This window comes from Amycolatopsis sp. NPDC088138 (assembly GCF_044741685.1).
Classification (GTDB): Bacteria; Actinomycetota; Actinomycetes; order Mycobacteriales; family Pseudonocardiaceae; genus Amycolatopsis.
Genome location: NZ_JBIUTB010000011.1, coordinates 114,156 through 171,128 on the forward strand (window position 1 = coordinate 114,156; position 56,973 = coordinate 171,128).

Annotated in this window: 47 protein-coding genes and 1 pseudogene (2 of these 48 running past the window's edge); 27 read left to right on the top strand and 21 right to left on the bottom strand. The window is 72.4% G+C overall.

What is annotated here, in order from left to right; genetic code table 11:
- Positions 1–4,512 carry the 3' portion of an RHS repeat-associated core domain-containing protein gene (locus tag ACIOD2_RS48060; RefSeq protein WP_400552624.1) on the top strand. Its footprint begins 483 nt before the window's first position, so the window shows 4,512 of its 4,995 coding nt (coding positions 484–4,995); its start codon lies beyond the left edge, outside the window; its stop codon occupies positions 4,510–4,512.
- A gap of 15 nt (positions 4,513–4,527) precedes the next feature.
- On the opposite strand, the gene ACIOD2_RS48065 is transcribed toward ACIOD2_RS48060, so the two are convergent.
- Both ACIOD2_RS48065 and ACIOD2_RS48070 read right to left on the bottom strand, forming a co-directional pair.
- Positions 4,528–6,261 carry a thiamine pyrophosphate-dependent enzyme gene (locus ACIOD2_RS48065; RefSeq protein ID WP_400552626.1) on the bottom strand — a complete coding sequence of 578 codons (1,734 nt, stop codon included), beginning with the start codon at positions 6,259–6,261 and terminating at the stop codon, positions 4,528–4,530.
- A 15-nt stretch (positions 6,262–6,276) separates the two neighbouring features.
- Complete coding sequence (locus tag ACIOD2_RS48070) at positions 6,277–7,860, bottom strand: FMN-binding glutamate synthase family protein (protein WP_400552627.1); 1,584 nt, start codon at positions 7,858–7,860, stop codon at positions 6,277–6,279.
- 171 nt (positions 7,861–8,031) lie between these two features.
- Here ACIOD2_RS48070 and ACIOD2_RS48075 point away from each other — a divergent pair, with 171 nt between their 5' ends.
- Together ACIOD2_RS48075 and ACIOD2_RS48080 are read left to right on the top strand one after the other, a co-directional pair.
- On the top strand, positions 8,032–8,430 hold the full coding sequence (locus ACIOD2_RS48075) for an ATP-binding protein (RefSeq protein WP_400552630.1): 399 nt from the start codon (positions 8,032–8,034) through the stop codon (positions 8,428–8,430).
- A gap of 213 nt (positions 8,431–8,643) precedes the next feature.
- Positions 8,644–9,858: a PP2C family protein-serine/threonine phosphatase gene (locus ACIOD2_RS48080; protein ID WP_400552782.1), complete on the top strand. Its 1,215-nt coding sequence runs from the start codon at positions 8,644–8,646 to the stop codon at positions 9,856–9,858.
- A gap of 9 nt (positions 9,859–9,867) precedes the next feature.
- On the opposite strand, the gene ACIOD2_RS48085 is transcribed toward ACIOD2_RS48080, so the two are convergent.
- Positions 9,868–10,995, bottom strand: a complete 1,128-nt coding sequence (locus ACIOD2_RS48085; protein WP_400552632.1) for a glutathione-independent formaldehyde dehydrogenase — start codon at positions 10,993–10,995, stop codon at positions 9,868–9,870.
- Between the two features lie 252 nt (positions 10,996–11,247).
- Between ACIOD2_RS48085 and ACIOD2_RS48090 the strand changes: the two genes are divergently transcribed.
- The 3 genes from ACIOD2_RS48090 to ACIOD2_RS48100 all read left to right on the top strand — a co-directional run bounded on the left by ACIOD2_RS48090 (position 11,248) and on the right by ACIOD2_RS48100 (position 14,493).
- Positions 11,248–12,144 (top strand): hypothetical protein, encoded by an 897-nt coding sequence (locus tag ACIOD2_RS48090; protein ID WP_400552634.1) that lies wholly within the window; start codon positions 11,248–11,250, stop codon positions 12,142–12,144.
- 53 nt (positions 12,145–12,197) lie between these two features.
- Positions 12,198–13,901, top strand: a complete 1,704-nt coding sequence (locus ACIOD2_RS48095) for a beta strand repeat-containing protein (RefSeq protein ID WP_400552636.1) — start codon at positions 12,198–12,200, stop codon at positions 13,899–13,901.
- Between the two features lie 154 nt (positions 13,902–14,055).
- A complete protein-coding gene (locus tag ACIOD2_RS48100; protein WP_400552638.1) occupies positions 14,056–14,493 on the top strand; it encodes an SRPBCC family protein in 438 nt (145 codons plus the stop codon).
- On the opposite strand, the pseudogene ACIOD2_RS48105 reads toward ACIOD2_RS48100, so the two are convergent.
- From ACIOD2_RS48105 to ACIOD2_RS48115, 3 genes and pseudogenes are all read right to left on the bottom strand, one after another.
- Positions 14,490–14,887: pseudogene (locus ACIOD2_RS48105) on the bottom strand (integrase core domain-containing protein); the annotation flags it as partial. The gene ACIOD2_RS48100 and the pseudogene ACIOD2_RS48105 overlap by 4 nt on opposite strands.
- Positions 14,888–15,022: 135 nt before the next feature.
- Positions 15,023–15,727 carry an LLM class flavin-dependent oxidoreductase gene (locus tag ACIOD2_RS48110; protein ID WP_400552640.1) on the bottom strand — a complete coding sequence of 235 codons (705 nt, stop codon included), beginning with the start codon at positions 15,725–15,727 and terminating at the stop codon, positions 15,023–15,025.
- A gap of 1 nt (position 15,728) precedes the next feature.
- Positions 15,729–17,678, bottom strand: coding sequence for an acetoacetate--CoA ligase (locus tag ACIOD2_RS48115; protein WP_400552642.1), 1,950 nt, complete (start codon positions 17,676–17,678; stop codon positions 15,729–15,731).
- Positions 17,679–17,809: 131 nt separating this feature from the next.
- Between ACIOD2_RS48115 and ACIOD2_RS48120 the strand changes: the two genes are divergently transcribed.
- Complete coding sequence (locus ACIOD2_RS48120) at positions 17,810–18,796, top strand: LLM class flavin-dependent oxidoreductase (protein WP_400552644.1); 987 nt, start codon at positions 17,810–17,812, stop codon at positions 18,794–18,796.
- 6 nt (positions 18,797–18,802) lie between these two features.
- Here ACIOD2_RS48120 and ACIOD2_RS48125 read toward each other — a convergent pair whose 3' ends face one another.
- The 4 genes from ACIOD2_RS48125 to ACIOD2_RS48140 all read right to left on the bottom strand — a co-directional run bounded on the left by ACIOD2_RS48125 (position 18,803) and on the right by ACIOD2_RS48140 (position 23,955).
- Complete coding sequence (locus ACIOD2_RS48125; protein ID WP_400552647.1) at positions 18,803–20,392, bottom strand: ATP-binding protein; 1,590 nt, start codon at positions 20,390–20,392, stop codon at positions 18,803–18,805.
- Complete coding sequence (locus ACIOD2_RS48130; protein WP_400552649.1) at positions 20,389–21,093, bottom strand: response regulator transcription factor; 705 nt, start codon at positions 21,091–21,093, stop codon at positions 20,389–20,391. The genes ACIOD2_RS48125 and ACIOD2_RS48130 overlap by 4 nt, the downstream gene beginning before the upstream one ends.
- 125 nt (positions 21,094–21,218) lie before the next feature.
- Complete coding sequence (locus ACIOD2_RS48135) at positions 21,219–23,042, bottom strand: GAF domain-containing SpoIIE family protein phosphatase (RefSeq protein WP_400552650.1); 1,824 nt, start codon at positions 23,040–23,042, stop codon at positions 21,219–21,221.
- A 103-nt stretch (positions 23,043–23,145) separates the two neighbouring features.
- Positions 23,146–23,955 carry a MarR family transcriptional regulator gene (locus tag ACIOD2_RS48140; RefSeq protein WP_400552652.1) on the bottom strand — a complete coding sequence of 270 codons (810 nt, stop codon included), beginning with the start codon at positions 23,953–23,955 and terminating at the stop codon, positions 23,146–23,148.
- 171 nt (positions 23,956–24,126) lie between these two features.
- Here ACIOD2_RS48140 and ACIOD2_RS48145 point away from each other — a divergent pair, with 171 nt between their 5' ends.
- The 5 genes from ACIOD2_RS48145 (at position 24,127) to ACIOD2_RS48165 (ending at position 29,438) form a co-directional block, all read left to right on the top strand.
- Entirely contained in the window at positions 24,127–25,113 is a 987-nt protein-coding gene (locus tag ACIOD2_RS48145) for a hypothetical protein (protein WP_400552654.1), read from the top strand.
- A gap of 41 nt (positions 25,114–25,154) precedes the next feature.
- Positions 25,155–25,550, top strand: a complete 396-nt coding sequence (locus ACIOD2_RS48150; RefSeq protein ID WP_400552656.1) for a DUF805 domain-containing protein — start codon at positions 25,155–25,157, stop codon at positions 25,548–25,550.
- 44 nt (positions 25,551–25,594) lie between these two features.
- Positions 25,595–27,385, top strand: a complete 1,791-nt coding sequence (locus ACIOD2_RS48155) for a protein kinase (protein ID WP_400552658.1) — start codon at positions 25,595–25,597, stop codon at positions 27,383–27,385.
- An 80-nt stretch (positions 27,386–27,465) separates the two neighbouring features.
- Positions 27,466–28,644 carry a right-handed parallel beta-helix repeat-containing protein gene (locus tag ACIOD2_RS48160; protein ID WP_400552660.1) on the top strand — a complete coding sequence of 393 codons (1,179 nt, stop codon included), beginning with the start codon at positions 27,466–27,468 and terminating at the stop codon, positions 28,642–28,644.
- Between the two features lie 2 nt (positions 28,645–28,646).
- Complete coding sequence (locus tag ACIOD2_RS48165; RefSeq protein ID WP_400552662.1) at positions 28,647–29,438, top strand: FHA domain-containing protein; 792 nt, start codon at positions 28,647–28,649, stop codon at positions 29,436–29,438.
- Positions 29,439–29,449: 11 nt separating this feature from the next.
- Here the strand turns inward: ACIOD2_RS48165 and ACIOD2_RS48170 are convergent, their stop codons facing one another.
- Both ACIOD2_RS48170 and ACIOD2_RS48175 read right to left on the bottom strand, forming a co-directional pair.
- Complete coding sequence (locus tag ACIOD2_RS48170; RefSeq protein WP_400552664.1) at positions 29,450–30,007, bottom strand: DUF3558 family protein; 558 nt, start codon at positions 30,005–30,007, stop codon at positions 29,450–29,452.
- A gap of 58 nt (positions 30,008–30,065) precedes the next feature.
- Entirely contained in the window at positions 30,066–33,131 is a 3,066-nt protein-coding gene (locus ACIOD2_RS48175) for a GH92 family glycosyl hydrolase (protein WP_400552666.1), read from the bottom strand.
- Positions 33,132–33,400: 269 nt separating this feature from the next.
- Here ACIOD2_RS48175 and ACIOD2_RS48180 point away from each other — a divergent pair, with 269 nt between their 5' ends.
- Positions 33,401–37,771: a glycoside hydrolase family 3 C-terminal domain-containing protein gene (locus ACIOD2_RS48180; protein WP_400552667.1), complete on the top strand. Its 4,371-nt coding sequence runs from the start codon at positions 33,401–33,403 to the stop codon at positions 37,769–37,771.
- A gap of 100 nt (positions 37,772–37,871) precedes the next feature.
- Here the strand turns inward: ACIOD2_RS48180 and ACIOD2_RS48185 are convergent, their stop codons facing one another.
- Both ACIOD2_RS48185 and ACIOD2_RS48190 read right to left on the bottom strand, forming a co-directional pair.
- Positions 37,872–38,693: an alpha/beta fold hydrolase gene (locus tag ACIOD2_RS48185; protein WP_400552669.1), complete on the bottom strand. Its 822-nt coding sequence runs from the start codon at positions 38,691–38,693 to the stop codon at positions 37,872–37,874.
- A gap of 11 nt (positions 38,694–38,704) precedes the next feature.
- Positions 38,705–39,085: a VOC family protein gene (locus ACIOD2_RS48190; protein WP_400552671.1), complete on the bottom strand. Its 381-nt coding sequence runs from the start codon at positions 39,083–39,085 to the stop codon at positions 38,705–38,707.
- 48 nt (positions 39,086–39,133) lie between these two features.
- Here ACIOD2_RS48190 and ACIOD2_RS48195 point away from each other — a divergent pair, with 48 nt between their 5' ends.
- On the top strand, positions 39,134–39,754 hold the full coding sequence (locus tag ACIOD2_RS48195) for a TetR/AcrR family transcriptional regulator (RefSeq protein ID WP_400552673.1): 621 nt from the start codon (positions 39,134–39,136) through the stop codon (positions 39,752–39,754).
- On the opposite strand, the gene ACIOD2_RS48200 is transcribed toward ACIOD2_RS48195, so the two are convergent.
- Genes ACIOD2_RS48200 through ACIOD2_RS48210 form a run of 3 tightly spaced genes read right to left on the bottom strand, consistent with a single transcriptional unit; the run spans position 39,751 to position 40,704 of the window.
- Entirely contained in the window at positions 39,751–40,023 is a 273-nt protein-coding gene (locus ACIOD2_RS48200; RefSeq protein ID WP_400552675.1) for a DUF1048 domain-containing protein, read from the bottom strand. The genes ACIOD2_RS48195 and ACIOD2_RS48200 overlap by 4 nt on opposite strands.
- A 1-nt stretch (position 40,024) precedes the next feature.
- On the bottom strand, positions 40,025–40,381 hold the full coding sequence (locus tag ACIOD2_RS48205) for a DUF1048 domain-containing protein (protein WP_400552677.1): 357 nt from the start codon (positions 40,379–40,381) through the stop codon (positions 40,025–40,027).
- On the bottom strand, positions 40,378–40,704 hold the full coding sequence (locus tag ACIOD2_RS48210; protein ID WP_400552679.1) for a PadR family transcriptional regulator: 327 nt from the start codon (positions 40,702–40,704) through the stop codon (positions 40,378–40,380). The genes ACIOD2_RS48205 and ACIOD2_RS48210 overlap by 4 nt, the downstream gene beginning before the upstream one ends.
- 160 nt (positions 40,705–40,864) lie before the next feature.
- Between ACIOD2_RS48210 and ACIOD2_RS48215 the strand changes: the two genes are divergently transcribed.
- The 7 genes from ACIOD2_RS48215 (at position 40,865) to ACIOD2_RS48245 (ending at position 46,842) form a co-directional block, all read left to right on the top strand.
- Positions 40,865–42,055, top strand: a complete 1,191-nt coding sequence (locus ACIOD2_RS48215; protein WP_400552681.1) for an MFS transporter — start codon at positions 40,865–40,867, stop codon at positions 42,053–42,055.
- 98 nt (positions 42,056–42,153) lie between these two features.
- A complete protein-coding gene (locus tag ACIOD2_RS48220; RefSeq protein ID WP_400552784.1) occupies positions 42,154–42,489 on the top strand; it encodes a PadR family transcriptional regulator in 336 nt (111 codons plus the stop codon).
- On the top strand, positions 42,486–42,866 hold the full coding sequence (locus tag ACIOD2_RS48225; RefSeq protein ID WP_400552683.1) for a DUF1048 domain-containing protein: 381 nt from the start codon (positions 42,486–42,488) through the stop codon (positions 42,864–42,866). Before ACIOD2_RS48220 ends, ACIOD2_RS48225 begins: the two co-directional genes overlap by 4 nt.
- Positions 42,863–43,633, top strand: coding sequence for an ABC transporter ATP-binding protein (locus tag ACIOD2_RS48230; protein ID WP_400552685.1), 771 nt, complete (start codon positions 42,863–42,865; stop codon positions 43,631–43,633). The genes ACIOD2_RS48225 and ACIOD2_RS48230 overlap by 4 nt, the downstream gene beginning before the upstream one ends.
- On the top strand, positions 43,630–44,391 hold the full coding sequence (locus tag ACIOD2_RS48235) for an ABC transporter permease (protein ID WP_400552688.1): 762 nt from the start codon (positions 43,630–43,632) through the stop codon (positions 44,389–44,391). Before ACIOD2_RS48230 ends, ACIOD2_RS48235 begins: the two co-directional genes overlap by 4 nt.
- Complete coding sequence (locus ACIOD2_RS48240; protein WP_400552690.1) at positions 44,388–45,539, top strand: serine hydrolase domain-containing protein; 1,152 nt, start codon at positions 44,388–44,390, stop codon at positions 45,537–45,539. Before ACIOD2_RS48235 ends, ACIOD2_RS48240 begins: the two co-directional genes overlap by 4 nt.
- A gap of 160 nt (positions 45,540–45,699) precedes the next feature.
- Positions 45,700–46,842, top strand: a complete 1,143-nt coding sequence (locus tag ACIOD2_RS48245; RefSeq protein ID WP_400552692.1) for an FAD-dependent monooxygenase — start codon at positions 45,700–45,702, stop codon at positions 46,840–46,842.
- Positions 46,843–46,848: 6 nt separating this feature from the next.
- Here the strand turns inward: ACIOD2_RS48245 and ACIOD2_RS48250 are convergent, their stop codons facing one another.
- Positions 46,849–47,592: an SDR family oxidoreductase gene (locus tag ACIOD2_RS48250; protein ID WP_400552693.1), complete on the bottom strand. Its 744-nt coding sequence runs from the start codon at positions 47,590–47,592 to the stop codon at positions 46,849–46,851.
- 115 nt (positions 47,593–47,707) lie between these two features.
- Between ACIOD2_RS48250 and ACIOD2_RS48255 the strand changes: the two genes are divergently transcribed.
- A complete protein-coding gene (locus ACIOD2_RS48255) occupies positions 47,708–49,156 on the top strand; it encodes an amino acid adenylation domain-containing protein (protein WP_400552695.1) in 1,449 nt (482 codons plus the stop codon).
- A gap of 16 nt (positions 49,157–49,172) precedes the next feature.
- Here ACIOD2_RS48255 and ACIOD2_RS48260 read toward each other — a convergent pair whose 3' ends face one another.
- Positions 49,173–52,004, bottom strand: a complete 2,832-nt coding sequence (locus tag ACIOD2_RS48260; RefSeq protein WP_400552697.1) for an MGH1-like glycoside hydrolase domain-containing protein — start codon at positions 52,002–52,004, stop codon at positions 49,173–49,175.
- 117 nt (positions 52,005–52,121) lie between these two features.
- The gene (locus ACIOD2_RS48265) at positions 52,122–52,376 is read right to left on the bottom strand and encodes a hypothetical protein (protein WP_400552699.1); all 255 of its coding nucleotides are present in this window, start codon (positions 52,374–52,376) and stop codon (positions 52,122–52,124) included.
- Between the two features lie 76 nt (positions 52,377–52,452).
- Here ACIOD2_RS48265 and ACIOD2_RS48270 point away from each other — a divergent pair, with 76 nt between their 5' ends.
- The 5 genes from ACIOD2_RS48270 (at position 52,453) to ACIOD2_RS48290 (ending at position 56,482) form a co-directional block, all read left to right on the top strand.
- On the top strand, positions 52,453–53,610 hold the full coding sequence (locus ACIOD2_RS48270; protein WP_400552701.1) for an acyl-CoA dehydrogenase family protein: 1,158 nt from the start codon (positions 52,453–52,455) through the stop codon (positions 53,608–53,610).
- A gap of 15 nt (positions 53,611–53,625) precedes the next feature.
- Positions 53,626–54,402, top strand: coding sequence for a MaoC family dehydratase N-terminal domain-containing protein (locus ACIOD2_RS48275; protein ID WP_400552704.1), 777 nt, complete (start codon positions 53,626–53,628; stop codon positions 54,400–54,402).
- The gene (locus tag ACIOD2_RS48280) at positions 54,399–55,181 is read left to right on the top strand and encodes an HpcH/HpaI aldolase/citrate lyase family protein (RefSeq protein ID WP_400552706.1); all 783 of its coding nucleotides are present in this window, start codon (positions 54,399–54,401) and stop codon (positions 55,179–55,181) included. Before ACIOD2_RS48275 ends, ACIOD2_RS48280 begins: the two co-directional genes overlap by 4 nt.
- Positions 55,182–55,235: 54 nt before the next feature.
- The gene (locus tag ACIOD2_RS48285; protein ID WP_400552708.1) at positions 55,236–55,490 is read left to right on the top strand and encodes an Atu4866 domain-containing protein; all 255 of its coding nucleotides are present in this window, start codon (positions 55,236–55,238) and stop codon (positions 55,488–55,490) included.
- Between the two features lie 107 nt (positions 55,491–55,597).
- Complete coding sequence (locus ACIOD2_RS48290; RefSeq protein ID WP_400552786.1) at positions 55,598–56,482, top strand: helix-turn-helix transcriptional regulator; 885 nt, start codon at positions 55,598–55,600, stop codon at positions 56,480–56,482.
- Here the strand turns inward: ACIOD2_RS48290 and mftC are convergent.
- A protein-coding gene (gene mftC / locus ACIOD2_RS48295; protein ID WP_400552710.1) for a mycofactocin radical SAM maturase crosses the window boundary here: on the bottom strand, positions 56,462–56,973 show its final stretch. 652 nt of this gene lie beyond the right edge of the window; the window shows 512 of its 1,164 coding nt (coding positions 653–1,164); the start codon falls outside the window, past its right edge; it ends in the stop codon at positions 56,462–56,464. The two genes, ACIOD2_RS48290 and mftC, sit on opposite strands and share 21 nt — an antisense overlap.

Sequence of the window (56,973 nt, forward strand, 5' to 3'; positions counted from 1 at the left end):
GTCGTCGCCGCGGTGCGCGCGTTGGTGCGCGACATCATCGCGGAGCTGATCGGGCACCTGATCAGCTGGGCGTTGCAGGTCGTGTTCACCCTCGGCATCGGGCTGACCTGGGTCGTCCCGCAGGTGATCAACGCCGTGGCGAAGACGGCGTCGAAGATCGCCGACCTGGTCAAACGCCTCGTCACCGCGCTCAAGGCGCTGATTCCGCTGCTCAAGCGCGCCGGAGACCTGTTCTCGGACGCGGCGAAGGCGTTGCGCAAGATCAAGCCCGGCAAGACCGCGCCGCCGCCGAAGCACGCCGACATCAACGGCAGCCCGAAGGGGCTGGACGGGCCCAAGGGCAAGGGCGGGGACTCCACCACGCCGTCGGGCGCGAAGGGCGACGGCGACGGCACCCACACCTCGGGTGCGGACGCGCCGCCCAAGACCGACCCGCCGCCCGCGTCGAAGGGCCCGGACGACACCCCGAAGAGCCCCGACGGTGACCCGCCGCCCTCCGGCACACCCAAGGGCGGCGGCGACTCGACGACGTCGTCCGGTGCGAAGGGTGACGGCTCGAAGGGGCCCGAGCGGAACACCTCCGAGACCAAGGAACCCGTCTGCAAGGAAGGCAGCGGCGACCCGATCGACGTCGAGACCGGCGACGTCCTGGTCACCGAAAGCGACCTCGTCGTGCCGGGTCCGCTCGGCCAGCTGATCGTCCGCAACCACGTTTCGTCCTACCGGGCCGGGCGCTGGTTCGGGCCGTCGTGGGCGTCCCTGGTGGACGAACGGCTGACGGTGGCGGACGGGACCGTCACCTACCACAGCGCCGACGCGATGATCCTGCGCTTCCCGGTGCCCGCGCCGGGCAGGTCGGCCACCTCCCCGCACGGCCCGCTGCGCCGGCTTCACGCGCAGGGCACCGAATACGTCCTGGAGAACCCGGCGCGCGGCACGCTGCACCGGTTCGTCCCGGCCGAGGGCGACCCGGACCTGTTGCTGCTCAGGGAGATCCGCACCGAAGCCGGGGGGTACGTCGAGCTGGAGCACGACGCCGACGGCGCGCCCGCGCTGCTCACGCACTCCGGCGGCGCCCGGATCGCCTTCGACGTCGACGGCGGCCGGATCCGCGCGGTGCGCGCGCTGTCCGACGGCGCTGACGTCCTCGTCGCCCGGTACGACTACGACACCAACGGCCACCTCAGCCTGCGCGCGAACTCGTCGTCCCGGCCCGCCCGCTACACCCACGACCCCGAAGGCCGGATCACCGGCTGGACCAACCACATCGGCGCCTGGTACCGCTACGTCTACGACCAGCGGGGCCGCTGCGTGCGGGGGGTCGGCGACCAGGGTTACCTCGACGCCTCGCTCGTCTACGGCGACCGGCGCACCACCGTGACCGACTCGGCCGGCCGGCAGACGGTGTACGAGTTCGACGAGAACGGGAACACGGTCGCGCTGACCGACCGGACCGGCGGCGTGACCCGCCGGGAGTGGGGACCGCGTGACGTCCTGCTCTCCCGCACCGACCCGCTCGGGCGGCGCACCGAGTTCGAGCACGACGCGCAGGGGCGGCTCGTTTCGGTGCTGCGCGCCGACGGCTCCCGGGTGCTGATCGCCGAGCGTGATGACGACGCGCTGGTGATCGAGGTGGCCGACGGCGACCGGGTGTTCCGCCGCCGCTACACCGCGCCGAACCTGCCGGACCCCTACACCGACCCGCTCGGCGTGACCGCGGACCAGCACCTCGAGCAGGTGGCGGACACCGATACCGCGCCCGACACCGCCACCCCCCGCGTCGAGGCCGACCTGTTCGGGCGGCCGCGGGTGATCGAGGGCGTCGCCGGCCGGACCACGTTCGCCTGGACGGTCGAAGGCTCGTTGCGGGAGGTCGTCGCCACGGACGGCACCCGCCGGCAGTGGACGTTCGACGGCGAGAGCGAGGAAACCTCCCGCACCGACGAGCTGGGCCGGGTGGTCCGCACCGAGTACGGCCCGCAGGGCACGGTCACCGCCACGGTCGACGCCGCCGGGGCGCGCACCACCCAGCGCTACGACACCGAGCTGCGGCTGGTCGCCGTGACGAACGCCGCCGGGCAGACCTGGCACTACGCCTACGACGCCGAAGACCGGCTGCTCGCCCAGACGGACTACGCCGGCCGCGTCACGCGGTGCGAGTACGACGCCGCGGGACAGCGGGTGCGGCTCACCGGGCCGGCGGGGGAGACCGTCGAGTCCCGGTACGACGTGCTGGGCAACCTGACCGAGCGGACCAGCCCGGCCGGCACCGAGACCTACCGCTACGACCCGGTCGGCCGGCTGGTGCGCGCCACCGGCCCGGACGGCGTGCTCGAGCTGGAGCACGACGACGAGGGCCGCCTCACGCGCCAGACCACCGCGGCCGGCACCACCACCTTCGACTACCCCCACGGCGCGAAGACCCGGCGCACCCCGTCCGGAGTGGACGTCCACTGGGGACAGACGGCGGACGGCCTCGAGCTGGTGCGGGTCGCCGGTACCGAGCTGACCCTGTACCAGGACGCCGCGGGCCGCACGCTCGGCCTCGCCGCCGGGCCGAACCCGGTGCTGCGGCAGGAGTTCGACCCGGCCGGGCGGCTCGCCGCGCAGCACACCCCGGCCGGGGCCACGCGCTACCACCGGCGTCCGGACGGCAGCGTCGCCGCCCGGGAGGCGCCGGCCGGCGGCGTGCGGTACGAGTTCGACAACGCCGGCCGCGTCACCGCCGCGCTGCACCCCGGCGTGGCCGAGCGCTACGCCTACGACGTGCTCGGCAACCTGATCTCCTCCTCGCCGGGGACCGGTCCGGAGGCAGGTCCGCGCCAGTACACCGGCGGGGTGCTCGCCGCGGCGGGCGCGGTGCGTTACGCCTACGACGCGCAGGGCCGGCTGATCCGGCGGACCCTGCCCGCGCCGGACGGGACGGCGCTGACCTGGACGTTCGGCTGGGACGCGCACGACCACCTGGTCGCGGTGCGCACCCCGGACGGCACCCGGTGGCGCTACCGCTACGACGCGCTGGACCGGCGCGTCGCCAAGGAACGGCTGGACACCGCGGGCGGCGTCGCCGAACGGGTCGACTTCGCCTGGGACGGCACGAACCTCGTCGAAGCCCGCCACACCGCCGGCGGCGCGCTCGTGGAGGCCCTGACCTGGATCCACCACCCCGACGAGGACCGGGTGGTGGCGCAGGCGCGCACCCTGCCCGGCGGGCGGGTCGAGGTCTCCGCGGTGATCACCGACGAGATCGGCACGCCGACCGAGCTGGTGAGCCCCGACCACGGCACGGTCAGCCCGGTGCGGACGAGCCTGTGGGGCCTGACCGCGGCCGGCACCCGGCCGCCGACCCCGCTGCGGTTCCCCGGCCAGTACTTCGACGCGGAAACCGGCCTGCACTTCAACGTCTTCCGCTACTACGACCCGGCCAACGCGCGCTACATCTCGCCGGACCCGCTCGGCCTGACCCCGGCGCTGAACCCGGAGACCTACGTCGAGGACCCCTTCCTCGCGGCCGACCCGCTCGGCCTGACCCGCAACAGCGGCAAGGTCGTCGACTACTCCGACGACGCGTTCGCGTTCCTCGACGACGACGCGACCTTCGAGTCGGCCGCCCCGTGCAAGAAGGCCTCGAAGAAGCGCCCGAACCCCAACCAGGGCACCGGAAACGCGGCGAGCGGGTCCGGCTCCGCCACCAAGAAGCCCCGGACCGGCCGGTACGACCCGCCGCTCACCGGCAACGACAACGTGTCGCACGGGAACTCCGGCCGCACGGTGATGGAAGGCGGCGGGAAGTCGGGCGGCGGCTCACTCGACGGGTCCGGGCGGGGGAGCCGCCCCGGCGGCACCACGCCGGCGGGCAACCACCTCACCGACGTCAACGACCTGAACGCGACCAAGCACGCGGACTTCGACCCGCGCCTGCAGGCCGAGCTCGACAAGCTCAAGGGCGACGGCAAGAACGGCTACAAGCCCGACACCGACGAGGGCTACTTCATCAAGGGACACCTGAAGAACAACGAACTCGGCGGCTCCGGGACCGCCGACAACATGACCACGCTGTCCCGCAAGGCGAACTCCCAGATGTCGGGCAACTTCGAGAGCAAGCTCAAGCAGGCCGACATCCAGATCGGGCAGGTCAAGGACACGGTCAACCGGATGGGCGACACGGAGCTGCAGCGGAAGATGAACAACTGGGGCATCAGCGGGACGCCCGCGGACTTCCGCAAGGAAGCTCAAGGCCTCAAGGTGGACTACTCGGTCACGGCCAGCGACAACGTCAAGTGGCCGAACGCGAAGAACCCCGCCGAACAGGGCATCCGGGACCACGTCAAGCTCGACGCCGAGTACAAGGGCCTGACTTCGAACGTGGAGAAGTTCATCCAGCACAACAAGCCGGACAACTTCCTGACGGAGTTCCCGCCGAAGGGGACGAAGCTGGACACGGTCAGCGGCGCGTTCGACCCGCCGATCAACTGGGGTTCGAACCGGCCGATGGCCAACCTCGCCGAGTGAGGGCGGGCCTCGCGGTCAGCTCTTCTCGCCGGTGCTGCGGAGGTGCTCCTTGACCTTGGCGATCGCGAAACCCCAGCCCTGGTCCACCGTGGGCTTCGGCGGGACGGACATCTCCTCGGGGTTGGTCAGGACGTCCAGCAGGACCGGGCCCTCGGTGCTCAGCGCGCGCTGAACGGCCTCGGCGAGGTCGTCCGGGTCGGTGACCCGGATGCCCGTCAGGCCCATGGCGGTGGCGACGGCCGCGAAGTCGGGGTTGTCCAGCTCGGTGCCGAACTCGGGCAGCCCGGCCTGTTCCTGCTCGAGTTTCACCATGCCCAGGCGCCGGTTGTCGAAGACCACCAGCTTCACCGGCAGCCGGTGGGTGCGGATGGTCATGAGGTCGCCCAGCAGCATGCTCAGGCCGCCGTCACCGCAGAACGCGATCACCTGGCGGTCGCGGTCCTGCAGCTGGGCGCCGATCGACTGGGGCATCGCGTTGGCCATCGACCCGAGGTTGTACGAGCCGAGCAGCCGCCGTGAGCCGGTCATCCGGACGAAGCGGGACAGCCACACCGTCGCCATGCCGGTGTCGGAGGTGAACACGGCGTCGTGGGCGGCGTGCTCGTCGATCAGCGCCGCCAGTGCTTCCGGCCGGATCTGGTGCTCGGCGTTGTCGAAGACGGACCGGACCTTGCCGACGAGGCCCTTGTCGTGCTCGGGGGAGGCGAGCCGCCGCTGCCCGGCGTGCCAGCGCTCGAAGTGCGCGCGGGCGTCGTCGAGGTGGGTCCGGGACGCCTGCGGGGACAGCCGCGGCAGCAACGCGGCCACGGTGGGGGCGACGTCGCCGACCAGGCCGATGTCGACGGGGACGCGGCGGCCGATGTGCTCGGCCACGGCGTCCACCTGGATGACCTTCTTGCCCGTCGGGTACCAGGCCCGGTAGGGGAAGTCGGTGCCCAGCAGGAGCAGCAGGTCGGCGTGGTCCATCGCCTGCGCGGCGGCGGGGTTGCCGATCAGGCCGGTCTGGCCCACCTCGAACGGGTTGTCGTCCTCGAAGCCCTCCTTGGCCTTGAGGGTGAGCACCATCGGCGCGCCCAGCCGGTCCGCCAGGGCCAGCACGTCCGCGCGGGCCTGCCGGGCGCCGCGGCCGACGAGCAGGGTGACCTTCCCGGCGGCGTTGAGCAGCTGCGCGGCGGCGTCGAGCGCGGGGTCGTCGGGGCGGGTGCTGCGCTCGGCGAGGGAGAACCGCGGCTCGCGGTCGGCTTCGACCTTCTTGTCGCCGACGTCACCCGGCACGGTGAGCACGGCGGGCCCGCCGCGGCTGATCGCCGTGCGGACCGCGATCTCCAGCAGGCCGGGGATCTGCTCGGGGGAGGTCACGGTGGCGCGGAAGACGGCGACGTCCTTGAACAGCAGGTCGTTGTCGACCTCCTGGAACATGTCGGTGCCGATGTCGGCCTGCGGGACCTGCCCGGCGATGGCGAGCACCGGAGCGTGGCTCTTCGCGGCGTCGTAGAGGCCGTTGAGCAGGTGCACCGACCCGGGGCCGACGGTGCCCATGCAGACGCCGATCGTGTCGGTGAGCTGGGCCTGCGCGCCGGCGGCGAACGCGGCGGCCTCCTCGTGCCGGCAGCCGATCCACTCGATGCCCTCGGCGCGGCGGATCGCGTCGGTCAGCGGGTTGAGGGCGTCGCCGACGACCCCGAACACGTGCGTGACGTCCAGCTGGGCGAGGCTGTCGACGATGACCTGGGCGACGGTGCGGGACACGGGTTTCTCCTGTGGTCAGACGGTGAAGTGGTCGGGATCGGCCGCGGCCCAGTCCTGGGCCCAGTCCCGCGGCGGCGCGGACAGCAGCTGCCCGGGGGCGAGCCAGTCGTAGAGCTCGGCGTAGGAGCGCACCTCGTGCGGGTCGACGCGGCGGCGGAGCATGTGCGGCCGCAGCTCGGCGGGGGACCGGACGCCCATCGACGCCATGATCTGCTGGGCGCCGGCCACCGTGGAGCGCTGGAACCGTTCCACACGCAGGGACTTGTCCGCGACGTCCAGGGCGCGGGCGCGGCGGGCGTCCTGGGTGGTGACGCCGACCGGGCAGTGGTTGGTGTGGCAGCGCTGGGCCTGGATGCACCCGACGGCGAACATCATCGCCCGCGCCGCGTTGGTGTAGTCCGCGCCCTGCAGCAGGCGTTTGACGATGTCGGCGCCGGTGGCGACCTTGCCGCTGGCGCCGAGCCTGATCTTCTCGCGCAGGCCGGTGCCGACCAGTGCGTTGTGGACGGTGATGAGGCCCTCGGTCAGGGGCGTCCCGATGTGGTCGGCGAACTCCAGCGGCGCGGCGCCGGTGCCGCCTTCGGCGCCGTCGACGATGATGAAGTCGGGCGTGACGCCTTCGTCCACCATCGCCTTGCAGACGGCGAGGAACTGGCTTCGCGAGCCGACGCAGAGCTTGAAGCCCGTCGGCTTGCCGCCCGCGAGCTCGCGCATCGAGGCGACGAACCGGATCAGTTCGCGGGGTGTGGAGAACACCCGGTGGTACGGCGGGGAAATGACGGTCTTGCCCTCCGGGACGTCGCGCACGCGCGCGATCTCGGCGTTCACCTTCCCGCCGGGCAGCACCCCGCCGATGCCGGGCTTCGCTCCTTGGGAGAGCTTCAGGGACACGCACTTGACCGCGTCGTGGGCGGCCTTGTCGGCGAACTCCGCCTTGTCGAAGTCGCCGTCGCCGGTGCGGCAGCCGAAGTAGCCGGTGCCGATCTCCCAGACGAGGTCGCCGCCGTGGCGCAGGTGGTACTCCGACAGGCCGCCTTCGCCCGTGTCGTGGGCGAAGCCGCCGAGGGCGGCCCCCTTGTTGAGGGCCAGGATCGCGTTCGCGGACAGCGAGCCGAAGCTCATCGCCGACACGTTCAGCAGGGCCATGTCGTAGGGCTGGGTGCAGTCGGGCCCGCCGATCCGGACCCGCGGCGGGTCGTCGGGCTGCGCCGCCGGGGCCATCGAGTGGACGAGGGACTCGTACCCGTCGGCGTAGACGTCACGCTCCGTGCCGAACGGCTCTTCGGCGTCGGTGCCCTTGGCGCGCTGGTAGACGATGCTGCGGACGCTCCGGTCGTACGGGCGGCCGTCGAAGTTGCGCTCGACGAAGTACTGCTGCAGCTCCGGCCGGAGCCCCTCGAGGAGGAACCGCAGGTGCCCGAGCACGGGGTAGTTCCGCAGCACCGAGTGCTTCCGCTGGAGGAGGTCCCCGCACCCGAGAGCGGCGACGGCGAGCAGCGGCACCGCGAGCAGCCACCACCACGGGCCGGCGAACACGGCGAGGGCGGTGGCGCCGAGCGCGAGGAGCGAGAGCGCAGCGATCGCGCCGAATCTGAGCACGGAACCGAAGCTAACCGCGTCCCCGGCCGGGCGCAGGTCGAGCGGCGGTTACCGGCGCCGATGGGGCATTCGTCCCGGTGAGCGCGGCGGTCGAGGCGTAGATCCGGCCGTTCGGGGTAACCCACGGGCCAAGGCTGCTTTCGGCACCGGTATCGCCCGTCAAAGGACCGCATGGACCTCCCGGAACCCGCCACGCACGAATACCGGTTCGACGCCGGCGTGACGCCCGACCTCGCCGCCGTGCGGCGGTGGATACGGAGCGTGCTGGACGGTGCCTCGTCCGAGGGGCTGGAGGACGCCCTGTTGCTCGCCACCGAGCTGGTCGCCAACGCGCAGGACCACGCCCAGGGGGTGCGGGCCCTGCGCATCCGGTGCCGGGGTCCGCGGTCGGCGGTCCGGCTGGAGATCGACGACGCCCGCCCGGACCTCGCCGTCCGGCTGGGCGGTTCGTCGTCGGACGAGGATCGCGGCCGGGGCCTCCTCCTGGTCGACGCGGTCAGCCGCCGCTGGGGTGTCGTCACCCACGACGACGTCTACAAGACGGTGTGGGCCGACCTCGCGGCCAGCTGAGGACTGTGCGGTCCTTTGTGGACAGTGGCGGTGATCCTCCGTGGGAACATCCCCACCAAGAACGCCACCGTGTTCGTCATCGACAAGGTCATGACCCCGACTCCCGGCCTCCTCGTGCACCGGTGTGGTGGCACCCGATCGCCGCGGTTTAGAGTTCCCCCAGCGAATCGCCGCCGTCGGCGACTGCTCGTGCGAGAGGGGCTCGGTGCGGTGATCGTTGCTTCGACCGATTCCCCGCGGCTGCTCGTGCCGTCGCCCCCGCCCGCGGTCAACCGGCTCTCGGTCCTGCTGGTCGAGGATGACGACGGTGACGCGCTGCTGGTCGAGGAGATGCTCGCCGACGTCCCGGTCGAAGCCGAGCGGATCACGCTGCTGCGGGTGGCGACGCTGGCGGCCGCGCTGCCGCTGGCCGGGGGAGTCGACTGCGTGCTGCTGGACCTGCAGCTGCCCGACGCGTCCGGCCTGACCGCCCTCAAGACCTTGCGCCACCACAGCCCGGCCAGCGCCATCGTGGTCCTGACCGGGCAGAACGACACCGCCACCGGGATGGCCGCCGTCGCCGCCGGTGCCCAGGACTACCTCGCCAAGGACCAGGTCGACGGCCCGCTGCTGATGCGCGCCATGCGCTACGCCTGGGAACGGCGGCGAGCCGAGGGCGCCGAACAGCGGCTCCTGGAGCAGCAGCTGCTCGCGGGGGAGAACGCGCGGCTCGAACGCGGCCTGCTGCCCACTCCGCTGCTCGCCGACGACCGCCTGGGCCTGGCGGTCCGGTACCGCCCGGGTCGCGACGGCGCGTTGCTGGGCGGCGACTTCTACGACACCGTCGAGCTCGCCGACGGCACCGTCGAGGTGATCATCGGGGACGTCTGCGGGCACGGCCCGGACGAGGCCGCGCTGGGCGTGGCGCTGCGGATCGCGTGGCGGGCCCTGGTGCTCGCCGGGCTGCCGGCCACCGAGGTACTGGCCACGGTCGACCGGGTCCTGGTCAACGAGCAGATCGAGCCGCTGTTCGCCACCGCGTGCATGGTCACCGTCGCCCCGGACCGGGCGTCCGCGCGGATGGTGCTGGCCGGGCACCCGCCGCCGTTGCTGCTCCCGCGGGCCGGGGCGGCCGGGTTCCTGCCGTCGGACGCGCTGGGGCCGCCGCTGGGCATCCCGCTGAAGCGCCCCCGGCGGCAGACCGAGGTCGAACTGGAGCCGGGCTGGTCCCTGCTGCTCTACACCGACGGCATCTTCGAAGGCCGGTCCGGCGGGAACGATCGCCTCGGCCGCACGCGGATGGCCGCGCTGGCCGGCGAGCTCCTCACCGGACCGGGTGACCCCGGCGCCGCGCTGGACGCCCTGATCGGCCGCGTCCAGCAGCTGAACGACGGCCCGCTGGACGACGACGTCGCGCTGGTCCTGCTCACCGGGGAGCCCGCCGCCTGACCGGACGGGTCAGGGGTGCAGGACGACCTTCGTCCAGCCGTCTTCACGCTTGTCGAAGTGGTCGTAGCCTTCGGCGGCCTGGTCGAGGTTCAGCTCGTGCGACACCAGGAACCCCGGTGTGGCGACGCCTTCGGTGATCAGGTCCCGCAGCTGGGCGTTGTACTGCTTGGTGTTGCACTGGCCGGTGCCCATGGACTGGCCCTTGAAGAAGAACGTGCCGTAGTCGAAGGCCAGCTTGCCCTGCTTGGCCAGTTCACCCTCGGCATGGGGGTCCTGCGGCACGTAGACGCCGACGACGCCGATGCCACCGGTCGGTTTCACCGCGGCGACCAGCTCGTTGAGCACGATCTCCGGCTGCTCGACCCCGTCCGCGCCGTGCGCCTGGTAGCCGACAGCGTCGACACCGCGGTCGGCACCGCCGCCGGTGAGGTCGGTGAGCTGCTCGACCGCGTCGCCGGCGGAGCGGTCGACCGGGATGGCGCCGATCTGCTCGGCGAGCTTGAGCCGGTCGGGCTGCTGGTCGACGACGAAGACGCGGGACGCGCCCTTGATCCTGGCGGCGTGGGCGGCCATCAGGCCGACCGGCCCGGCACCGTAGACGACGATGGTCTCGCCGGGCTGCATCTTGGCCAGTTCGACGCCGTGCCAGCCGGTGGGGAAGATGTCCGAGAGCATCGTGTAGTCGAGTTCGTGCTCGGTGCCCTCGGGCAGCACGAGCGCGTTGAAGTCCGCCCACGGCACGCGCAGGTACTCGGCCTGGCCGCCGTTGTAGGGGCCCATGCTGGCGTAACCGTAGGCGGCGCCGGCGCTGCCGGGGTTGGCGCGCAGGCAGAAGCCGGTCAGGCCTTTGAAGCAGTTGGCGCAGGTGCCGCACGCGATGTTGAACGGCAGCGAAACGCGGTCGCCGACCTTGATCCGCTCGACGGCGTCACCGACGGACTCGACGACACCCATGTTCTCGTGGCCGAGGACCTTGCCTTCTTCGACGTCGGTGCGGCCTTCGTACATGTGCAGGTCCGAGCCGCAGATGTTGGTCGTGGTGATCCGGACGATCGCGTCCTTCGGGTCCTCGATCCGCGCGTCCGCGACGTCCTTGACGGTGACGTCGTACGGTCCCTGGTACACAAGTGCCTTCACGGTGCCTCTTCCCTGATCTTGGTCGTGTTCCGGGATTCCCGGACCGGCCGCGCGGAAACCTGTTCCGCGTCTGGAAGAGGGGGGACGGCCCGCCGCGTCCATTTCGGACAGCTCGGCGGCTTACCCGCTACTCAGCGGTAGCAAACTCGTTCGGGGGAAAGAAAAAACTTCGATTGTTACCCAATCCGGTGATGGCCTCCGCCCCGAAAGCTGACTGACGGTGAAGTCCAACCCTGAAGGGGGGTGAGATGGATGGATACTTCCCTGACGGATTACGCGCTGGCCCGGCACCCACTGGTACTACGGGTGCTGGTCGTGGCCGGCGCGTTGTTCGGATTCACCCTGCTGGCCCTGGCCGTGTCGGGGGCGGCGGACGCTTCCGAAGGTTCACCGCCGCCCGACCGGTCCGGTTTGCTCGATCGTGTCGGCAACGTCGCTCACGACGTGCTCGAACCCGCCGGTCCGGTGCTCAAGCCGGTCGCGGGCACGCTGCACGACGTGACGTCGCAGGTGGCGCCGGTGGTGACGCCGGTGACGAGCGGGCTCGAGCCCGTGCTCGCGCCGCTGACCCGGCCCGTGCTGCACGCGGCGGAGCCGGTGCTGTCGGCCTTGCGGCCGGTCACCGAGCCCGTGTTGCACGCGGTCTCTCCGGTGACGTCGCCGGTGCTGCACGCGACTGCTCCGGTGACCGCGCCGGTGGTGCGGGCGATCGGGGCCGAGCACGGGGGCCCGGCGCTGACCGGGCAACCGGCCACGCCGACGCCACGCGGAGACTCCAGTGTCCCGCCGGTGGCGGCCGCGCCGGCCGAGCACCTCGTGCCGGTCGCTCCGGTGGTCGTCAAGCAGGGTGACAGCCGGCGCCGTCACGACGCTCAGGCCGGTTCCCGGCACGTCGCCGGGGACCCGGTTGCGGATGCGACCGGTGTTGCCGGCCCGATGTCCGGATCCGGCGGCGGCGGACTACCCGCCGACGTGTCCGGCATGAGTGGCGCGATGTCGGCGAGTTCCGGTGGGCAGCACGGTGGTGAGTACGCCGTGACCACTGCCGGAACCGGCGCGCTTGGGATCGAGCGGTCCTGGCGGGCGCCACCCGCGGGCTCGTGGTCGTTGCACTGGCTGGAGTTCTACGGCAACGATCATCCGAGCTGACTTTCCCTTTCCACCTCAATCCACATTGGACAGATGGTAAGGAAAGGGAAGTCATGCACAAGTACGTGCGACGCGGCCTGACCGCCGCATTCATCTCCGGCGGGTTCGTCCTGCTGGGGTCTGCGGTGGCCAGTGCGGACACCGTCGACTCGGGCCCGCTGGGCGGGCTCGGCAGCACCCTGCACTCGGTCGTGACCGGCACCGCCACCGGCGGAAACGGCGGGACCTCGGGCAACGGCGGGAACGCGAGCAGCAGCAACAGTGCTGTCAGCGGGAACTCCGGCAGCTCGGGCAACTCCGGGTCCACCGGCGGCAACAGCGCTTACGGCGTCTGTGTGCTGGCCAAGTGCACCACGACGGTGTCCTCGGGCAACTCCGGGAACACGGGCGCGACCGGTTCGACCGGGAACGCCTCGAACACCAGCAGCACCACCGGTGGCCACTCCGGGAACGCCGGCAACGGCGGCTCCGGCACCTCGGTGGCGTCGGGCAAGAACACCGCGGACACGCGGGGCGCCCGCGGCTCGGTGACCGGTACCGCGAAGGGCGGCAACGGTGGCAACTCCGGCGATGCCGGGAACGCCACCAGCGGCAACACCGCCGTCAGCGGAAACTCCGGCAACTCGGGTGACTCGGGTTCCACCGGCGGGAACAGCGCCTACGGCCTGTGCCTGCTGGCGCAGTGCAGCACCTCGGTGACCTCGGGCGACTCCGGGAACACCGGCGCCACCGGCTCGACCGGTGACGCGACCAACACCAGCACCACCACCGGCGGGAACTCGGGCTGGGCGGGCAACGGTGGCGACGCCACCGTGGTCGGCACCGGCCAGAACTCCGCCACGAACAACAACGGTGGGCACGGCTGGGGCCGGAACCAGGGTGGCAAGAACACCGCTTCGGGTTCGGTCACCGGCACCGCCACGGGCGGCAACGGTGGCAACTCCGGCGACGCCGGGAACGCCACCAGCCACAACAGCGCGGTGACCGGGAACTCCGGCAACTCGGGTGACTCGGGTTCCACCGGCGGCAACACCGCCATCGTGTGGACCCTGGGCGGCCAGAACAACGGCCGTGGTCACCAGAACGGTGGCTGGAACAACGGTGGCGGCTGGAACTCCGGTTGGAACCACGACTCCGGCTGGAAGCACGAGAGCGGTTCGAAGTCGGCCACTACGGTGACCTCGGGCAACTCGGGTGACACGGGCGCCACCGGTTCGACCGGTGACGCGTGGAACACCAGCACCACCACCGGCGGGAACTCGGGCTGGGCGGGCAACGGTGGCGACGCCACCGTCGTGAGCACCGGCCAGAACTCCGCCACGAACAACAACGGTGGGCACAGCTGGGGCCGTCACAACCAGGGCGGCACCAACAGCGTCCTGGGTTCGGTCACCGGCACCGCGACCGGCGGAAAGGGTGGCAACTCCGGCGACGCCGGGAACGCCACCAGCAGCAACTCCGCGGTGAGCGGCACGTCCGGCAACTCGGGTGACTCGGGCTCGACCGGCGGCAACACCGCCGTCACGTCGACCCGCGGTGGTCACCAGGGCGGCTGGAAGCACGAGAGCGGTTCGACGTCGGCCACCACGGTGACCTCGGGCAACTCGGGTGACACCGGCGCCACCGGCTGGACCGGCGACGCGGGCAACACCAGCACCACCACCGGCGGGAACTCGGGCTGGGCGGGCAACGGCGGCGACGCCGGCGTCATCGCTTCGGGCTGGAACACCGTCGCGCACGGCCCGCACACCGTCTGACGGTCAGCGGGGAACACCAGGGCGGGGCACCGGAGGAATCCGGTGCCCCGCTTCGTGCCGCGTTGATGGCCTGTGGAGATTCCGTTGTTCCCGGCGTTAGATGAACCGGTGATCCTGGAGAGTCCAAGATCGGTTCTGACACCTGGGAGTGACCATGCCGCGTCCCTACGCCAGCGGAGTCGTCGCCGCGCCCGTCGACAAGGTCTGGGCCCGGGTCCGCGCGTTCGGTGATCTGCCCGATTTCCTGGGCGCGATCGGGCACTGCGAGATCGTCGAGGGCGCCGACGGGCACGTCGGGGCCGTCCGGCGGCTGACCCTCGCCGCCGGCGGTGACCCCTTCGACGAGCGGCTGCTCGTCCTCGACGACCCCGCTCGCACCCTCACCTACGCGTTCACCGGGGCCAACCCCTTCGGCGTGCGCCGCTACGTGTCGACGGTCCGGGTCAGCCCGGTCACCGACACCGGCGAGTCCTTCGTCGAATGGTGGGCGGAGTACGACGCCGACGCGGGCCAGGAGGAGGAACTGGACCGCACCTTCGCCCACGACGTCTACGGCGGCGGCATCGACGGCCTGCGGAAGCTGCTCGCCTAGATGTGATGTCCGGGGAGGTCGGTCAGCCGGGTGATGGGTGGCTTGCCTCCGACGGACGAGTGGGGTCGGTGGTGATCGGAGAAGTGCAGCCGGCCCGGTAGCACAACTCGGCGTTGCTGCTCGCCGGGAGAGAAGCGCGCGTAGCCCAGCCTTCGGCCAGGGTGCGGTGGAAGCGTTCGTTCTTGCCGTTGGTCTGTGGCCGGTAAGGCCGGGTTCGTTCGTCGGGGATGTTGCCGAACTTGGTGACATCGACATGGATCAGTGAGCCGGGGTGGTCGTGTTCGTAGCGGCGCAGCGGTTCGCCGGTGACCCGGTCGATGCGGGAGAGCCGGTTGATCCGGCAGCGCACCAGCACCGCGTGCACGGTCGAGGCGGGCAGGCCGAGCCGGTCGCTGTGATGCGGACGGCAGCTGCGGTCACCCATCCCGGCCGCGCCTTCGGCGCGGTAACAACCTGAGGCCTTCACCTGTCTGCACGACAGGCCGTTACCGCTCACCTCAACTCGGGACAACGTTCCTGGACATCACACCTAGAGCAACGCTCTGACCCGCGCCGGGTCCGGTCCGTCCGGCCCGATCAGGACGACGGCGTCGTCGAAGCCCGCGTCCGCGTACCGCCGCAGTACCTCGCCGGTGGGGCCGAGGTCGCCGGAATCGGGCACCGGGACGGCGCACACGATCGCCCGGCCGCCGCCGGCCGCCCGGAACCGTTCATGGGCGGCGATGATCTGGTCGGGGGTGCGGCGGTAGGCGGACGCCAGCCAGCCGTCGAACTCCCGGGCGGCCCGCTCGACGTTGGCGCCCCACGAGCCGAGGAGCAGCGGTGGCCGCTCGTCGCCGAGCAGGTCCCGTAGCAGCGGCAGGTTCTCCCGGAAGGTCCGGAAACGCGCCGCGTAGTCCCGGTCGAGCAGGGCGTAGTCGAGGTCGGTCGACCCGGGACTGACGCCGAGCGTCAACCGGTCGCCGCACACCGGCATCAGCGACCGGACGCGGTGGGCGAGGTCGGCGGGGTGGTGCAGCGGGACCTGCACGGTGGCCGTGCCCAGCTCCACGCCGCCGGTGGCCGTGGCGGCGACGGCCAGGGTGACGAACGGGTCCGGGACGAAGAAACCGCGCCCGATGATCTGGGGTGTCCAGAGGCTCTCGAAACCCGCGCCCGCCAGCCGTTTCGCGCGCTCGGCGACGGCGATCGGCGGCCCGGGGGAGAGGTCGGCGAGTGTCGCACCCAAGCGCATGTCAGAACCCTCGTTCCGCCGCGAACCGCGCGTACCAGCGCAAGGCGTCCGGATCGTCAACCGAGGCGATGTTCGCGGCCTTCGCCAGTTCCTTGCCGCTCAACAGCTTCTTGATCGGGACCTCCAGCCGCTTGCCGCTCAGGGTGTGCGGCACGGCGGGCGCCTCGACGATCTCGTCCGGGACGTGCCGGTTGGTCAGGCGCGTCCGCAGCGTGGTGCCGATCTTCTGCTTGAGAGCGTCGTCGAGCGCGTGCCCGGGCGCCGGAACGACGAACAACCCCAGCCAGTACCCGTCGTCCGGCAGGTCGATCCCGATCACCAGGGTCTCGGTGATCTCCGCCATCGTCTCCAGCACGTCGTAGAAGTCGCTGCTGCCGAGCCGGACGCCCTGGCGGTTGAGCGTCGAGTCCGAGCGGCCGTGGATGGAGACGCTGCCGTCGGCGTGCATCGTCACCCAGTCGCCGTGGCGCCACACCCCGGGCCACGTGTCGAAGTAGGACTCGGTGTAGCGAACCGCGTCCGGGTCGTTCCACAGGGACACCGGCATCGACGGCATCGGCTGGGTGATCACCAGGTCGCCGACCGCGCCGACCACCGGCTCGCCGTCGTCGTCCCAGGCCGCGCCGTCGACGCCCGCGAGCCGGCCGCCGATGCGTCCTGCCCGGACGGGGTCGTACTCGCTGGCCCCGACGAACGAACCCGAGATGTCGGTGCCGCCGCTGGTCGAGTCGATCCGCAGGTCCGGGCTGACGTGCTCCATAACCCAGTGGTAGCCGGCGGACGGCAGCGCCGAGCCGCTGACCATCACGTGCCGCAGCCGGCTCAGGTCGTGCTGCTCCCGGGGTGAGACGCCGGTGTTCGCCGTCGCGGTGATCACCGCGGCGCCGAGCAGCACGAGGTCCGCCCGCGTGCGGGCCGCGACCTCCCAGACCGCGCCCGCCGGGTGGTTCGGACTGCCCTCGTAGAGCGTGATGGCCGCGCCCTGGGTGAGCGCGCCCAGCTGCATGTTCCACAGCGCCCAGCCGGTCGAGGTGAAGGTGAACATCCGCTCGCCGGCCCGCAGCCCGCAGTACAGCCCGGACCACTTCAGGCCTTCCAGCGTGATGCCGCCGTGGCCGTGCACCAGGCCCTTGGGCAGGCCCGTGGTGCCGGAGCTGAACAGCACCCAGAGCGGGTGGGAGAACTCGACCTGCTCGAACACCGGTGGTTCGTCGCGGGCCAGCAGCTCGTCCCACGGGGTCGTGCCGTCGGGGTGCGGCCGGTCGAAGACGTACGGGACGTGGACGACGTGCCGCAGCGTCGGAAGCTCCTCGCGCAGCCGCGCGACGACGTCGCCGCGGTCGATTTCCTTGCCGTTCCAGTGGTAACCGTCCGCCGCGATCAGCACGGTGGGCTCGAGCTGGGCGAGGCGCCCGATGGCGCCGTCGGCGCCGAAGTCGGGGGAGCAGCACGCCCACACCGCGCCGACCGCGGCGGTCGCGAGGCAGGCGATCACGGCGTGCTCGGTGTTGGGCAGGTAGGCGCCGACCCGGTCGCCGGGACGCACGCCGGCCCGGCGCAGCCAGCCGGCCGCGGCCGCCACCGACCGGCGCAGCGCCCCGAAGGTGATCTCCCGCGCGGGCCGGCCACCCTCCTGGACGCAGACCAGCGCGGTGACGTCGTCGGCCCCGGCGCGCAGCGCGTGCTCCGCCCAGTTGAGCCGGGCCCCGGGGAACCAGCGGGTGTGCGGCATGGGGTCGCCGGTGCGCACCCGCGTCCACGACGTGCTGAAGGCGACGTCGTAGTAGTCGACGATCGAGAGCCAGAACCGGTCCAGGTCCTCGACCGACCACGCCCACAGCGCGTCGTGGCCGGGGAACGGCCGCCCCTCGCGCTTTTCCAGCCAGTTCAGGTACGCGCGCAGCGGGGAGTTCTCGATGCGGTCCGCCGTGGGGCTCCAGAGCACGTCCATCCGTGCAACATAGAGACCGTCCGCCGCGCTTTCCGGCACCGTTGACGGGGATTTGAGAATCGCGTGTGATCGAGTTGAGCCGGCCCGCGCACGCTGTCCCTCGACGACGACGTCTCGAGGAGGCCGGACGCATGAAGCTCGCTCTCTACCTGCCCAACTTCCGCGACGAGGTGACCGTCAAGGAGCTGGAGGACCTCACGGCACTGGCCGAGGACCTCGACTTCGACTCCGTCTGGACGCTCGACCGCATCGTCGTCCCGGAGGCGTCCGACCGCGCCGAGCTGCAGTACCCGTTCGGCATGATGACCGACCTGCCCAAAGCCCTGCCGGTGATCTCGCGCGGCAAGTGGTTCCAGGGCATGACGCTGATCCCGTGGCTCGCCGCGAAGACGACCAAGGTGCGGATCGGGATGAGCATCATCGACACCCCGTACCGCTCGCCCGGCGTGCTCGCGGCCGAGCTCGCCACCCAGGACCACCTGTCGGGCGGCCGGCTCAACGTCGGCATCGGCTCCGGCTGGATGCCCGAGGAGTTCGCCGCCGCCAGCGTGCCGGAGTTGTTCCCGCGCCGGCACGCGCACGTGCGCGAGACGATCGAGATCATGCAGGGCATCTGGTCCAACGAGCTGTTCGAGTACCACGGCGAGTTCGCGGACTTCCCGCTCTCGGGCTTCGGGCACAAGCCGGTCCAGCAGCCGCCGCCGATCTTCTTCTCCGGCCTGAAGGACCCGAAGCGCTCGGCCAAGCGCATCGCGAAGTACGGCCTGCAGGGCTGGATCGGCATCCAGGACTCCCCGGAGGACATCAAGCGCTGGAAGGGCGAGATGGAGCGGGAGCTGGGCGAGCTCGGCCGCGGTTTCCCCGACGGCTTCGAGATGTGCAGCATGATCTGGTTCGTCATCACCGACGAGCCGATGGACCGGACCCCGGCGGGTAAGGGCACCAACCTGCTGGCCGGCAGCGCGCAGCAGATCGAGGACATCCTCAAGCGCTACAAGGAAGCCGGGATGACGATGCCGCTGCTGTGGCCGCCGTTCCGCGACGTGCCGACGTCCAAGACGCTCGACGACCTCAAGCGGCTGACCGAGGAGATCATGCCCAAGGTCAACGCGGCCTAGCGCGGTTCACCGCGGCAGCCGCACCTCGACCGTCGTGCCTTGGCCCACGACGCTCGTCACCGCGAGCCGCCCGCCCATCGCCTCGGTCAGCCCCTTCGCGAGGGGCAGGCCGAGGCCGACACCCTGGCCGGTGTCCGCGCCGAGCCGGTCGAACGGCGTGAACAGCCGCTCGAGGTCCTCCGGCGCGACACCCCGGCCGCTGTCCGCGACGGTCACGATCACCGCTTTCGCTTCGACGCGGGTGGTGATCGTGACCGTGCCGCCGGTCCGGTTGTAGCGCACGGCGTTGCCCGCGAGGTTGAGCAGGACCTGCTTGAGCCGGCGCTCGTCGCAGCGCACGGCGGCCGGCCCGCTCTCGTCGCGCAGGTGCACGCCTTCGGCACCGGCGAGCGGTTCCAGCAGGTGCAGGACCTCGGCGACCACGGCCGCCACGTCGAGGTCCGCCGGGTGCAGCGGCAGCGCGCGGGCCTCGATCCGGGCCACGTCGAGGACGTCGTCGACCATGGCCAGGATGTGCCCGGCCGCGTCGTTGATGTGCTCCAGCGCCGCGCGACGGCGTTCCGGGGGCAGGTCGAGCGAGCCCAGCAGCTCGGTGAACCCGGTGACGGCCTGCAGCGGCGTGCGCAGCTCGTGGCCGAGGGCGGCGACGAAGTCGGTCTTGGCCCGGCTGGCCTGTTCCGCCGCCTGGCGCGCCACCTCGGCCTCACGCCGGCCCCGGCGTTCCCGCTCGGCGGCGCGGCGCTGGGTGACGTCGAGGACGTTCGCGATCAGCCGGACGGGACGGCCGTCGGGCCCGGCCACCGGCGACACCGAGACGACGAGGTCCAGCGTGCGCCCGTCGGGGTGGCTCAGCGTCGCCTCGTACGGCGCGGCCGACTCCCCGGCCGGGGTGAGCAGCTCGTCGAGGCGGGCGCCGAGCAGCTCGTACTCCGTGCGCCCGAGCAGGTCCCGCAGCGCTTCGTTGGTGCGCGTCACGGCGCCGTCCGGCTCGGTGATGGCCATGCCGGTCACGTTGTCGTCGAAGGCGCGCCGGAACCGCTCTTCGCTGTCGGCCAGCGCGCCGAAGAGCGTGTCGTGGTCGATGGCCACCGACGCCAGGTGGGTGAGCCGGCCGACGAGGTCGCGTTCGCGGGGCCCGGGCTGGTGGGTCCGCTCGTGGTAGACGGCGAAGGTGCCGACGACGCCGCCCCGGCCGCGGATCGGCGTCGACCAGCAGGATCGCAGCCGGTGCGCGCCGGCCAGCTCCCGGAACTGCACCCAGCGCGGGTCGGTCGTGACGTCCTCGGCGATCACCGGCACGCCCAGGAAGGCCGCCGCCCCGCAGGACCCGGCGTCGCGGCCGATGGGGAGGCCGTCGATGCCCTCGGACCAGGCCGCGGGCAGCGACGGCGCCGCGCCGTGGTGCAGCGTCGCCGACTCCAGGTCGAGCAGCAGGATCGAGCAGTGGCAGCCGGGCATCAGCCGTTCGAGGGTGGTCGCGACCTCGGTCAGCACCTCGGCCAGCGGCGCGCCGCCCGCGATGCGCTCCAGCACCCCCGACTGCGCCCGCAGCAACGCCTCGGCGTCGCCGACGGCCTCCTGGACCTCGGCGGTCACGGCTCGAGCCGGTAGCCGACACCGCGGACGGTCCGCACGAGCCCCGGCCCGAGCTTCTGGCGCAGGCGGTGGACGTGCTCGGTGACGGTCGCTTCGCTCTGCCACTCGGCGGCGCTGGCCCAGACGGATTCGAGCAGCTGGGCGCGCGTGAACACCTGCCGCGGGTGCGCCGAGAGGAAGGCCAGCAGGTCGAACTCCTTGGCGGTCGTGGTGATCTCGCGGCCGTCGAGGAAGACCTCGCGCGCGGCGTGGTCGATCCGCAGCCCGGCCGCGGTCACCGGGGGCGCCGGCGCGGCCCGCCGCAGGACTGAGCGCACGCGGGCGACCAGCTCGCCGGGGGAGAAGGGCTTCACCAGGTAGTCGTCGGCGCCGAGGTCGAGCCCGACGATCCGGTCGGTCTCGCCGCTGCGGCCCGAAAGCACGATCACCGGCAACGCGGCTCCGCGCTCGCCGCTGCGCAGCCGCCGCAGCACGTCCAGGCCGCCGACGCCGGGCAGCGCGAGGTCGAGGATGACCAGGTCCAGGTGCTCACGCCCGATGGTCTCGAGGGCGCGCCGGCCGTCGGGGGCCTCGGCGACCCGGAACCCCTCGGCCTCCAGCTGCCACGTCACGACGGTTCGCACCCGCGGGTCGTCGTCGACGACCAGCACCAGCCGCCCGGTGGCCCCGCGGTTGCCGGGCAGCGTCGCAGAGGCGTCCATCGCGGCTCCTTCACCGGCGTCCGGCCGCCACGGCGCGGCCGTCGTCCATGGTGCCTCACCTGCGGCGCAGGGGCCAGTGCCGCCGGCGCCTGACCTCCACAGTGGACAGTCGACGTCGGCGGGTCTCAGGTGGCGATCGCGAGCACGACGACGTCGTCGTCGTGACCGCCCGGCTCGACCAGGTGCGCCAGCACGGCGTCGGCCACGGTCGCGGGGTCCTGGCCGGCGAACCCGGTCAGGAACGCCGCGAGCCCGCGGATCGCTTTGTCGAGATCCTCGCCGCGGCGTTCGACGAGCCCGTCGGTGTAGAGGAAGACCAGGCTGCCCGGCTCCAGCGTCGTCCGCAGGTTCGTCCGCGGCCGGGTGCGGAAGCCGAAGTGGCTGAAGAGCACGTCGTGCTCGGTCAGCACCTCGGTGCGGCCGCCCGGGTGGACCAGGATCGGCGGCGGGTGGCCGGCGTTGGTGGTCGTCAGGTCCCAGCGGCCGTCTCCGCCGGGGTGGAGGTGGGCGTGCACGAGGGTGCCGGTCGCCGCGAGCTCGAGGCCGGTCAGCGCCGTTTCCAGGGCTTCGACCGTCTCCGCGGGGCCGGCGCCCGGCAGGTCCCACGCGGCCTGGCGCAGCATGCTGCGGACCTGCCCCATCAGGGTGGACGCGTGGACGTCGTGGCCGGTGATGTCGCCGACCGTGACGGCCAAGGCTCCCGGCCCCGGTGCGCCGGGGAGGGTGACGGCGTCGTACCAGTCGCCGCCGACGGCTTCGTCGGCCTCCGACGGCCGGTAGCGGGCCGCCATCCGCAGGCCGGGCACCGTCGGCAGCGCGGTGAGCATGGCTTCCTGCAGCTCGCGGGCCACGCCGATCCGGCGTTCCAGCTGGCGGACGCGCTCCAGCGCCTGCGCGGTGTAGGTGGCGATGGTGCTGATCACGGCCCGCTCGGCGCTGTCGAGCTCGTGCGGCCGGTCCCAGCCGAGGGTCAGGACGCCGAGGACGTCACGGCTGCCGACCAGCGGCGCGCAGGCCGTGGCGTGCAGGCCCAGCTCGCGGTAGAGCCGGCCGATCGACGCGGGGAACCCGGCGTCGATCGCGGCGGGGTGCTCGTAACACAGCAGCCGCCGTTCCCGGAACGCCTTGGCGGTCGGCATGGCGGCGTCGGCGCGGTAGACCGCGAACTCGGCCGCGTCGGCGGTGGTCGTCCGGCCCGGCTGGGCCACCCGCCGCAGCGTGCCGTCCGGCTCGGCCACGACCAGCCCGACGTAGGACGGCCGGTGGTCCGCGGAGACGAGCCAGCTGACCTCGTGGCGGATCTGCTCCGGCGTCCGGGTCCCGGCCAGCGCCTGCGCGGCGCTGAGCAGGATCTCGTTGCGGGCGTGGGCCCGGTCGAGCTGCGAGGCCAGCTCGTCGCGGCGGTCGCGGTCGCGCTTGCCCTGCCGGGTGGCCAGGCGCAGGCGGATCTCGGTCGCGCACATCGTGGCGAGGTCCGCCAGCGTCGAGATCTCGTCGTCGGTCCAGGTGCGCGGCCGGGTGTCGATCGCGCACAGCGAGCCGAGCACCTCGCCCTGGGTGTCGGTCAGCGGGATCCCCGCGTAGGCGACGACCCCGAGGTCGGGGATGGCCAGGTTGTCGCGGGTCAGCGCGGAGGTGCGGGCGTCCGAGAGCACGAGCGGCACCCCGGTGGCCACGACGTGCTGGCAGAACGAGTGGCTGAGCGGGGTCTGGCGCGCGGTCGCCCACGGTTCCGGGAGGCCCTGCATGCCCGGGAAGACCTGGCGGTCCGGTTCGACGAGCGAGACCAGCGCGACGGGGACCCGCAGCTGCACCCGGACCATGGCGGCGAACCGGTCCATCGCGCTGTCGGGCTGGGCGGACAGGCCGCTGTCGTGCAGGGCACCCACCCGCGCCGGGTCGCACAGGACCAGGTCCGGCGACCGGGGAAGGGGCGTGCCGTCGTGCATCAGGCCCCTCCCCACGCCGTCGTCGCCGCCCGGCCGGTCCGGAGCGCGAAGGCCAGGGTAGGTCGTGACGCCGGGTAAGTGCGTCACGACCGAATCACGGGGGCTAGAGCGCGTCGGCGACGGGGGTGAGCCCGGTGATCAGCTCGTCGAGCTCGGCCGCGGTGAGCACGTCGTACGCGGGTGCGGCCAGCTCGTCGGTGCGGGTCTCGAGCCGCTCCCTGAACTCCCGGCCGGCGTCGGTGAACCCGTCGGCGGCGTCCACGAGCCCGCGGCCGCGCAGCCCGTCGACGACCGCGGCCAGCCGGTCCTTCGGCAGGTGGTGGATCCGGCCGAACTCCGCCGGCTTCGTGCCGAGGGCGAGCGCGGTGAGGACGTGCGCCTCGGTGCCGCCGATGCCGTGGGCGACGAGCAGGGCGTTGTGGCCGTCGCCGCGGTGCTCCCGCAGCAGCGTCGCCGCGTGCCAGACCCGGGCCACCGGCTCCTCGGGCACGTCGAGCGTCCGGAGCCCGGCGTACAGCGCCCGGCCCTCGGTCGGCGCGCTGAGGGCGGCGCGGGTGGCGAGGTCGGCGATCCGCACCAGGCCGGGGGCGTCGGCGAGCTCCCCGATCCGCTGCCGGATGGCGGCGGCGCTGCCCCGCTCGCGCACGGCGATCGCCTCTTCGGGGGTGATCTTCCCCCAGACCCACGGGATGTGGCGGGCCACCTCGCCCTCGGCGAAGTTGTAGAAGACGGCGTGCACCACCTCGGCCGGCGCCAGGCCCAACGGCGCGGCGCGGCCCGCGAAGTACCCGTCCCAGTAGTTGCGCATGCCGACGGCCCGGAAGGCCTCGTCCGGCACCTCGGAGAAGGTGATGGTGCCGAGCACCTCGACGAGCTCGAACATGCGGCGGATCTTGGCCAGTGGGTGCGACATCGGTCGGCGTCTCCTCCGGTCGTGGCCGCGCCCCTCGTGGGCGAGCCCTCACCCTGGCCACGAACGGCGCGGCCCGGATTCGACAACTCCCGCCGGATTCGTTTCGCCGGGGACCGGTCCCCGGCGGCTCCCGGTACACCATCACGGTACGGACCTGCGGGAGGAGCGGTCATGGGGCCGGGACGCCGGCGGCGGGCGATCCGCGACGCGGCCGGCGCCGCCGGGCTGGGGAAGGTCGTCCGGATCCACCGCAAGCACAGCGGCGGCGTGGCGATCGGGCTGTGGGTCCTCACCGTGGTGGGCGCCGTCGTCGCCGTGATCGCGACGATCATCCTCCGGTCCGAGGACTCGACGGTCTGGCAGTGGCCGTTGCTCGGGTGGAGCGCGCTGGCCGGGCTGGCCTTCGTCGTGACGCACGTCGGCCCGGTGTACGGCGGACGGCACTGGATCGCCGTCGCGGAGCGGGGCGTGGTGGTCTGGCAGCGCGATGCGGGGTGGACCGCGACCTGGGCCGAAATGCCGGCCCTGGACGAAGACACCATGTGCGGCGCCCGCGACCTCGAGGAGGCGCGGTTGCGGCGGGCTCCGGTCGGGGCCTGGACACCCCGGCGGATCACGGGCCTGACCGTGCTCACCCTGGCCGCCGCGGCGGCCGTCTGGTTCACCGCCGTGCCGATCGCGCGGAACTACCTGGTCGGCGACGCGCCGGCGAAGGCCGGTCAGCTGGGCCGGCTGTGCGACGGCGGACGCGTGTTCGGCCAGGCCGCCGCCTACACCGGCCCCGCGCCGCACCCGGTCGTCGTGTTCGGCGAAGGCTCCGAGCTGTACTCCTCGGACCCGCGGATCGACGCGGCCTCGGTGCAGCTGGTCGGCTGCGTCGTCGTCACCGGCGGCGAGGAGGCCGGGCACTGCGACTTCGAGGACGGCTACCGGACGGAGTCCTACCACGGCCGGTACCGGGTCGACGTCGTCGAGACGCGGACCGGCCGCGCGGTCGGTTCGTTCCCGGTCGAGGGCGGGAAGCTCGTGCTCCGCTGCGCGGAGGCGCTGTTCGTGCGGCCGTCCGAGTCCGGCAAGCTGCGGAGGTTCTACGACCTGCCCGACCGCGAGGACCTCGGTGCCCACCTGGCCGGGTTCGTCGGCGGTGCGCCGCGCTGATCCGGGGACCGGTCCCCGGGCCGGCACCCCAAGCTCGGCGCATGCAGTTCGAAGGTGCGCCGGCCCTCGCCGGGCGTCGCAGGATCGGCTTCGGGGCCGCGCTGGCCCGCGCGGTGCGCTTGAGCTTCCGGTTCCGGGGCCGGGCGTCGCGCCCCGAGTTCTGGTTCTTCTTCCTGGCCTACGCGTCGCTGGTCCTGGCCCTGGGGATCATCGAAAACGCCGCGGACGAAGAGTGGGTCTACGTCGTCGGCACCGTGCTCTACCTGCCCTGGGTGGTGCCGTTCCTGAGCGTCGGCGTCCGGCGGCTGCACGACACCGGGCGGACCGGCTGGTGGTGCGCCGCGATCATCTCCTGCTTCGGCTGGATCTTCCTGCTCGCCTTCTGGGCCGAGCGGAGCAAGCCAGGGGAGAACCGGTACGGCCCGCCGCCGCGGTGACGCGGGGTCAGCGCACCGACACGGCGTTTCGTACACTGCCCCGCGTGGGCAAGGGGCGAGTCGTGGCCAACCGCTACCGGTTGGAGGAGGAGCTCGGCCGGGGTGGGATGGGCGTCGTCTGGCGGGCGGCCGACCTCGAGCTCGGCCGGCAGGTGACGCTCAAGCGGTCGCTGGAGGAGGACGCCGGGCAGATCCGGCGCGAGGCCCGGATCGGGGCCGGGCTGCTGCACGCGAACGTCGTCACGGTGTTCGACACGGTCGTCGACGGTGACGCGCGGTGGCTGGTCACGGAGTACCTGGCCGCGCGGAGCCTCGAAGAGCTCGTCGACGACGACGGGCCGCTGCCCGGGGACCGGGTCCGGAAGATCGGCACGCAGCTCGCCGCGGCGCTCGCGGACATGCACTCGCGCGGCATCGTCCACCGCGACGTCAAGCCGGGCAACGTCCTGGTGACCGCGGACGACGTCGCCAAGCTGACCGACCTGGGCATCGCCCGCTGGACCGAGGTCACCCGCACCGGCGGCGCCCAGCTCACCGGCACGCTCGGGTACGTCGCGCCGGAGGTGGCCGACGGCGCCGAAGCCGGGCCTGCCTCGGACGTCTTCTCCCTCGGCGCCACCCTCTACGCCGCGATCGAAGGCCGGTCGCCGTGGGGCTCAGGGGAGGACGGCCCGTTCGCGCAGATGCGCCGGGCCGCCGGCGGACGCCCGGTGCCCGCCGAGCGCGCGGGGCCGTTCGAGCCGGTGCTCGCCGCGCTGATGGCCCGGCACCCGGCCGACCGGCCCACCGCCGCCGAGGCGGTCACGCTGCTCGCGGCGGACGCGCCGGCCCCGCGACGGTCCCGGCGCCGCCTGCGCCGCCGGCTGCTCGCCGCGGCCGCCGTGGTGGCGGTGGCCGTGCTGGTGACCGGGTTCGTCCTGACCCGGCCGGACCCGTCGGCCCCGGCCCCGGCTCCGCTGGTGGCCGCGCCCAACACCCTCGGCACCGACCCGGCCGCGACCGACCCGTGCGCGGCGATCTCGACGGCCTCGCTGGCCCCGTTCGGTGAGCCGTTCGTGGACCCCGAGGTGCTGACCTTCGGCACCTGCGCGGTCACGACCACGCTCGCCGACGGCACCGGCCAGGTGCAGACCCGGCTCGCGCTGACCGGCCCGCTGCGGTACCCGACCCGGCCGCCGGTGCCCGGCAAGATGGGCGAGATCGAGCACCCCGAGGCCAAGGACGGCACCTGCGAGCGCGCCATTTCGCTGGCCGACGCCAACCGGATCGTCGTCACCTCCTACCCGGTGACCGAGGCGCAGGACGCGCCGGTGTGCGCGATCTCGGAGGCGGTGCTGTCCGGCGTGCTCCCCATGCTCGCCAACGGGCCGCTGCCGCGGCGGACCCTGCCGTTCCCGCCGTGGTCGCTGGCCCACGTGGACGCCTGCGGCCTGCTCGACACCGCCGCGGTGTCGGCGGCCGCGGGCCGCACCCCGCCGCCGGACCACGAATTCGGCGGCTGGGGCTGCACGTGGGAGGCCGATCCCCGCACGATCACCGTGGAGTTCGACCGGGAATGGCCGCTCGAGGCGGACGAGGAGGTGCCCGGCGAGCGGATCCGCCTCGGCAGCCGCACCGCCATCGTGGCGCCGGTGAAGGGCGGCAAGCCCCAGTGCGCGGTGACGATCATCCACCGCCGCTACACCCCGGTGCTGCCGGTGCTGCGCGGCACCGATCCGCAGCGGGAGGAGCTCGCCGTCGTGACGCTGGAGGACACCGGCGCGGCCGGCGGTGACGCGCTCTGCGCGGGCGCGCGGACGCTGGCGGCCACCGTCGCCGCCCGGCTGCCGTCGTGAACCGGGGACCGGTCCCCGGCGGGCCCGGCTAGAAAGGACGAGGCCGGCACGGAGCCGCCGGAACGGACGAGGAGTGGGCGATGCACGTGCTGGCCGGGGTGGCACTCCTGGTGGTGGCCATGGCCGGTCCGGCGGGCGAGGGGGCTGCCGGACCGGCACGGATCCTGCACGTCGGGCCGCACGGGGAGTACACGGGAGTCCAGGCGGCGGCCGACGCCGCGCGCCCGGGGGACACCGTCGCGATCGAAGCCGGCACGTACCCGGGCGGGCTGACCGTCCGCCGGGACGGCGCCCCGGGACGGCCGATCCGGTTCACCGGCGCCGGCGGCACCGCGGTCCTGACCGGCGCCGGCGGCCTGGCCGTGGGCGGGCACGGCTGGCTGGAGTTCACCGGCGTGACCGTGGCCGGCTCGACCGGCTTCGGCGTGTACGCCGACGGCGCGCACGACCTCGTGTTCGACCGCTTCGGCGTCGACGGCTCCCGCGACGGCGGGCTCGTGCTGGTCGGCACCCACCGGGTGCGCGTCACGCGCTGCGACATCCGCGGTACCAACGCCCGCGGCACGTCGGCCGACCACGAAGCGCTGAGCGTCGCCTCGGGCTCGTCGGACGTCGAGGTGTCCGGCTGCCGCGTGCACGACAACGGCGAGGAGGGCATCGACGTCAAGTACGACGACGCGGCCCGGGTGCGGATCCACCACAACGTCGTCACCGGCAACCGCGGGCCGGACATCTACGTCGACTCGTCGTCCACTGTGGACGTCTACGCCAACGTCGTGGGCGGCACCCGGGAGGCCACCAAGGCCGGGATCGGGCTGGCCGTCGAGGACTACTCGGAAACCCGGCTGCTCTCGGGCGTCCGGGTCTTCGACAACCTCTCCACCGGCAACGCGCAGGCCGGGCTGAGCCTGTGGGTCGAGTCGACCGGGACCATGCGGGACCTGGCGATCGTCAACAACACCTTCGCCGGCAACGCCCGCGGCTCGGTGCTCGTCGACGCCGACCGGTTCACCGGGACGAACATCCTGCGCAACAACGTCTTCGGCGACGGCCCGGTCGACGCACCGCCGTTCACCGCCGACCACAACTTCGACGGCGACCCGGGGTTCGTGAACCCGGCCCACGGTGACTACCACCTCGCCGCGGGCTCGGCCGCGATCGACGCGGGCAGCCCCGCGCGTGCCCCCGGGTCCGACCTCGACGGGGTGGCCCGGCCCGCCGGCGCGGGCTTCGACATCGGCGCCTACGAACGGAAGTAGCCGTGGCCACCGGACGTCTCGACCCGCACCGCCAGCGCAGCTTGCGCCACGGCGTCACCGTCGCCGTGCCCGGCACGCTGAGCGCGCTGACCGTCACCGGCGGCGTCGCGGTGCCGCCGTCGCCCGGGAGCCGGGTGACCTTCGGGCGCAACCGGCGGGAGGTCGACGTCTGCGTCGGCGAGGAGGACGTGCGGATCAGCCGGGTCCACGGGCTGCTCGTGCGCGAACGGGACCGCTGGTGGCTGAGCAACACCGGCCGCTCGCCGATCCGGCTCTCCGACAGCGTCCTGCTGCACCGCGACAGCGAACCGCTGCCGCTGGCCGACGGCTACACCGCGGTGTTCCTGCGCGGCACCCGGGAGCACGTGCTGGAGCTGCTCGTCTCCGACGGCGAGGCCGGTGTCTCCACGAGCCGCCCGACGCACCCGACAGCACCCCCGAAACGCTGGCGGCTCTCGCCGGAGGAGCACCTCGTGCTGGCCGTGCTCGGGCAGCGTTATCTCGGTTACGATCCCCAGCCGCTGCCGCTGTCCCGCCAGCAGGCGGCCGCCGAGCTCGCCGAGCGGCGCCCGCGCGAGAACTGGACGGCCAAGCGCGTCGAGCACCTCGTTTCCCGGGTCCGGCAACGCCTTTCCGATGCCGGCGTCCACGGCCTGCGGCGCGAGGAGGTGGGCGAGCCGGTGGGGCTGACGCTGACCGTCAACCTGCTCCGCGAACTGGTGCTGTCGACGACGCTGGTGCCGATGGACCTGGAGTGGCTGGAGCTGCCGGACCCGCCGCCGTTCTCCGACTGAACGGGTGGCGGTCACGGAAGCTTGGGCTCGAGCACTCTCGCGACACCGTAGGCCGTGGCCGAGGCCTGTGCGGTGCGCCCGTAGGCGGCGACCGCGGTGACGTCGATGCGGGACTTCGTGCCGACAGCGATGCTGAAGACGCACAGGGCGATCGGCTCCTCCACGGTCACCCCGGCCTGGTGCCGGCCGAGGGTGTGCGCGGGCTGGATGAACCGGATGTCGGGGTAGGTCCCCGACGCGGAGACCCCGCCGTTCTCGACGATCGTCACGGAAACGCTCCGGTTCACCGCCAGGTCGTAGGTGCAGGCACGTCCGTCCACAGAGGACGAGGGCACGCCCGGGCCCAGCTCCATGGTCCGTTCGTCCTGGTCGCTGAGCAGTCCGCAGGGATCCTGTTCTCGCAGGGGGCGCGGCGGACCGGTCGAAGTCGCCGGTACGGGTGCCGGGTCGGCGGACGTCGTGGCGGCGGGCGCGGTGGGTGCCGGTGCGGGCGCGGTGGGTGCCGGGTCCGGTCCGCACCCGGCCACGGCCGCCCCGGCGGCGATCAGGGCCAGCACCCGAACGCGCACGTCGCCGCCTCTCCGCCTCGGACGGCCAGGATCTCACACCCGGCCCGGGCGGCGGTTCTCAGTCTCCCGGGCAGAGGTGCAGGGCCAGGACGTTCCCGCCGGACGCCCGCACGTGCACCCGGGCGATGCTGAACCCCGGGCCCGTGGCGATGCGGAAGTCGGCGCCCGCGTTCTGGCGGTTGCCGAAACCCGCGTCCGGCAGGGTGAACGTCGCCGTCTTCCAGGTGCCCGTGTTGGTGTTCGTCACCGATGAACTGCCCTGGTACGGCTCTCCCGTCGAGTCGTACTGGACGTTCCACGTTCCGGTGCCCTGGTCGAAGTAGTCGACGTCGATCGTCGCCTGGTACGCCGAGCCGCCCGGGACCAGGTCGTTCGTGACCCCGAAGTACAGGTAGCCGTTCACCGTGGTCCGCGCCGAACGTCCCGCAACGGTGCCGGCCGTGGACCGGCCGTCGTCGTTGTCCAGCCGCTGCAGGCCGCACTCGGTGTCGGTGACGCCGAGCGTGTCGCACACCGTCGCCGCGCCGTCGGCGGCGGGGACCGTGACGCCGATCGTGCTCCCGGGTATCCCGTCGAAGCTCACCGGCACGGGGTGGCTGCCCTGCGCCGCGTCGGCGGCGACCGTGACCGTCACCGGCTGGCTCGTCCCAGGGCGCAGCACGCCCGACGACGGTGTCACGGTGATGCCCGCCGGCGGTTTCGCCGTCCAGCGCACGGGGCCCGCGTGCCCACCGGCGTCGACCACGCCGACGGTCGTGGAGAACGACGTGCCCTGACCCGTGACCACCCCGCCGCTCGGGCTGGTGTAGCCGATGGCGGGCGCCTGACGGTCCTGATAGGACGGTGGCGCGGCCCCGGCCGCCGTCGCCCACGACGTGTTCGGCTGCGCCGAGAGCGAGAAGGTCAGCTTCGCGCCGGACCGCAGTGCCGAGTCCGGCAGGAACGTCTTGTCCCAGCGCTTTCCGTCCAGGGTCAGGCCGGTGACGTACGGGTGGTCGTCGGCCGCGGCGGGGGCGTCGATCGTGATCGCCCGCCCGTTCGCCAGGTGGATCACGGCCTTCGGGAACAGCGGGCTCGCGAAGGCGAGATCGGTCGTGCCGGGTGTCACCGGGTAGACGCCGAGCGCGGCCCACACGTACCAGGACGACTGCGCGCCCAGGTCGTCGTTTCCCGGCTCGCCGTTCGGGGTCGCCGCGAACAGCTGGGTTTCGATGCGGCGGACGACTTCCTGGGTCTTCCACGGCTGCCCGGTGTAGTCGTACAACCAGGGCGTGGCGAAGTCGATTTCGTTGCCCGACCACTGGTTCGGCAGGTTCGGGCCGGTGTTGAGCAGCTGGAAGAACGCGTCGGCCCGCTGGTTGACCGCGCCGCGCCCGCCCATGGCCGCGATCAGGCCGGCCATGTTCTGCGGGACGAGGTAGTTGTACTGCGCGGCGTTGCCCTCGTCGAACCCGTCCTGGCCGAACTGGCCGGGCGGCGGCGCCACGAACCCGGGCCCGGACGGGAAGGCGCCGGTGCTGTCCTTGGGACGCACGTAGCCGGTGCCGCCGTCGAAGACGTTCTGCCAGTTCTGCCCGCGGGCCGCGTACGTACCGGCGGTGTCGTGCCGGCCGAGGGCGCCGGCGAACCGCGAGATCGCGAAGTCGTCGATCGCGTATTCCAGCGTCTGGGACGCGCCTTCGCGCACGTGACCCAGTTCGGCCCGGTCGTTGGGCACGTAACCGAGGGCCTGGTAGTCGGCGACACCCTGGCGTTCGAGGTACGGGAACCCGGCCGGGGCCGGTGTCGTCGCGCCTTTCAGCATGTACGTCAGCGCGGTGCCGGTGTCGAAGTCCTTCGCGCCGAAGGCGTGCAGCGACGCGAGGAACGGGACGACGTTGTCGCCGTTCATCACACCGGACTCCCCGTTCATGACCGGCCACTTAGGCAGCCAGCCGAACTGCTCGGCGTCGTTCACCAGCGACTGGGCGAGGTCACTGCCGACGTCCGGTAACAGCAGTGCCTGCAGCGCGGCGAGACAGCGGTAGGTGTCCCACAGCGAGTAGTTGGCGTACTGGACCCGCTGGTGGCCGCCGACCGTATGGACCTTCGCGTCGAAGCCGGTGTAGCGGCCGTCGACGTCGCTGAACGTCGTCGGGTACAGCAGCGAGTGGTAGAGCGCGGTGTAGAACGTCCGTGTCCGCTCGTCCGTCCCGCCGCCGACCTGGACGCGCGCGAGGAGGTCGTCCCACTGCTTCCGCGCGGCCGCCCGCACCGGGGCCGGGTCCCAGCCCGGGATCTCGGAGGCCATGTTCCGCTGCGCGCCGGCGGTGTCGACGAAGGAGATCGCCACCTTCGCGTGCAGTGTCCGGTTCGTGCGCGTGTCGAACGTCAGGTAGCCGCCGGAGTGCGGGCCGGAGACGTCGATCGACGCGCCGGGGGCGCCGACCGTCGTGCCGTCCCAGCCGCCCGCGGTCGTGAACGGACGGTCGAACCGCAGCGAGAAGAAGAGCGTGTACTTGTTCTGGCTGCCGCAGAAACCCCCGGTGGTGGCCGAGCCGACGACCTCGCGGTCGCCGACCGTCCGCAGGTCCGCGGCCTGGTTGCCGTTGAGGCTGGCGCCCGCCTTGACGAGCACCTGGGCCTGGTCACTGGCCGGGAAGGTGAACGCGGCCAGGCCCGTGCGGTTCGCCGAGCTCAGGTCGACGCGCACGTCCGAGTCGGCCAGCGTCACGCCGTAGGCGCCGGCCTGGGCCGTTTCGGTGCTGTGGGAGAACGTCTCGGCGCGGTTCCACGGCGCGGTGCCGACGTCCCCCACCACCGGCAGGATCGGCACGTCCCCGAACTGACGGCAGCCGACGGAGGCGTGCGTGAGGCTGAAACCGCTGATCTGGGTGCTGTCGTAGGAGTAGCCCGCGTACGCGCCGGGCGTGTCCGGGCTCCACTGGAGCATGCCGAACGGCACGGCCGGGCCGGGGAAGTTGTTGATCTGCCCGACCTCCGCGCCGCCGGTCCCCGTCCCGATCATCGGGTCGACGTACTGCGCCGGATGCGTCACGAGCGACACCGGTGCCGCGGCCGCGGCCGCTGGTGTGGTGACGCCGAGCGCGAGCAGGGTCGCTGCGGTAAGCGCTTTCCAGAGCATGGACCGGTGAGCGGTACGGCGCACGGCAAGCCTCCGAGGGCTTCGACATCGCTGTTGGACATCGCTGTGAAGCGGCGTCTCGAAGTGTCGGCATTGTTCCGATATCTGTCAATACCGCTTGCGCCGCAGGAACTTGCGGAAAGTTTACGTCTTGTCCTGTTTCGGTTTTGTCCGGAACGGGGGGACAAGATCGCGGCTTTCCCTTGACTTCTTCCACGATCCGGCGGAAGGGTTGATTCTCGCGTCGGTCCGCCCCTGGAGGTTTTCCCATGGCCCACACGCGTCCCGCCCACCGGTACACGGCTTTGGCCGTCGCCGCCCTGAGCGGAATCGCTTTCACCGCTGCCGTGGTCACCGATTCGGCCGCCGCGGCCCCGGCCGCGCCGACGCCGATTTACCGGGACACCCATTACGGCTTCGCCGAACGCGCCGCCGATCTGGTTTCGCGGATGACGCTGCCGGAAAAGGTGCAGCAGCTGCACACGAACAACGCGCCCGCGATCCCGCGGCTCGGCGTGCAGCAGTACACCTACTGGAGCGAGGGGCAGCACGGGCTGAACCGGCTCGGCGGCGACGCCGGCGCGGGCGGCCAGGGTGACGTGGACGACGTGCACGCGACGAGCTTCCCGGTGAACTTCGCCGCGACGATGTCGTGGGACCCGCAGCTGACCTACGCCGAGACGACGGCGATCTCCGACGAGGCCCGCGGTTTCCTGGACAAGTCGCTGTTCGGGACCGGGCAGAACAACATCGGCCCGGACGTCAACGAGTACGGGGACCTGACCTACTGGGCGCCCACGGTCAACCTCGACCGCGACCCGCGCTGGGGCCGCACCGACGAGGCGTTCGGCGAGGACCCGTACCTCGTCGGGCAGATGGCCGGCGCGTTCGTCGACGGCTACCAGGGCAATACCCTGGACGGCAAGCCGATGACGCCGTACCTCAAGGTGGCCGCCACGGCCAAGCACTACGCGCTGAACAACGTCGAGGACGACCGGCTCTCCGGCGACTCGCCGGCCACCGAGGCCGACCTGCACCAGTACTACCTCAAGCAGTTCCAGACACTCGTCGAGGACGACCACGTCAGCGGGCTGATGACGTCGTACAACGCGATCGACGGCACGCCCGGCGCGGTCAACACCTACCTGGTGAACCAGCTGGCCCAGCGCACCTTCGGCTTCGACGGCTACACCACATCGGACTGCGACGCGATCGCCACGGCGTGGCAGCCGCCGCCGGGCGGGCACCTGTGGGCCGCGCCGGGCTGGCGTGCGTCCGTCGCGGGCGCGCAGGTGATCTGGACGAACACCACGACCGGGGCGACGATCCCGGCGGCCGCCGGCGCCGAGGCGTACGGCCTGCGCGCCGGGACGCAGCTGAACTGCACGGGTGACCAGGCGACGCTGCCGAACATCCAGGCCGCGATCGACGCGGGCATCCTGTCGGAAGGCGTGCTGGACGCCGATCTCGTCCGCCTGTTCACCACGCGGCTGGCCACCGGCGAGTTCGACCCGGCCGACCGGGTCGGGTACACGAAGATCGGCAAGTCCGTCATCGAGAGCCCGGACCACCAGGCGCTCGCGACGAAGGTCGCCGACAACTCCCTGGTGCTGCTGAAGAACGCGCCGCTGCAAGGTGGCGCCCCGCTGCTCCCGGCCGACCCGGCGAAGACCACGAAGGTCGTCGTCCTCGGCGATCTGGCGAACACGGTGACGCTCGGCGGTTACAGCGGCCAGCCGACCCACACCGTCAACGCCGTGCAGGGCATCCAGGCCGCGCTGCCGAACGCGTCCGTCGTCTTCGACGCGGCGGGCACGTCGACCACGTCGACCGCGCCGGCCGTACTGAGCGACACGACCAAGGCGGCCATCCGGGCGGCGGACCTGGTCGTGGTGTTCGCCGGCTCCGACCACGCGACGGCGGTGGAGGGCCACGACCGGTCGTCACTCGCCATGCCGGGCAACTACACCTCGCTGATCGACCAGGTCAGCGCCCTGGGCAACCCGCGGACCGCGCTCGCGCTGCAGACCCTCGGGCCGGTCGACCTCGGCGACGTCGAGGCGAAGGTGCCGTCCATCGTGTTCAGCAGCTACAACGGGCAGAGCCAGGGCACCGCGCTCGCCGACGTCCTGTTCGGCGCCCAGAACCCCGACGGGCACCTGGACTTCACCTGGTACGCCGGCGACTCGCAGCTGCCGGACATGCACAACTACGGACTGAGTGCCGCCGCCACCGGCGGGCTCGGCCGGACCTACCAGTACTTCACCGGCGCGCCGACCCACCCGTTCGGCTACGGGCTGAGCTACAGCACGTTCCGGATCTCCCACGTCACCGTCGACCACCAGGCGGTGTCCGCCGACGGCACGGTGAACGTCGGCCTCGACGTGACGAACACGGGGCAGCGCACCGGAACCACGGTGCCCCAGCTGTACGTGGCGGCGCCCGGCGCGGGCACCGGTGACGAGCCGTTGCAGCGGCTCGCCGGGTTCCGCAAGACGCGGCCGCTGGCCCCCGGCCAGTCGCAGCACATCGTGCTGCCGGTGCAGCTCCGCGACCTCGCGGGGTGGGACACGGCCCACTCGCGCGAGACGGTCGCCGACGGCACCTACCAGTTCCGGGTCGGCACCGACGCGGCGTCGATCGTGGCGCGCCAGGACGTCCGCGTGACCGGGACGCCGAAACCGCGCGTGCGGTCGGTGACCGTGCAGCCCGAGGCCGTCGTGTACCACCCGGGGCAGAGCCTCGACCTGACCGGGAAGAACCGCTGGCTGGCCGACGACACGAACCCGGCCGAGCAGCCGGACCGCGACTTCGGCATCACCGCGGACAAGGTCGTCGAGGCGGTGAACGACGACCAGTCCTTTGTGGACCCCGCGCACGCCCGCGTCTCCTACAAGAGCAGCAATCCCGACGTCGCCAGCGTGGACGGCAAGGGGGTCGTGCGCACGATCAAGGACGGCGTCGCGACGATCACCGCGACCGTGAACGGCGTCTCCGGCTCGGCGCCGATCGTCGTCACGGGAACGTTGACGAGCACGGTGCCGGGGTTCCTGGCGGCGGGGGAGCAGGGCACGGCGACGGCCACGTTCGTCAACGGCAGCACGAAGGACGTGCGCGGGCTGGCCGTGGTGATCGCTCTTCCGGCGGGCTGGACGGCCACGCCGTCGACGCCGACCGGTTCCGGGCGGGTCCCGGCGGGCGCGTCGGTCACGGTGAAGTGGACCGTCACGGCCGGTGCAGATGCCAAGCCAGGCACCTACCCGATCACCTTCACCGCGACCTCGAGCGCCGGGACGTTCACCTCCGGCGGGGACGTCAAGGTCCCGTACGGCTCGGTGGCGGGCGCCTACAACAACACCGGGATCAGCGACGACGGCCTGCCCGCGGCCGGCGCGTTCGACGGCAGCGGGCTGAACTACTCGGCCCAGGCGCTGGCCGCCGCCGGGTTCGCGCCCGGCCAGACCGTCACCGCGGGCGGGATCCCGTTCGCCTGGCCGCGGCCGAACGTCCCGGACAACGTCATCGCGGCCGGTCAGGTGCTGCCGGTGAGCGGGCAGGGGCGGCTACTCGGGTTCCTCGGCTCCAGCGCGTTCGGGAACACCTCCGCGCCGGGGACCGTCGTCTACACCGACGGCAGCACGCAGAGCTACACGCTGTCGTTCGCCGACTGGTGGTCGGGCAGTGCGTCGCCGGGGACGTCGATCGCGGCCACCACGCCGTATATCAACGTCGGGCCGGACAGTGCGCGGCAGAACCAGAACGTGCACGTGTACCTGGCCTGGGCCGCGCTCGACCCGGCCAAGACGGTCAAGTACGTCGTCCTGCCCGACAGCGCGCCGGGGCAGGCGGCCGGCAGCCCGGCCATGCACGTCTTCGCCGTTGGGATCGGGCAGGCCGCCGACGGGGCCGCGATCGTCGGGGACTCCTTCGGCGACCCGGACAGCGCGCACGGCGCGAGCATCCGGGACGGCGACGACGGCCGGACGACCCCGGTGACCGCGGGCGGGCTGCCGGCCCGCACGACGACGGGCGCCGCGTCGCCGTACGTCTACCTGGATCTCGACGACGGCGTGGTCCCGGGCGGCCAGTATCAGGCCACCGCGTACGTCAGCTACTTCGACCGCGGGACGGGCAGCTGGACCATCCAGTACGACTCGTTCGCCGACGTGCCGAACAACGCCTACCGCGAGTCGGCGGTGGTGACCGGCACGGACACCGGCACCTGGCGGACGGCGGTGGTCCCGCTGCCCGACGCCGCGCTGGCCAACCGCGAGAACAACCATTCGGACCTGCGGTTGAACATCGGGACGGGCGGCCTGGCGATCGGCCGGATCGCGGTGACCGTCACGGGTGCCGGCGCCGTGCCGATCCAGCTGACCTCCGCCCAGCCGGGCGCCCCGGTGATCACGCAGCAGCCGCGGGACGCGGCCGCGACGTTCACCGCCTACGCCGTCGGCGACCCCTCGCCTTTGGTGCGGTGGCAGCAACTGCCGCCGGGCGGCGAGTGGGCCGACGTCCCCTCGGCGACGTCACCAACGCTCACAGTGAGCGGCGGGACGGACGGCACGCAGTACCGGGCGGTGTTCACCAACCTGGCGGGCGCCACGACCAGCGACCCGGCCACCCTGCACGCGGGCTGACGGCTGGAGCCGGCTGGCGAGCGGTCGGGTACGGGGTCAGTGGGTGCGGGTGGTGACCAGGCGGCCGCGAAACGGCCCCGAATCTCCCCATATCCCCGATCTAGCGGGGAACCGCTGTTGAAATGGTCGACGCCGAGAGGGCGTTCGCCAGCTCGGCGGGGTGGGTGAGCGGCAGCAGGTGGTTCGCTCCCGCGATCGTCGTGACGCGGGCGTCCGGCAGCATCGCCGCCAGGCGGCCGATCAGCCGGTGGGTCGCCCCGGGGCTGTCCGCGCCCTGGACGAGCAGGACCGGGGCGGTGATCCGGGCCGGGTCCGGCGGTGTCCACCGGCCGATGGCGGGAACTTCGTTGGTGAAGAAGAACTCCGCGTCCCGTTCGGCGCGGGCGAGCCCGTCTTCGCCGAGGACGCCGGTGAGCACCGCGCGGTAGTCGTGGCCGCAGACAGCGGAGTTGAACGCGTCGAAGGCCGCGGGGATGTCACCGCGCGCGGCGGCGGCCATGGCTCCGCCCAGCGCCGCGCCGATCGTGCTCCGCACCTCGGCCAGGTCGGCCGGGTCCAGCAGCTCGTCGATCAGCGGCGGCTCGGACAGCACCAGGCGGGCCACGAGATCCGGGCGGTCGACGGCGAGCTGGAGCGCGATCGCGCAGCCGGAGGAGTGGCTGACCACCGTGGCCGGCCCGGTACCGAGGCGGTCGAGCAGCGCCGCGGCGTGGGCCGCGTGCCCGGCGAGCTCGATCGGCTCGCGCACGGCCGCTCCGCCGGTGTAACCCGCGCGCAGCATCCGGATCACGCGGCCACCGAGGAGCCCGGCCAGCGGCTCGAACCAGGCGCCGAACACGCCGGCGTGCACGAGCAGGGTGGTTTCCCCGGCCCCGGTGTCCGTCCAGCCGACGGTGGCGCCGTCGATCGTCGTGGAGTTCATGGCTCGTCCCTTCAGTTCGCGTAGAGCCGGATCTCGGTGCCGTCGGGATCGTGCAGGCCGACCAGCACCTTGCCGCCGCCGTGACCGGTCACGACGCCGCCGTGGGGTTCGCCGGCCTCGTCCAGCGCGGCCTTCCACGTCTCGAGGTCCGCCCGGGACGGCACGAGCAGGGCCAGGGCGTCGAAGCCGGACAACGCCTTGGCGCGGGCGGGATCGTGGCGCAGCGCGAGCTGCGGCGAGCACCCCTCTCGCTGCAGGGCCAAGCCGCGGACTTCGCCGTCTTCGACGAACTCGATCGTCACCTCGAAGCCCAGCACCCGCTCGTACCAGGCGCGGCTGCGCGCGACGTCGCCCACGGGCAGCTTGACGTGGTGGATGCCGGTGATCTCCATGGCGACCCCGATTCGTTGTAGTCCAACTCTAGAGTTAGAGTGCAACGTGTGACCGAGAACGTCAAGCCCCGCGCGGCCCGCACCCGGGCGACCCGGCGGCGCATCGTGGACGCGGCCGCCGAGCTGTTCGTCGCCGACGGCTACACGGCGACCACGCTCGAACAGATCGCGAAGCGGGCCGAAGTCGCCGTGCAGACGGTGTACTTCCACTTCGGCAACAAGCGGACGGTGCTCAAGGAAGCCGTCGACCTCGCCGTCGTGGGGGACGACGCCCCCGTCGGCATCCTCGGCCGCCCGTGGCTGGAGGAGGCCCGGGCCGAGCGGGACCCGCGGCGGGTCATCGCCCTGTGGACGGCCTACGGCCGCGGCATCGTGACGCGGATCGGCCCGATCATGCGGGTCGTGCGCGACGCCGCCGTCGTCGACCCCGACATGGCCGCCCAGTGGACGGCGAACATGTCCCAGACCGCGACCGCGTTCGGCGTCCTGGCCGGGCAGCTCGACGGCCTGTCCGCGCTGCGCGTGCCGGCCGGCGAGGCCGTGGACATCCTGTGCGCGCTGTCCGGGCTCGAGATGTACCTGGTGCTCAGTGATCGCGGGTGGAGCCCGGACCGGTGGGAGCGGTTCGTCGTCGAATCACTCGCCCACGCGCTGCTGAAATCCGCTTAGCCGCGGGGGTCCTCGAGCAGGTCGTCGCAGAAGGCGGCGACGTCGTCACCGATGAGCTCCCGGACTCCCTTGCCGGCCGCGGCGCCCTCCTCGAAGAATTCGGCGATCCCGGCGAGCGGGGGCTCGCCGAGCCCTTCGGCCACGCCGACCTTGAAGACGTACCGCTGGATCTCCTGGTAGACGATCCGGTAGTCCGGCGGGAGCGCCTTGATCCGCGCCTGGTGCGCCCGCCACTGCTTCTTGCCCTCGATGACGTCGTGAATGCCCATTTCAGCCTCCCAGCTGTCCCAGTTTCCGCGCCACGTTCCGGTTCAGCTGCTCGCGCCACCGGTCGCGATAACTCCGGGCGCCTTCTCCGCCCGCCAGCGCCGTGCAGAAACCCTTGACGTCGTCGCCCAGTACGTCGTGAATGCGCTGCCCGTCGGACGCCGTCTCTTCGAGCAGTCCCAGCACGCCTTCGAGAATCGGCATCAGGTTCCGGCCGGAGAAGTCCCCGTACGGAAAAAGGTGACTCTTGATCTCTTCCCACGCTGCCCGGTATTCGGCCGGCAGAACCTCGGCTCGGGCTTCGAACGCCTGGCATTCCTTGGTGAGATCACTGCCGGTGATGGTCTCCCAGAGTTTCATCTCCCGCTCTCCCTGAGCTTTTCGATCCGTGACGTGACGTATTCCCATTTCGCCCAGAACGTCGCGAGCTCTTGGCGCCCGGCGTCGTTGAGCGCGTAGAACTTGCGCGGCGGGCCCACTTCGGACGGTCGTTTCGTCACCTGGACGAGCCCGTTCTTCTCCAGCCGCAGCAGGATGGTGTACACCGTCCCCTCGACGACGTCGGCGAAGCCGAGCTCGTTCAGCCGGCGCGTGATGGCGTACCCGTAGGTCTCCTCGCCGCCGATGATCTCGAGCACGCATCCCTCGAGTGTGCCCTTCAGCATCTCGGTCAGGTCGTCCATCGTGGTCCTTCGGTTCTCGTGGTACTCGGTGGCACCGAGTACTGCTACACGGTACCACTAGGTAGCGGCCCGCGGGAGCGTTCGGCCTGCGCGGGCGTCCGCGCGATCTTGATCACTCCCGGCGCCGGTCGCCCGCGCCGGTCACGCATGATGCTCGGAGATGGTTGAAGACTTCCGGCTGCGCTCGGTCGCCGCGGCGGCGTACGGGCCGGCGGCCCTGTTCGGGCTGTCCGAGGGGGCCGTGCTGCCGGTCGTCGCGCTGAGCGCGATCGACCGCGGGGCGAGCACCCCGGCGGCCGCGCTGATCGCCGCGCTGCTCGGGGTCGGGTCGCTGGCCGCGAACATCCCGGCCGGGATGCTCGCGACCCGGTTCGGCGAACGCCGGTCGATGCTCCTGGCGGCGGCCGTCATGGTCGCCGGCGTCCTGACCTGCCTGGTCGACCTCGGCCGCGGGCCGGCGTCCCTGCTGCTCTACGGCTTGGGGATCCTGCTGATCGGGGCGGCGAGCGCGGTCTACAGCCTGGCCCGGCAGTCGTACCTGACCGAGATCGTGCCGGCGCACATGCGCGCCAGGGCGCTGTCGACGCTGGGCGGGAGCATGCGCGTGGGCGTGTTCCTCGGGCCGTTCGCCGGCGCCGCGGCGATGCAGTTCGCCGGGCTGCCGGGTGCGTACTACGTGAGCCTGGCCGCGATCGTGGCGGCCGGCGCGCTGGTGTTCCGGGTGCCCGACCTGGAGGTCACCGCTGTCGACCGGGCGGACGCGTCCGCGGTCACGACGCGGGGGATGCTCCGGCAGCGGTGGCGGGTGTACGCGACGCTGGGGGTGGGGATCCTGCTGCTCTCGGCGATCCGGCAGACCCGCCAGACGGTCGTGCCCCTGTGGGCGGCGCACATCGGCCTGTCGCCGACGACCAGCTCGATCATCTACGGCGTCGCCGGAGCCGTCGACGCGCTGACGTTCTACCCGGCCGGGAAGGTGATGGACCGCCACGGGCGCCGCTGGGTGGCCGTGCCCGCGACGCTGGTGCTGGGCGTTTCCTTCGTGGTCATGCCGTTCGCGGGCGGCGCGGTCGCGCTGGCGGTGGCGGCCATGGTGATGGGCTTCGGCAACGGGATCGGCTCGGGCATCGTGATGACGCTGGGCGCCGACGTGTCCCCGCGCGTGGGCCGCCCGACGCACATCGGCATCTGGAACGAGCTGGCGGACATCGGCAGCGGGGTCGGCCCCCTGATCCTGTCCGCGGTGACCGCCCTGGCCGGCCTGGGCGCCGGAATCGTGGCGAGCGGCCTGGTCGGCTTCGCCGCGGCCGGCGCCTTGTGGCGGTGGATACCCCGTCCGCAGCGCGGCTGACCGGCCGGTCGGCCCACCTTCGAGCCCCCTTGCGCGATCGCTATTCAGCGATACTATGTACCGGTAGTCAGCATCATTGAGTAGTGAGTGAGGTGTCCGTGGGCAAGCAGGTGACGGAGATGCTCAAGGGGGTGCTGGAGGGCATCGTCCTGGCGATCCTGTCCGGCCGGGCCGCCTACGGCTACGAGATCACCGCGTGGTTGCGGGAGCAGGGCTTCGCCGACATCGCCGAGGGCACGGTCTACGCGCTGCTCGTGCGGGTCGAGCAGCGCGGCTTCGTCGACGTCGAGAAGGTCCCGTCCGAGAAGGGGCCGCCACGCAAGGTCTATTCGCTCAACGCACTGGGACAGCAGCAGCTCGACGAGTTCTGGAAGACCTGGAGTTTCCTCGCGCACCGGCTCGAGCAGCTCCGTGAAGGGGGCAACCGACCATGAAGATTTCGGATATCACCGCGAGGGTGATCGGCGACAAACGGCGCTGGCGGGCCTACAAGGCGCGCACCAAAAGGCTTCCCGAGAACTACCGCATGGCGGTCGGCGCCCTGGAGCGGTACCTGATGTTCTTCGGGGCGGCGGACGGCGACAGCGCGGCCACGATGTTCGAGGACCTGGCCGACCTGTTCGAACGGGCCGCGGCGGACGGGACGGCGATCCGCGAGATCGTCGGGGACGATCCCGTGGACTTCGCCGAGGCGTTCATCCAGAACTACACGAAGGGCGGCTGGGTCATCCGGGAACGGGACCGGCTGACCAACGGCATCAAGCGCGCCGAAGAGGCGTCCGAAGAGGCGACCGGGGAGGCACAGTCATGACGGCCCCGGTGATCCACGTGCACGGCCTCGAGAAGTCCTACAAGACGCTGCGGGTGCTGCGCGGCGTGGACTTCGAAGTGGCACGAGGCAGCATCTTCGCCCTGCTCGGCTCGAACGGCGCCGGCAAGACGACCGTCGTCAAGATCCTGTCCACGCTCCTCAAGGCCGACGCGGGGACGGCGGGGGTCAACGGCTTCGACGTCGCCACGCAGGCCGAGGACGTCCGGGCGTCCTTCAGCCTCACCGGGCAGTTCGCGGCCGTCGACGAGATCCTCAGCGGCCGGGAGAACCTGGTGCTGGTCGCCCGGCTGCGGCACCTCAAGGGCCCGGGCCGGATCGCCGACGACCTGCTCGAGCGGTTCTCCCTCACCGACGCGGCGGCGCGGAAGGTGGCGACGTACTCGGGGGGCATGCGCCGCCGCCTCGACATCGCGATGAGCCTCGTCGGGAACCCGCCGGTCGTCTTCCTCGACGAGCCGACCACCGGGCTCGACCCGCAGGGGCGCCTCGAGGTGTGGCAGGCCGTCAAGGAGCTCGCCGGCCGGGGCGCCACGGTGCTGCTCACGACGCAGTACCTGGACGAGGCCGAGCACCTCGCCGACCGGATCGCGATCCTGCACGAGGGCCGGATCATCGTGAACGGCACCCTCGCCGAGCTCAAGCGGCTGCTCCCGCCGGCCAAGGTCGAATACGTCGAGAAACAGCCGACCCTGGAAGACGTCTTCCTCGCCCTCGTCGGCACCGGAGCGAGAGGGGAGCAGCGATGACCAAGCACTTCTTCGGCGACACCACTGTCCTGTTAGGACGGTCCCTGCGCCACATCACGCGCAGCGCGGACACCATCATCACGACCGCGATCATGCCGATCGCCATGTTGCTGCTGTTCGTCTACGTGTTCGGCGGCGCGATCAAGGCCGGGTCCGATTCGTACGTGAACTACCTGCTGCCCGGCATCCTGCTCATCACCGTCGCCTCGGGCATCTCCTACACCGCGTTCCGGCTCTTCCTGGACATGAAGAACGGCATCTTCGAGCGGTTCCAGTCCATGCCGATCGCGCGGTCGTCGGTGCTGTGGGCGCACGTGCTGACCTCGCTGGTCGCCAACCTGATCTCGCTCGTGGTCGTCGTGGGTGTCGCCCTGCTCATGGGGTTCCGGTCGGGCGCGGGGGTGGGGGCGTGGCTCGCGGTGCTCGGTGTCCTGCTCCTGTTCACCCTGGCGCTGACGTGGCTCGCCGTCATCCCGGGCCTCACCGCGAAGTCCGTGGACGGCGCCAGCGCGTTCTCCTACCCGCTGATCTTCCTGCCGTTCCTCAGCTCCGCGTTCGTGCCGACCGGCACGATGCCCGGCCCGGTGCGCGCCTTCGCCGAGCACCAGCCGGTGACGTCGATCGTCAACGCGCTGCGCAGCCTGTTCACCCAGCAGCCGGTCGGTGCCGACCTCTGGATCGCGCTGGCCTGGTGCGCCGGCATCCTCGTCGTCGCGTACGTCTTCGCCACCCTCACCTACCGGCGCAAGATCTCATGAGAATCCTGCGGGTGGTGTCGGCCTTCGTCCTGCTGACCGGCGTGACCGTGCCGACGGCCTTCGCGGGGCCGGGACGTCCGGAGCTGCAGGAGACGATCCAGTCGATCGTTGAGTCCGGGTTCACCGGGGTGCAGCTGCGCGTGCACGACCAGCGGGGCGACTGGACCGGCAGCGCCGGCGTGCGCGAGCTGGGGGAGCCGGCGAAGCCGCCGGCGGACGGGCGGTTCCGGATCGGCAGCGCCACCAAGACCTTCACCGCGACCGCGGTGCTGCAGCTGGTGGCCGAGGGCCGGCTCGGGCTGGACACCCCGGTGGCCGGCTACCTGCCGGAGTTCGGCTTCGACCGGCGGATCACGGTGCGGATGCTGCTGCAGCACACCAGCGGGCTGGTCGACTACACCGGCGACCACCGTCCCGACGGGACGGTCGTGCCGGGCATTCCCTGGTCGGGCCGGGAATGGGTGGACCACCGGTTCCGCACCTACCGGCCGGAGGACCTGGTGCGGCTGGCCGTGGCCGAGCCCGTGAAGTTCGCGCCGGGCACGGACTGGAGCTATTCCAACACCAGCTACGTCGTGGCCCGGCTGCTGATCGAGAAGGTCACCGGCCGCTCGTACGCCGAGGTGCTGCAGCGGCGGATCCTGCGCCCGCTCGGGCTGCGGGACACCGTGGTCCCGGGCACGTCCGTGGACATCCCCGGCCCGCACGCCCACGGCTACTACCGGTACCCGGACGCCGGGACGGGGAAGACGGTCGACGTCACCCGCCAGAACCCGTCCTGGATCTCCAGCGCCGGGGAGCTGATCTCGACCACCCGGGACCTGGGCACGTTCCTCTCCGCGCTGACGGGCGGGAAGCTCCTCCCGGCACCGCTGCTGGCCGAGATGCTGAAGCCGCACCCGACGCCCGACCCGGCGAGCGACTACGGCCTCGGCGTGTTCGAGCTGCACGCCGACGCCAACTGCAGCGGAACCGTGCTGCTCAACCACAACGGCGGCGTCCAGGGTTACGGGACGCTGATGTACAGCACCCCCGACGGCAGCAGGACCCTGGAAGCCTCGGTCACGTACGTGGACACCGGAACCGTGCCGGCGGACGCGTACCAGCAGGGGGTACAACGCCTCATCGCCGACGAGTTCTGCGCGTAGCCGCGCGTCCGAGTTCGACTGGTTCGACCACGGCAACGCCGTCCGGAAGGCGGATTCCGTTGCGGGACCGCGGTGCGGCGGGCGGCTACCGTCCGATGTGGACGATCAGCCTGTGCCGGACGCCGTTGACTATTCGGCGTCCGGTTGGTTGGCTGGCCGGATGCGGGCGGTCGTCGTCGGTGGCGGGATCGGTGGGCTCGTCGCGGCCATCGCGTTGCGGCAGCGGGGCTGGGCGGTCACGGTGGTCGAGAGCGCGGCGAAGTTCGGCGAAGTGGGTGCCGGTGTGCAGCTCGGCCCGAACGCCACCAGGGTGCTGGCCCGGCTGGGGCTCGACGAGGAGCTCACCAGGGTCGCCGTGACGCCGGAGGTGGTGCGGTTCTGCCGGTGGGCCGACGACGCCGTGCTGACCGAATGGCCCGTGAAGCAGCGGATGCGCGAGCGGTTCGGGGCGCCGTACTACACGCTCTACCGGCCCGACCTGATCGAGGTGCTGGCCCGCGCGCAGCCCGCCGGCCAGGTGCTGCTCGGTGCGCGGGTGACCGGGGTGGCCACCGGCGGTGACGGCGCGACCGTGTCCACTGTGGACGGACGGCGCCTGGAGGCCGACCTGGTGCTCGGCTGCGACGGGATTCATTCCACCGTCCGGTCCCGCACCGTCGGTGACGCCCCGGCCCGGTTCTCCGGCATGTGCGCCTACCGTGCCCTGGTCCCGGCCGACGGCACCGAGCCGAAGGTGCGCACCTGGCTCGGGCCCGGCCGGCACCTGGTCGCCTACCCGGTCGGGCGCGGCGGGCGTTACCTCAACCTGGTGGGCGTCGTCCCGGCGGCGGACTGGCGGACCGAGTCCTGGGTCGCGCCCGGCGACGCCGGCGACCTGCGCCGTCACTTCGCGGGCTGGTCGGCGTCGGTGGCTGGGCTCCTGGACCGGGTCGGCGGCCCGGTCTACCGGTGGGCGCTCTACGACCGCGAGCCACTGCCCGCGTGGGTCGCGCGGGCGACCGCGCTGCTCGGCGACGCGTGCCACCCGATGCTCCCGTTCCTCGCCCAGGGGGCCGCGCAGGCCGTCGAGGACGCCGGGGTGCTCGCGGAGTGCCTGGCGGATGCCGACGTCCCGGCGGCGCTGGAGCGGTACCAGCGGCTGCGCCTGCCCAAGGCCTCCCGCATCCAGCGGATGTCCTGGGACAACAACACGGCCTACCACCTGCCGGACGGGCCGGAGCAGCGTGCCCGGGACGAGGCGATGCGCCGCGGGGAGGCGTTCGCGCTCGACGCCGTCAGCTGGCTCTTCGAGGACACCGGCTGACCCCGGTCAGCCGCCGGAGGCCAGCGCGGCGGCCTCGGGACTGTGGAGCCACTCGGCATAACCCGGCCCGAGGATGGTCGCGCCCGGCCGGGGGAGGAGGCCGTCCTCGGCGATGCCGGTGACGGTGTGCTCGTCGGTCCGCAGCTCCAGCCGCAGGTCGAAGTGGTCGACGAAGGCGCGGGCGAGGTCGAGCACCTCGGCCGGGTCCGGGCCGGCGATGTCGGGTGTGCGGCCCTGCGCGGGGCCCTCGGCGACCTCGACGAGCGCCGCGGCCACCGCCGTCGCGGCCACGGTCTGCACGCGCAGGCCGAACACCGTGGCGTGGCCGCCGTCGCGGGTCCGGCCCACGAGCTGCCCGGGGAACTCGTGGAAATGGGTGGCGCGCACGATCGTGGCGGGCACCGGTCCCGAACCGGCCGCGCGCTCGTGCGCCACCTTCGCGCGGAAATAGCCGAACCCGGTGTCGTCGATCCCCACGACCGACAGGGTCACGACGTGCCGCACTCCCCGCTCGGCGCCGGCGCGCTGCAGGTTGGCCGCGGCGCTGGTGAAGAACCGCCTGGCCGGCTCCTCGTCCAGGGACGCCGAATTGCTGACGTCGATAACGACGTCGACGCCGTCCAGCGCGGCGCTCAACCCGTCTTCGTCCAGCAGGTCGGTCAGCGCCACCACGGTGTGGCCGCGCCCGCGAGCCGCCTCGGCGACGTGCGGGCCGACCAGTTCGTCCGCTCCGGCCACGGCGATACGCACGGATCAACGGTAAACAGGGGCGCCGGACGGCGCAACCACGGCTCGCGCCCGTCCGCCACGCTGCGAGGGGGCGGCCGGTCCCGCACGATGGGAGCAGGACCGTCTGGGGAGACACATGGAACTCTTGCTCGATCTTTTCGCGGCCAGGGTCGCCGAGACCCCCGAGGCCACCGCTCTCGTCTTCGCGGGCGAGCGCATGACCTTCGCGCAGCTCGACCGCGAAGCGAACCGGGTCGCCCAGTACGTCGCCGGGCGGGGCCTGCGGGCCGAGGACCTGGTGGGGCTGCGGATGGACCGCGGGTTCGAGATGGCGGTCGGTGCGCTCGGCGTCCTCAAGGCCGGTGCGGCCTGCCTGCCGCTCGATCCGGTGTACCCGTCCGACCTCGTGGCCTGGATGGGCGCGGACGCGGGCGTCTCGCTGGTGCTCACCAACACCACGGAGGTCGCCGGCGACGTCCGGATCGCCGACGCCGTGGCCGGGCAGCCAGACCACGCCCCGGAGGTCGAGCTGCGGCCCGAGAACCTCGCCTACGTCATGTACACCTCGGGCTCGTCGGGCAAGCCCAAGCCGGTGGGCGTCGAGCACCGCCACCTCGCGCACGTCTTCGCGGCGTGGGACGAGCTGTTCCGGCTGCGCGAGGAGCCGCTGACCTTCGTCTCCGTCATCGGGATCGGGGTCGATCTCTTCTTCGCCGACCTGCTGCGCTCGGTGTTCGCCGGCGGGACGATGGTCATCGCGACCCGTGAGGCGGTGGCCGATCCGGCCGAGCTGCTCGCCGAGTTCCGCCGCTACGGCGGCGACGCGACCGAGCTGGTCCCCGCCCAGGCGAAGGCCCTGGGCCGCGCGGGTGAGCTGCCCGTGATGCGGCTGATGTCGGTCGGCTCGGAGGGGTGGCCCGCGGCCGACTTCCGCGAGCTCGCCGGGCGGCTGCACCTGGACTCGGTGGTGCTCAACGCCTACGGCCTCACCGAGACCACGGTGGACTCCCTCCTGCTGCGCCCGGACGTCGACGTGCTCGGCGACGCCGCGATCGTGCCGCTCGGCACGCCGATACCGCGTGTCCGCGCCTACGTTCTCGACGGGCGGCTCCGGCCGGTCGAGCCGGGCGGGGTCGGGGAGCTCTACATCGGCGGTGCGGGGGTGGCCCGCGGGTACCGGGACCGGCCCAGGCTGACCGCGTCGCTGTTCGTCGCCGACCCGTTCGTCGCGGGTGCGCGGATGTACCGCACGGGCGACGTCGTGCGGGTCCGCGCCGACGGCAACTACGACTACCTCGGCCGCGGTACCGACCAGGTCGAGCAGCGGGGTCGGCGGGTGGAGCTCGGCGCGATCGAGGACGCGCTGCTGCGGGAGCCGGGGGTCGTCCGCGCCGCCGCCGCGCTGCGCGACGGGCGGGTGATCGGTTACGTCGTTGGCCCCGCCGACGCCGGACCCGTGCGGTCCGCGCTCGCCGGGCGGCTGCCCGCGCACCTGGTCCCGCACCGGGTGCTCGTCCTCGACCGGATGCCGTTGCTGCCCAACGGGAAGCTGAACCGCCGCGAGCTGCCCGCGCCCGGCGGGTGACGTCGTCCGGCCCGCGTCACGGCGTCAGGTAGCAGGACTTCGCGACTCCGTTCAGCGGGTCGGTGCCGAAGGCCGTGGTCGTGCACGGGGTTCCGCCGGTGAAGGAGCGGTAGACGAACGCTCCCCGTGCGCCGTAGGCGACCGTGCGCTGGCCGGTGAACCCGCAGGTGGCGCCTTCGCCGGCGCACGACGTGGCATAGCCGGGCGGGCTGCCGCCGTTGGTGTAACACGCCTTCGACTCGCCCGGGATCGGGTCGCCGCCGAAGGAACCGTTGGCGCAGCTGGTGGTGCCCGTGGCGGTGGCGTACCGGAACGCGCCGTACGCGCCGTAGGCGATCGGCTGGCCGGCGGCCGCGGCACACGAGGCGCCCTCGCCCGCGCACTGGCTCCAGCCGCCCGCGGGTGGCCCGGCCGACGCGATGTAGCACGACTTCGCGACGTTGCCGATCGGATCGCCGAAGACGCCGTTGGTGCACGGGGTCCCGGCGCTGAACACCCGGTAGGCGAACGCGCCGTTCGCGCCGTAGGCGATGCTGCGGCCGTACCCGCTGAACGAGCAGGTGCCGTTTTCGGCCGCGCACGCCGTGTACCCGGCGGGGCCGCCGAGCGGCGCCACATAACAGGACTTGGCGAGGTTCGCGGCCGGGTCGGTGCCGAACGCGGCGTTCGTGCAGGCGGTCGCCGAGGTCGCGGTCTTGAACGTGTAGGTCCCGGCGCCGTAGGCGACGCTGCGGGTGCCGCTGAAGCTGCACTGCGCGCTTTCCGTGGCGCAGTGGGTGAATCCGGCCGGGAGACCGCCGGCGGCAGGCGGCGGGGGAGCGCTGGGGTTGCCGAGCCCGCTGGCGGTCACGTCGTAGGTGCCCGGCGCGACGCCGGTGAGGTAGACGTAGTCGCCGTCCTGCGACGCGGCGCCGATCCCGGGGCGGGGAGTGAAGGTGCCGCCGCTCCACACCACCGCGCCGTTGACGGAGACCGAGACGTTCGCCCCGCCCAGTTTGGGCACGCCGATCCGGCCGGTCGTGCCGCTCGGGCTGGCGAGGTGCGCGGTGTAGGTGCCGGCGCCGGGGTTGCGGGACCACGATCCGTTCACCGGCCCCTGCGGCAGCGTGATGCGGCCTTCGGCGCTGGTCAGGTCACCGGGGTGCGGCACGAACCGGTACTGGCCGACCTGGGGTTCCGGTGCGGTGCCCAGCACTTCGAAGGTGAGCGCCGAGGTCGGGCCGCTCGACCAGCCGTGCGACAGGCTCATGAACGGGCCGCCGTAGGCCGGGCTGCCGTCGGCGTTGATGCCCTCCCAGAACGTGCTCTTGGTACCGACCGGGCTGTCCAGCATGTAACCCCAGGTGCGGCGGATCTGGGCGAGGGCGGTGAAGTCGTCGTTGGCCGCGAAGTGCGCTTGCACCTCCATGCCGCCGGAGAAGGGGTGCACGCCACCGCCCCATTCGGGGGTCGTGGCGCCGAAGGCGTTCCAGCGGGTGCCGAGGGCCCGGACGATGCTGGTGGCCTTCGACGGCGAGTCGGTCAGGCCGTACCAGACCGCGAGCGAGTTGCCGTCCTGCGGGTACAGGCTGCTGTTCGGGTTGTCGCGGTACATGCCCGCACCGGAGTCCCAGAGCCGGGCGTTCGCCGCGGCCTTCAGCGCGGCGGCCTTGTTGGTGTAGGTGGCCGCCAAACCGCTGTCACCCTTGACGGTCGCGAGTTGTGCGCCGCCGGTCAGCGCGGCGTAGAGCAGCGCGTTCGCCTCGATGTTCTCGCCGCCCTGACCGGAGCGCGCCCAGTCCTGGGTCGCGGTCACGTTGAGCAGGTTGGCGGAGTCGACCTTGCCGAGGATGAACTGCATTCCGCGGGTGTAGTTCGACCACACCGAGTCGAGCCAGGAGCGGTCGGCGGAATAGGTGTAGTACAACGACGTTCCGAGCAGGGTCCACGTGTGGTAGGTGTCCGAGCCCTTGAGGTTGAACACGGGGCCGGACCAGGGAATCTCGCCGTTGGCGGCCTGCACGCCGTACATGGTCGAGAGAGCGTTCCGCGTCGCTTCCAGTTCGTTCATCGACGCGTAGGCCGTCGGGACGGAGATGCCGAGGTCGCCGGGCCAGACGGTCCGGTCGCGTTTGGCGCCGTCCACCAGCACGGAGTTCCCCACCCCGACCACGGCGCTGTTGTCCCATTCGGACGGTGGCGGTGGCCAGGCCCGGCCCTGGTTGCTCGCGATGATGTTGGTCTGCACGGTGTAGGCGCCCGCGTACCAGATCCGGTTGAGCAGGGGGTCGCTCGAAGAGAAGTAATTCGCGTACGCCGCGGGGTTCGCCTTGCCCGGTGCGGGCGTGAAGGCCAGTGACACGCCGGTGAGGTCCGCCCAGCCCGCGGTGTTCAGGAAGATCGTCAGGTACCGGAAGCCGCCGCGCAGCCGCGCCGCCGGCATCACGTAGGTGCCGTTGGTGGTGGCGTCCCCGAAGATCGCGCCGTCGGCGTTGCCGCCGCTGCTGGCGTCGCTCGTCCGTCCGATGTAGAGCGACGACTCGGTGAACGCGAGCCCGACCCGCTGCCCGCCGCTGGTGGCGCCGAACGAGAGCGTGGCGATCCCGCCGACCTCCTTGCCGAAGTCGAGGGTGATCGACGCGTTAGTCCCGGACAGCCGGGTCGCCTGCCCGGACAGGACGTTCTGCGGGTTGGCCACCGAGCCGGACGTGCCCTGGACGGCGACCGGCCGCACCGTCCGGGACGTCGGGGAGAGGTTCGGCAGGTCGAGCGCCGAAGCGAGCGACGGTGGGGAGCCGGTTCGAGCCTCCAGGGGTGGTGCCGCCAGGAGAACCAGCAGCAGGGCACCCAGCAGAGCGGCGGAACGCATGGCGACCTCCACGATTGCAACGTTTCAATTTCGGGCTGCGACGGGCCTGTGCGAAGTGCGGGCAGATTGGTCTAGACGATTTCGGTCACGCCAGGGTGCTCCTTACCACTGGTGATGTCAATGCCTTACCGGTGGTAGGTTCGGCCGGGCGGACGGCCGGCGTCCACTGTGGACGGCCTGGCGGACCTGGTGGGCCGGCTCACGGGCGACGGCTTCGACCGCGGCGGTGACCCGCCCGGTCCGGGGTGTGCCGAGCACGATCGAGCGCCGGACCTCGGGCTCGTGGAGCGGGGCGGCGCCGAGGGTGCCGGCGGCGACGTCAGCTCGGCGCGCGCCCGGTCCAGCCGCCGGGCGCATCCCGCAGGGGGACATAGCGCGTGGTTATTTCACAATAGATCACATTACGAGTCATGATGGGTGGACAGCCGGGCACCGAGAGGAAGTCGTCATGGACGGGCTCACCGAAGAGGAAGAGGCGATCGTCGCCCTGGTGGGGGCGTTCGTCGACCGGGAGGTCCGGCCCGTCGCGCAGGAACTGGACCACGGCAACGTCTACCCGGAGAAGCTCATCGAGCAGATGAAGGAGCTGGGCATCTTCGGGCTCGCGATCCCCGAGCCGTGGGGCGAGGCGCACGTGTCCGCGCGGTGCTACGCCGCCGTCACCGAAGAGCTGGCCCGCGGCTGGATGAGCCTGGCCGGCGCGATGGGCGGGCACACCGTCGTCGCGAAGCTCCTGCTCGACCACGGGACCCCGGAGCAGAAGGACGCCTACCTGCCGAAGCTGGCGACCGGCGAGATCCGCGCGACGATGGCCCTGACCGAACCCGGCGGCGGCTCCGACCTGCAGGCCCTGCGCACCACCGCGCGCCGCGACGGCGACGCCTACGTCGTCAACGGCTCGAAGACGTGGATCACCAACGCCCGCCGCTCGCGGCTCGTCGCCCTGCTGTGCAAGACCGATCCCGCGGCGGAGCCGGCCCACCGCGGCATCAGCATCCTGCTCGCCGAGCCCGGCCCCGGCTTCCACGTCTCCCGTGACCTGCCGAAACTCGGCTACAAGGGCGTCGAGAGCTGCGAACTCGCCTTCGACGACTTCCGCGTCCCGGTGACGGCCCTGCTCGGCGGCGAGGAGGGCCGCGGGTTCCCGCAGATGATGCGCGGGCTGGAGATCGGCCGGATCCAGGTCGCCAGCCGGGCCCTGGGCGTCGGGCGTGCCGCCCTCGAGGACTCCCTGCGCTACGCCCAGGAACGGGAGAGCTTCGGCAAGCCGATCTGGCAGCACCAGTCCGTCGGCAATCTCCTTGCCGACATGGCCACCAAGCTCGAGGCCGCACGCCAGCTGGTGCACCACGCCGCCCGCCGCTACGACTCGGGCGAGCGTGCGGACATGGAAGCCGGGATGGCCAAGCTCTTCGCGTCAGAGACGGCCATGGAGATCGCGCTCGACGCCGTCCGGATCCACGGCGGGTACGGCTATTCCACCGAGTTCGACGTCGAACGGTACTTCCGCGACGCGCCGCTGATGATCGTCGGCGAGGGCACCAACGAGATCCAGCGGAACGTCATCGCGCGCCAGCTGGTCAAGCGCCACCGCATCCAGTCCTGAGCCGAGAGGAGAAGCATGGACCGCACGGAGCTGATCCAGCCCGAACCGGCCGAGGCGCTCGCCGCGCTGCTCGGCGTGCCGCGGCCGGACGCCGAGGCGGGGCTTCCCCTGCTGTGGCACTGGTTGTACCTGCTGGACCGGCCCGCGCAGGAGGACCTCGGCCCGGACGGCCACCCGGTGTGCGGCGGGGTGCTCGCCCCGCCGGGCCCGGGACGGCGCCGGATGTGGGCGGGCGGCCGGGTCCGGACGGCCGGGGCCCTGCGCTGCGGCGAACCCGCCACCCGGAACTCGGAAGTCCTTTCCACGACGGAGAAACACGGCCGGTCGGGCGCGCTGACGTTCGTCGTGGTCTCGCACCAGGTCCGGCAGCGCGGGGAGGTCGTGGTCGACGAGCGGCAGGACGTCGTCTACCGCGAAGGAGCTGCCTTGCCGAGCCCGGCCGAAGACGGCCCGGAGGTGCCGCCGGACGAGGGCGAGTGGGCGCTCGACGTGACGCCGACGCTGCTGTTCCGCTTCTCCGCCTTGACCTACAACGCGCACCGCATCCACTACGACCGCGACTACAGCCGCGACGTCGAGGGGTATCCCGGCCTGCTCACCCACGGCCCGCTCCAGGCCCTGGCCATGGCGGAAGCCGCGCGGGCGCAGGGTGCCGCCGGTGATCTGGACTTCGAGTACCGGCTCGTGTCGCCGCTGTTCGACCACCAGGGACTGATCGCCCGGGCGGACGGTGCCACGACGGCCGTCCGCGACCGCCACGGCCGGCAGACCGCGACCGGGACGCTGCGGTGATCGCGGCCGCCCGTTCGTTCCTGTTCGTGCCCGGCCACCGGCCCGACCGCTTCGCCAAGGCCGCGGCGTCCGGTGCCGACGTGGTCGTGCTGGACCTGGAGGACGCCGTCGGCGCCGACCGCAAGGACGAGGCCCGCGAGCACGTCCGGTCCTGGCTGGCCGAGGGCCACGAGGCCGTCGTCCGGGTGAACGCGGCCGGGGAGCCGTGGCACGACGAGGACGTCGCCGCGGTCGGCGGCCTCGCCACCGCGATCATGCTCCCGAAGGCCGAGGACCCCGGGCCGGTCGCCGCGCTGGGCGACGTCATCCCGCTGCTCGAAACCGCCGCCGGCATCGAACGCGCGTCCGCGATCTGCCGGGCGCCGTCGGTCATCCGGCCGGCCTTCGGCAGCGTCGACCTCGCCGCGCAGCTCGGGGTGGACCATCGCTCGCACGAAGCGCTGCTGCACGCGCGGTCGGCGGTCGTCCTGGCCGCGGCCGCCTCCGGGTGCGCGGCGCCGATCGACGGCGTGACCACGGCGATCGACGACGAAGCCGTGCTGCGCGCCGACCTCGCGCACGCCGTGACGCTCGGCTTCACCGCCAAGCTGTGTGTGCACCCCCGGCAGATCGCCGTGGTGAACGCCGGGCTGACGCCGTCCGCGGAGGACGTCGAGTGGGCGCGAAGGGTTGTCGCGGCCGGTGCGGACGGGTCGGTGGCCGTCCACAACGGACAGATGATCGACCGGCCGGTGCTGCTGCGGGCCCGGGCGCTGCTGGCGCGGGCCGGGGAGTCCTGAACCTGGGAGAAACCCACCCTGGTTCGCCGTCGGCGGATCGGTGACGCTGGAAGCATGACCGACGAACACGCTCCCCTCACCGGGATGTGGGTGACCGCCGACGGCCACATCCGCCAGGAACTGCGGCCGGACGGCCGGTACGACGAGGCACGCGGCACCAGGAAGAGCGCCTACACCGGCAGCTACACCGTGACCGGCAACCACATCGACTACGTCGACGACACCGGCTTCACCGCGACCGGCGACGTCCGTGACGGCGTGCTCTACCACGAGCACCTGGTCCTCTACCGCGAGGACAGCCGAGGCTGATCCATCGTGGTCGGCCCGCACCGGGCTGCTCCAGAGGGGGACGAAATGGGCCACCTTCCGCGCTGCCGGGCACCCGTCCCGGAGGCAGAATCGAGGTCATGAGCGCGATGAGGAGCAGCGAGCTGGCCGAGTTCCTGCGGGCCGGCCGGGCCCGGGTGAGCCCGGCGGAACTGGGGCTCGACCAGGCCTCGGCCCGGCGCCGCGTTCCCGGGCTGCGGCGGGAGGAGCTCGCGCAGCTGGCCGGGGTGAGCGTCGACTACTACACGCGCCTCGAGCAGGGCCGCAGCCGCAGTGCTTCCGCCGAGGTGCTCGACGCGCTGGCGACCGCGCTGCGGCTGGACGACGCCGAGCGCCAGCACCTGATGGACCTCGCCCGGCCCGAACCCGCGCAGCGCAAGCGCCGCAGCCGGCCGCAGCGCGTCGATCCGGCCACCCTGCGGCTGATCGAGACGCTCGACGAGGTCAACTCGCCGGCGTTCGTCCTGGGACGCCGGCTGGACGTCCTGGCGCACAACCGGATCGCCGGGTCGCTCATCACGGAGTTCCGCGCGCTGCCCGCGGCCGAGCGCAACCAGGCGCGGTTCGTGTTCTTCGACCCATTCGCCCGCGAGCTGTACGAAGACTGGGACACCGTCGCGGCCGACACCGTGGCGATGCTGCGGCTCGACGCCGGGCGTTACCCCGAGGACCCGCAGCTGTCGGCCCTCATCGGCGACCTGTCCATCCACTCCGGGCAGTTCCGCCGCTGGTGGTCCGACCACCAGGTGCACCGCCGCACCACCGGGTCCAAGGGTTACCACCACCCGCTGGTCGGCGACCTGACCGTGCAGTACCAGGCGCTGCACCCGGCCGGGGACCCCGACCAGATCCTCTTCGTCTACACGACCGAACCGGGCTCGCCCTCGGAGACGTCGATGCGGCTGCTGGCCACCTGGAACAGCCAGGAGAACCGGCAGCCGCGGAACGTCCCCTCAGCCGCCGAACCCGGCTAGCGGGTTCTCGTCGCACGCCCGTTCGGGCGGGCGCCGCATCCCGATCGTCACCGGGACCGGGCGGCGCCGGTGCGAGTGGTCCAGCGACGGCTTCGGCACGCTGGTGACCCCGGCCAGCGCCGGCTCGCCGTGGCCGCGCACGCATTCGGGGTCCGGGCCGTCCAGCGGCAGCCCGGTGAAGAACTTGGCCGCCATGCAGCCGCCGCGGCAGGCGTCGAACGCCGAGCACGACGTGCACGCACCGCCGCTCTGCGGGCTGCGCAGCTCCGTGAACAGCTCGGACTCCCGCCAGACGCGGGTGAAACCGGCCGCGCGGATGTTCCCCGCGAGGAACGTGTCGTGGATGGCGAACGGGCAGGCGTAGACGTCGCCCACCGGGTCGACCAGGCACACCACCCGCCCGGCGCCGCACAGGTTCAGCCCCGGCAGCCCGCCCTCGCCGTACCCGGCGAGGTGGAAGAACGAGTCGCCGGTGAGCACCTTCTCGCCGT

Excerpts from the sequence above, each read along its gene's own strand:
- ACIOD2_RS48255 (WP_400552695.1), top strand. The coding sequence starts at position 47,708 with ATGGAACTCTTGCTCGATCTTTTCGCGGCCAGGGTCGCCGAGACCCCC.
- ACIOD2_RS48235 (WP_400552688.1), top strand. The coding sequence starts at position 43,630 with ATGACCAAGCACTTCTTCGGCGACACCACTGTCCTGTTAGGACGGTCC.
- ACIOD2_RS48210 (WP_400552679.1), bottom strand. The coding sequence starts at position 40,704 with ATGGACGACCTGACCGAGATGCTGAAGGGCACACTCGAGGGATGCGTG.
- ACIOD2_RS48180 (WP_400552667.1), top strand. The coding sequence starts at position 33,401 with ATGGCCCACACGCGTCCCGCCCACCGGTACACGGCTTTGGCCGTCGCC.
- ACIOD2_RS48290 (WP_400552786.1), top strand. The coding sequence starts at position 55,598 with ATGAGGAGCAGCGAGCTGGCCGAGTTCCTGCGGGCCGGCCGGGCCCGG.
- ACIOD2_RS48150 (WP_400552656.1), top strand. The coding sequence starts at position 25,155 with ATGCAGTTCGAAGGTGCGCCGGCCCTCGCCGGGCGTCGCAGGATCGGC.
- ACIOD2_RS48130 (WP_400552649.1), bottom strand. The coding sequence starts at position 21,093 with ATGGACGCCTCTGCGACGCTGCCCGGCAACCGCGGGGCCACCGGGCGG.
- ACIOD2_RS48140 (WP_400552652.1), bottom strand. The coding sequence starts at position 23,955 with ATGTCGCACCCACTGGCCAAGATCCGCCGCATGTTCGAGCTCGTCGAG.
- ACIOD2_RS48240 (WP_400552690.1), top strand. The coding sequence starts at position 44,388 with ATGAGAATCCTGCGGGTGGTGTCGGCCTTCGTCCTGCTGACCGGCGTG.
- ACIOD2_RS48285 (WP_400552708.1), top strand. The coding sequence starts at position 55,236 with ATGACCGACGAACACGCTCCCCTCACCGGGATGTGGGTGACCGCCGAC.
- ACIOD2_RS48185 (WP_400552669.1), bottom strand. The coding sequence starts at position 38,693 with ATGAACTCCACGACGATCGACGGCGCCACCGTCGGCTGGACGGACACC.
- ACIOD2_RS48075 (WP_400552630.1), top strand. The coding sequence starts at position 8,032 with ATGGACCTCCCGGAACCCGCCACGCACGAATACCGGTTCGACGCCGGC.
- ACIOD2_RS48190 (WP_400552671.1), bottom strand. The coding sequence starts at position 39,085 with ATGGAGATCACCGGCATCCACCACGTCAAGCTGCCCGTGGGCGACGTC.
- ACIOD2_RS48260 (WP_400552697.1), bottom strand. The coding sequence starts at position 52,004 with ATGCGTTCCGCCGCTCTGCTGGGTGCCCTGCTGCTGGTTCTCCTGGCG.
- ACIOD2_RS48120 (WP_400552644.1), top strand. The coding sequence starts at position 17,810 with ATGAAGCTCGCTCTCTACCTGCCCAACTTCCGCGACGAGGTGACCGTC.
- ACIOD2_RS48225 (WP_400552683.1), top strand. The coding sequence starts at position 42,486 with ATGAAGATTTCGGATATCACCGCGAGGGTGATCGGCGACAAACGGCGC.
- ACIOD2_RS48135 (WP_400552650.1), bottom strand. The coding sequence starts at position 23,042 with ATGCACGACGGCACGCCCCTTCCCCGGTCGCCGGACCTGGTCCTGTGC.
- ACIOD2_RS48270 (WP_400552701.1), top strand. The coding sequence starts at position 52,453 with ATGGACGGGCTCACCGAAGAGGAAGAGGCGATCGTCGCCCTGGTGGGG.
- ACIOD2_RS48245 (WP_400552692.1), top strand. The coding sequence starts at position 45,700 with ATGCGGGCGGTCGTCGTCGGTGGCGGGATCGGTGGGCTCGTCGCGGCC.
- ACIOD2_RS48160 (WP_400552660.1), top strand. The coding sequence starts at position 27,466 with ATGCACGTGCTGGCCGGGGTGGCACTCCTGGTGGTGGCCATGGCCGGT.
- ACIOD2_RS48200 (WP_400552675.1), bottom strand. The coding sequence starts at position 40,023 with ATGGGCATTCACGACGTCATCGAGGGCAAGAAGCAGTGGCGGGCGCAC.
- ACIOD2_RS48090 (WP_400552634.1), top strand. The coding sequence starts at position 11,248 with ATGGATACTTCCCTGACGGATTACGCGCTGGCCCGGCACCCACTGGTA.
- ACIOD2_RS48265 (WP_400552699.1), bottom strand. The coding sequence starts at position 52,376 with ATGTCCCCCTGCGGGATGCGCCCGGCGGCTGGACCGGGCGCGCGCCGA.
- ACIOD2_RS48145 (WP_400552654.1), top strand. The coding sequence starts at position 24,127 with ATGGGGCCGGGACGCCGGCGGCGGGCGATCCGCGACGCGGCCGGCGCC.
- ACIOD2_RS48205 (WP_400552677.1), bottom strand. The coding sequence starts at position 40,381 with ATGAAACTCTGGGAGACCATCACCGGCAGTGATCTCACCAAGGAATGC.
- ACIOD2_RS48115 (WP_400552642.1), bottom strand. The coding sequence starts at position 17,678 with ATGGACGTGCTCTGGAGCCCCACGGCGGACCGCATCGAGAACTCCCCG.
- ACIOD2_RS48100 (WP_400552638.1), top strand. The coding sequence starts at position 14,056 with ATGCCGCGTCCCTACGCCAGCGGAGTCGTCGCCGCGCCCGTCGACAAG.
- ACIOD2_RS48215 (WP_400552681.1), top strand. The coding sequence starts at position 40,865 with ATGGTTGAAGACTTCCGGCTGCGCTCGGTCGCCGCGGCGGCGTACGGG.
- ACIOD2_RS48275 (WP_400552704.1), top strand. The coding sequence starts at position 53,626 with ATGGACCGCACGGAGCTGATCCAGCCCGAACCGGCCGAGGCGCTCGCC.
- ACIOD2_RS48110 (WP_400552640.1), bottom strand. The coding sequence starts at position 15,727 with ATGCGCTTGGGTGCGACACTCGCCGACCTCTCCCCCGGGCCGCCGATC.
- ACIOD2_RS48095 (WP_400552636.1), top strand. The coding sequence starts at position 12,198 with ATGCACAAGTACGTGCGACGCGGCCTGACCGCCGCATTCATCTCCGGC.
- ACIOD2_RS48230 (WP_400552685.1), top strand. The coding sequence starts at position 42,863 with ATGACGGCCCCGGTGATCCACGTGCACGGCCTCGAGAAGTCCTACAAG.
- ACIOD2_RS48175 (WP_400552666.1), bottom strand. The coding sequence starts at position 33,131 with ATGCTCTGGAAAGCGCTTACCGCAGCGACCCTGCTCGCGCTCGGCGTC.